A 57,671-nucleotide genomic window follows, 5' to 3' on the forward strand; every position below is an offset into this window, starting at 1 on the left:
GTGGAATAATCGACGATGCCTGCACCGCCGAGCGCCGGGTTGACGAGGATACCGGTGCCGAGAGCGCCGATGATGCCGCCGACGCAATGGACGCCGAAGACATCAAGGCTGTCGTCGTAGTTGAACTTGTTCTTCACGACGTCGACGAAGAAGTAGCAGACCGGCGAAACGATGAGGCCGAGAACGATCGAGCCCATCGGGCCGGCAAAGCCGGCTGCCGGGGTGATGGCAACGAGACCGGCGACGGCACCGGAAGCACCACCCAGCATGGAAGCCTTGCCGCGGGTGAGGGTTTCAACGATGCACCAGGACACAGCGGCAGCAGCCGTTGCGACGAAGGTGTTGATAAAGGCAAGCGAGGCATAGGCATTGGCTTCGAGGTTGGAGCCGGCGTTGAAGCCGAACCARCCGACCCAGAGCAGCGAGGCGCCGACCATGGTCAGCGTCATCGAGTGCGGAGCCATGATTTCCTTCTTATAGCCCGTGCGCTTGCCGAGCATAATGGCGCCAACGAGGCCCGCAATACCGGCATTGATATGAACGACCGTGCCGCCGGCGAAGTCGATTGCGCCGTAGGAGAAGATCAGGCCGGCTGGCGCGGTGTAGGAGCTCGGACCGCCCCAGAACCAGACCATGTGCGCCATCGGGAAGTAGATGAAGGTGACCCAGAGGACGACGAAGAGCATGACGGCCGAGAACTTGATGCGCTCGGCGAACGCGCCGACGATCAGGCCGGGCGTGATGCAGGCGAAGGTCATCTGGAACACGATGAAGGTGTATTCCGGAATGGCGACGCCCTTCGAGAAGGTTTCGGCGAGCGACGACGTGTTGACACCGGCGAGGAACGCCTTGGAGAAGCCGCCGACGAAGCTGTTCAGCGAGCCGCCATCGGTGAAGGCGAGCGAATAGCCGTAGGTCACCCAGATCAGCGCCACGACGGCCGTGATCATGAAGACCTGCATCAGCACCGAGAGCATGTTCTTGGCGCGGACGAGACCGCCGTAGAAAAGCGCAAGGCCGGGGATGGTCATCAGAAGGACGAGCGCCGAGGAGACGAGCATCCAGGTATTGTCACCCTTGTCCATGGTGAAAGCAGGAGCAGCAGCGGCGGTGGCAGCTGGTGCAGCCTCCTGCGCGAAAGCAACGGCCGGCGCCAGAAGGGCGGCCGAAGCTGCGCAAAGACGCGCAAAGGTGGAAGAAAACTTCGAAATTGACATTGGAAAAAGCTCCTTGATCTGCCGTTCTTACAGCGCTTCTGAATCGGTTTCGCCCGTACGGATGCGCACGGCATGGTCGATCGAATAGACGAAGATCTTGCCGTCACCGATCTGACCGGTCTTGGCCGATGCCGCTATGGCCTCGACCGCCCTGTCGACGAGTTCCGATGCAACTGCGATTTCGATCTTGAGCTTCGGCAGGAAGCTGACTGCATATTCGGTGCCGCGATAGATTTCGGTGTGCCCCTTCTGGCGCCCGTAGCCCTTCACTTCGGTTACGGTCAGCCCCTGAATACCGATCGCCGTAAGGGCTTCGCGGACCTCATCGAGCTTGAACGGCTTGATAATGGCCATCACAATTTTCATCTGGTTTCCCATCCTTCGTTATCCTCGGCGCGGAGCCGACTCTCCTTGCCGCTGACGTTCCTGAACAGCGACCGGCCAATACACATTCAAGGGACGTGCCAGATTCGAGGCAAGACGTAAGTTATTGAAAAGTAAAGGTTATAATAAAGAGTGCCAATAAACAGGCAAATGATCGGCCGATAAGCGCACAAATAACGCGCAAATTTATAAAGTTGCATATTTTTTATTCATTTGCCTTTTTCCGAATCAGGCCTTCCTGCGCGACCGATGCGATCAGGCTACCAGATCGTGTAAATAGGCTACCCCGGGTTAATCCTCTGGCGCCCGAAGCCGACGGACTGTCCTGCGTATAAAGCAGCCAGTCGTCGAGCTTGCAGGGTCTGTGGAACCACATGGAGTGATCGAGGCTCGCCACCTGCAGGCTCTGGTCGAAGATGGACGTTCCGTGCGCATAGAGCGACGTATCGAGCAGCGTCATGTCCGAAAGATAGGCAAGCACCGCCGCCTGATAGAGCCGGTCGTCGGGAACCGGGCCGGTGGCGCGCACCCAGACGTCCTGTTTGGGATCGAGCTTCCTGTCGGAAAAATAATGCGTCAGCGAGACGGGGCGGATCTCGATCGGCCGCTCACGCTGCCAGTATTTTCGGATCGCTTCCGGCGCGTGGGCGAGATACTGTTCCTTGATCTGCTGCTCGCCGAGCAGCGCCTCCGGCATCTCGACCTCGGGCATCGCGATCTGGTGCTCGAAGCCCGGCTCCTCCACCTGGAAGGAGGCCGACAGCGCGAAGATCGCCTTGCCGTGCTGGATGGCGACGACGCGCCGCGTGTTGAAGCTCGATCCGTCGCGGATGCGCTCCGCCTGGTAGATGATCGGCACCGAGGGATCGCCGGGACGCATGAAATAGGCATGCAGCGAATGGACGAAACGCTCGCCCTCGATGGTGCGCTGCGCCGCCATCAGCGCCTGGCCGATCACCTGGCCGCCGAAGACCCGCTGCCAGCCGGCCTTGGGGCTGCGGCCGCGGAAGATATCGACCTCGATCGGCTCCAGGTCGAGCGTCGAAAGCAGCGTCTCCATCGCCGAAGGCCCTGATGTCTCGCTCGTCATTTCTATGTCTCCCAGCGGTAGGAAGTGAAGTTGCGATGATCTATATAGAGCACATCTGAGGCATAAGGTACGGGAGCGGCGCGATGCTGGACATGCTGGTTGTGGGCGGGGGGTATGTCGGCCTTTCCGCCGCTGTCGCGGTCAAACAGGCCGCGCCGCATCTGAATGTCGCGGTCGTCGAGGCGGCCCCCGAGCATGTCTGGAAAAATGATACGCGCGCTTCCGCCATCATCGCGGCGGCGGCAAAGATGCTCGAGGTCTTCGGCATCTGGAACGAGATCGAGCCGGAAGCCCAGCCGATCACCAAAATGATCGTCACCGACTCCAAGACCTCCGATCCGGTGCGTCCGGTTTTTCTGACCTTCGACGGCGAAGTGACCGAAGGCCGGCCCTTCGCCCACATGATCCCGAATGTTGCCATGGTCGCAGCACTGCGCGGCGCTTGCGAGAGGCTCGGCATCGACATCCGCCACGGGCTCGGCGCCACGGAGCTGAAGACCCACGACACCCATGTCACCGTCACGCTTTCGGACGGCAGTGCGCTGGAAACCCGCCTGCTGGTTGCCTGCGACGGCGTGCGCTCGAAACTGCGCGATCTCGCCGGCATCAGGACCGTCACCTGGGACTACGGCCAGTCCGGCATCGTTGCAACAGTCGAACACGAGCGGCCGCATGACGGATGTGCCGAGGAACATTTTCTGCCGGCCGGCCCCTTCGCCATCCTGCCGCTCAAGAACAACCGCTCCTCGCTCGTCTGGACGGAGCGGACGCCGGATGCCAACCGGCTGGTCGCTGCCGACGACCTGATCTTCGAGGAAGAGCTCGAACGCCGCTTCGGCCATAAGCTCGGCGCACTGAAAGTGATCGGCGACAAGCGCGCCTTCCCGCTCGGCCTGACGCTCGCCCGCTCCTTCATCGCGCCGCGTTTCGCGCTGGCCGGCGACGCCGCCCATGGCATCCACCCGATTTCCGGTCAGGGCCTCAATCTCGGCTTCAAGGATGTGGCGGCACTTGCCGAAACCATCGTGGACGCCGATCGCCTCGGCCTCGATATCGGCTCGATCAACATTCTCGAACGCTACCAGACCTGGCGGCGCTTCGACACTTTCCGCATGGGGGTGACGACGGACGTCTTGAACCGGCTCTTCTCCAACGACGCGACGCCGATCCGCATCGCCCGCGACGTCGGCCTCGGCATCGTCGACCGGCTGCCGCGCCTCAAATCCTTCTTCATCGGCCAGGCGGCCGGAACGACGGCAAAGGACAATCCACGCCTGCTTGCCGGCCAGACAATTTAACCTTTGTTTTTACGCAATTCCCGGCAAAACCGCCTCACGCTTTTCCTGGAATTGCATTATTCGTCGAGGCGGCGGGCCTCGGACACCAGCATGATCGGAATGCCGTCGCGGATCGGATAGGCAAGCCGCGCCTTTTCCGAGACAAGCTCATTCTGCTCGCGATCATAGGAAAGCCGGCCCTTGGAGAGCGGGCAGACCAGGAGATCGAGCAGCTTTGGATCGACGCGGCTGAGTTTTTCATCCATGGCTGAAGTCTACTGCAGAACCGTGTCGGAGTCACCGAAGACGCGCGCCAGCACGATTTCGGTAATGGCGATCAGCGTCTCGGCCCGCGTCTTCAGGTCCGGCGCCTCCAGCAGCGCCTGTTTTTCCGCCGGCCCGAAGGKCGACATCATCGCCAGCGAATTGACCAGCGTCAGATTGCTCGCCCGCTCGACGCTCTCCCAGTCAGCCTCCAGCTTGTTGGCATCGAGATAGGCCTTGAAAGCGGTCAGAAGCGCTGCGCGGTCGACCGCCTCCTCCTCGTTCGCGGCCGAGAGGTCGGCGATGAACGGGGCGATACGGAAGATCCGGAAGGGATCGCTGGTCGATTTCTCTTCCAGCAGCCGGAAGCGGCAGACGCCGGTCAGCGATACGATATAGCGCCCGTCGCCGGTCTCCGCGAAGGAGGTGATGCGGCCGAGGCAGCCGACAGCGGCAAGATTGGGCTCGCTGCCCTTGTCCTCATGTTCGCCGAGTGCCGGCTGCACCATGCCGATCAGCCGGTTTCCGGTCAGTGCTGCATCCAGCATCGCCAGATAGCGCGGCTCGAAAATGTTGAGGGGAAGCTGCCCGGCCGGCAGGAGGAGGGCGCCGGTCAGGGGGAAGACAGCGATCGCATCAGGCAGATCGCCCGGCTTCAGGTATCTGGCATTCCCGACTTGCATGAAACCGTCCCGCATTCTTGTAACGGGCATGCCCGTCCTCACGAGAATGTGGTGCCCTCGCCCGAAAACGCAAGGGCAGATGCTCGAAACTTACAGCGCCGCGCGTCTTTTTAGACGCGCAAAGGACGCTGCGTAGATTCAAACTGATAGCGTGTCTTGTCGGACGCGTGGCGCTTTAGGAGAACAGCATCGCCGAAAGCTTGCGGCGCGCTGCAACCGTCGCTGGATCCTTGAAGCCCCAGACCTCGAAGAACTGCAGCAGCTGGCGGCGGGCGCCGTCATCGTCGAAGGCACGGTCCTTGCGCATGATCAGCAGCAGATGGTCGGCCGCCTCGTCGCGCCGGCCTTCGACATTACGGATCTTGGCAAGCTTGATCCGTGCCTCGTGATCGTCGGGATTGGCGGCCAGTTCACGCTCAAGCGCAACGGGATCACCGAGCTTGCGGGCCTCCTCGATATGCTCGAGCTTCATCAGCACGGCCTGGATGCCGGCGTCTTTCGCCAGCTCTTCCGGCAATTCCGTCAGTATTTCGCGCGCCCGCTGATGCTGGTCTGCGGCGATCATGCATTCAGCCATGCCGGCAAGCGCCTTGGCATTCTCGGGATCGGCCTGCATCACGGCGCCGTAGAGCTGAGCGGCCTCGTTGATATTGCCGGCGGCAAGCAGTTCCGCCGCTTCAGCAACCACCGCTTCGATTTCGGCCGCCTCGTCGGCGCCGGCCGGACCGGCGATCCGGTCGATGAACTGCTGGATCTGGCTTTCCGGCACCGCGCCCATGAAACCGTCGGCAGGACGGCCGTTGACGAAGGCGATGACGGCGGGGATCGACTGGATGCCGAGCTGGCCGGCGATCGAGGGATGGTCGTCGATATTCATCTTGACCAGCCGGACACGGCCCTTGGCTTCGTTGATCACCTTCTCCAAGACCGGAGTCAGCTGCTTGCATGGACCGCACCAAGGCGCCCAGAAATCGACCAGCACCGGCTGCTTGCGCGATTCCTCGATGACGTCCGTGCCGAAATTCGCGGTCGTCGTCTCCGTGATGTAGCTGCCGGCAGGTTCCGGCGTAGCACTGAAGCTTGTCTTCGCCGTCATCTGATTTCCGAAGGAAGCGTTATAGGGGTTGTCGCTGCCGCTCATAGGTATCTCCCGCCGCGCCGATCCTGYCGGCGTCTTTGCTAAAGCATGTCGCGCAAAACTATGGTGCGGTTTTGCGATAAAGGCATGCGCAAAACCAAAGACTAAAGCGCGGCAAGCGAATCTAAAAGACCGCGACGCGCTTTAGCGCTAAAATCGTATGTCAGGACGTCACTTTCAAGACAAGCGGCTTATGTCCGGTCGCTTCCATGAAACGGATGAGATCGCTGCTCGCAATCGAGGTCGTCGCATCGTTGGATAGCGGATGGCAGTTGACGATCTCCTCGCGCATCAGCTCGGCATCGAGCACGAAGGTGACATTCTCTGCGGTATCGTTGATCGCGCCGAAGGCGGTGACGGCCCCAGGGATGACGCCGAGATATTCCATCAGCTTTTCCGCCCTGCCGAAGGAGACCCGGCCGGACCCGCCGATCAAATTATGCACCTGCTTGAGGTCGACCTCGGCATTTTCCTCCACGGTCAGCAGAAAATACCTGTCCTTCTTGTCCTTGATGAAGAGGTTCTTGGTGTGGCCGCCGGGGATCTCGTCGCGCAGGGCCACCGATTCCGCCACGGTGAAGACCGGCGCATGGTCGACCGTCTTATGGGCAATGCCGAGCCCATCGAGAAAGGCAAACAATTCTTCTCTTGTCTTCGGGGCATTTTCTGACATGGGGCAATCCATTGGGCAGGAAGGGAAAAAAGCGAGGCGTCCTGATTAAGTCGGCCCACATCGTTTGGCAATCTTTGCGACCGACGCTTTGCCCCGCATTTGCGGCCTTTCCGCCGGGCGTCTGCGCGCATTAGAATTTTTCTTCACCTCTCCGTCATTTCCCTGTTGCATTTGAAAACCCGTTAGGCCATATAGCGCCGGTCGCCGCGAGGCGGCGCCCACGGTCCAACAACTACCCCGGACCGATGCGGATTGAGCGGGTGTAGCTCAGGGGTAGAGCACAACCTTGCCAAGGTTGGGGTCGAGGGTTCGAATCCCTTCGCCCGCTCCAGTTTCTCAAAATATCAAAGCTTTAGTATATCTTTGTCGCGCATATAAGCTGCGACCTTGGTGTTTGCCGATCCGCAAGTTCGTCGATCCGGCGAATCAGAGAGGCGGGTACTCCTCGCAGCCATAAGCGAAAACTGCTGAGCTTGACGCGATCTTTTGCGTGCATCCCGCGACCCGCGGCATGGCAACGCCACCCTGCTTGGCCTCGACAAGCGCGATGATTTTTCTGATCATGGTGATCGACAGGCGACCGATCGCGCTGTGATGAGATGGGCAGGCACAGCTTGCGGCGAGCCCGCGCTTGGTGTCAGATGACCGGCGAAATTCTTGACGACGGCACTGGCCTCGAAGGCCCGGGCGCCGCCGACGCCACTTACAACTTTCTGACTGCTCCCAACATCAACTGAGGTTTCCCATGCGCATCGCCGTCGGTGGCATTCATACCGAATGCAGCACATACAATCCCGTCCTGAACGAGGAGAAGGATTTTCGAGTATTACGCGGTGAAGCGCTGCTGGCCGCGCCCTATTTCGCCTTCCTCAGGGATTATGATGCCGAGTTCCTGCCGACGATCCATGCCCGCGCCATTGCCGGTGGTCCGGTTTCGCGCGCCACCTACGAGGCCTTCAAGGGCGAATTCCTCGAGCGGCTGAAGCCGCTGCTGCCGCTCGACGGTCTCTACCTCGCCATGCACGGCGCCGTGTATGTCGAGGGCATGGAGGATGCCGAGGGCGACTGGATCAGTGCTGCCCGTGCGCTGGTCGGCAAGGATTGCACCGTTTCGGCGAGCTACGACCTGCACGGCAACGTCACCCAGCGCATCATCGATGCGCTCGACATCTATTCCACCTATCGCACCGCGCCGCATATCGATGTCGAGGAGACGATGCGCCGCTCCGTCTCCATGCTGGTAAAGAGCCTGAAAACCGGCGAGCGGCCGAGCCTCCTCTGGGCGCCGATCCCGGTCGTGCTGCCCGGCGAGCGCACCAGCACCGTCGATGAGCCGGCAAAGGGCCTCTATGACCTGCTGCCTGGGATCGATGCGCTTGACGGCGTTTGGGATGCATCGCTGATGGTCGGCTATGTCTGGGCCGACGAACCGCGCGCCACCGCCGCTGCCATCATGACCGGCACCGACCGCGCCGTGCTGGAACGCGAGGCCAAACGTCTCGCGAGGGCTTATTGGGATGCGCGCGAAGACTTCGTCTTCGGCTGCGAGACCGGCTCGCTTGAGGAATGCGTCGAAAGGGCGATCGCGAGCCCCACTGCCCCTGTTGTGCTTGCCGAATCCGGCGACAACCCGACCGGCGGCGGCGTCGGGGACCGGGCGGATGTATTGGCAGAGTTGATCGCCAGGGGTGCCACCGGCGTCGTCTTCGCCGGCATCGCCGACAAGGCAGCGACCGAAGCCTGTTATGCCGCCGGCATCGGCGCGGAACTGGACCTCAGCGTCGGCGCCTCGCTCGACACCAAGGGTAGCAAGCCGGTTGTCGCCCGTTTCGCGGTTAAGTTCCTGCATGAAACTTCTGATCCGACCGACCGCCAGGCGGTGGTTTCGACCGGCGGCATCGATCTCGTGCTTTCCGCCRAGCGCCGGCCCTATCACAATATCGCCGATTTCACCCGGCTTGGCCTCGACCCGCACCAGGCAAGCATCATCGTCGTCAAATCGGGCTATCTCTCGCCGGAACTGGCGCCGCTCGCCAATCCGAACTTGATGGCGCTATCAACAGGCGTCGTCGACCAGTTCGTCGAGCGCCTGCCGCGGCTGCGCAAGCAGCATCCGACCTATCCCTTCGACAAGGATTTCGCCTTCGAGCCGCAGKTCTTTCTTTCCGCACGCTCGACGCCGGCCTGAGATTCACCTGAACCAATTATTTCCATTTGCACAAAAAAGCGCTTGACGGTCGCTGCGTTTTGGTTTGCACTGAACCAATAGAAAATTGGTTCGGACCATTTAAACGAATGCCGATGGATGAGACGCAGGGCAATTCGAATTATGCGCTGGAGAGGCTGAGGGCTCTCTTGCGGTCCGACAGTCTCGACGCCGACGGCAAGCTGCCGACCGAGCGCACCCTTTCGGAAATGCTGGGCGTCGGCCGCCGTGCTGTCCGCCGAGCCCTCGAAGTGCTGGAGGCCGAGGGGCGCGTCTGGCGCCGCCAAGGCTCCGGCACCTATGCCGGCCCGCGCCCCGATGGCTGGAGCGATCATGTCGGCTCGATCGTTGCCGGCACCGATCTCATGGAAGTCATGGAAGTGCGCCTACGCATCGAGCCGCAGCTCGCCCAGCTTGCCGCCATGCGCGCCAAGGCCGCCGATATCGAGCGCATGTATGATCTGGTGAAGAAGATCTACGAAAGCACCGATGCCGACGGGCGCGAACTCTGGGATGGGGCGCTGCACCGCCAGATCGCCCAATGCGCCGGCAACGGCTTCTTCCTCACCATCTTCGACGTCATCAACCGGGTACGACAGGACGAGGCCTGGCAGACGATCCGCGAGCGCGCTCGCAGCGCCAGCCGAACGCGGCCCGTCACCTTTAACCAGCACACGGCGATCGTCGATGCGATCGCCGCCCGCGATCCGGCCAGAGCCGGCGAAGCGATGCGCCAGCATCTGCTGACGCTGCAGGAAAGCCTCATCCGCATCACCTCGCTCGATCATAGCGAAACGGAGGTCGACAAGACCCTCGCCTGAGCTGGGAGAGAAAATACGGGCGGACCATAACCGCCGGAATGGAAGCAAAAACCAAACAAAAAATAGACAGAGGAGAATGGAATGAAGATCGCCAAATTGCTGACCATCGCCGTTGCCGGCGCACTGTTTGCACTTCCTGCCTTCGCCGTCGACCTGAAGATCGGCCTGCAGGACGATGCCGACGTGCTCGATCCCGCGCAGTCGCGCACCTTCGTCGGCCGCATCGTCTATACCGCGATGTGCGACAAGCTGGTCGACGTCTCACCGGACCTGAAGATCGTGCCGCAGCTTGCCACCGAATGGAGCTGGTCGGCCGATGGCAAAGAGCTCACCATGAAGCTGCGCCAAGGCGTCAAGTTCCATGACGAGACCCCCTTCAACGCCGAAGCCGTCGTCGCCACCATCGAGCGCAACATCACCCTGCCGGAATCACGCCGCAAGAGCGAGCTCACCTCGGTCGCAAAGGTCGAGGCGACAAGCGAATACGAGGTCAAGTTCACCCTCAAGGCGCCCGACGTCACCCTTCTTGCCCAGCTTTCCGACCGCGCCGGCATGATCGTCTCGCCGAAGGCCGCCAAGGAGCTCGGCGCCAAGTTCGGCGATCACCCGGTCTGCGCCGGCCCGTTCAAGTTTGTCGAGCGCGTCCAGCAGGACCGCATCGTGCTTGAAAAATTCCAGGACTACTGGAACAAGGACAAGATCTTCATCGACAAGCTCACCTATCTGCCGATCCCGGATACGACGGTGCGCCTCGCCAACCTGCGGTCCGGCGATCTCGACATGATCGAGCGTTTGGCCGCGACCGACGCCGAAGCCGTGAAGTCCGATTCGAGCCTGGTCTATGCCGATGCCGTCGGCACCGGCTATATGGCGCTCTATACCAATATCGGCAACGGCGCGCGCGCCGACAATCCTTTCGGCAAGGACAAGCGCCTGCGCCAGGCTTTCTCGCTGGCGATCGACCGCGATGCCGTCAACCAGATCGTCTATGAAGGCACGGCCATCTCCGGCAACCAGCCCTTTCCGCCGAGCAGCCCGTGGTTCGACAAGGAAATTCCCGTCCCCGCCCGTGATCTCGACAAGGCCAAGGCGCTGATCAAGGAAGCCGGCTTCGACCGTGTGCCGATCGAGCTGCAGATCCCGAACAATCCAGTCGCCATGCAGATGATGCAGATCATCCAGTCGATGGTCGGTGAAGCCGGCTTCGACGTCAGCCTGAAGTCGACGGAATTCGCTACGCTGCTGAGCGAGCAGACCGCCGGAAATTATCAGCTCAGCCGTTCTGACTGGTCCGGCCGCGTCGATCCCGATGGCAACATCCATCAGTTCATCACCTGCAAGGGCGGCATCAACGACACGAAATACTGCAACGCCGAGGTGGACAAGCTGCTGAACGAAGCCCGTGCGTCGACCGACGAGGCCGTGCGCAAGCAGAAGTATGATGCCGCCGCCGTCATCCTGAACGACGATCTGCCGATCATCTATCTCGGCCATCAGTCCTGGATCTGGGCGCTGCACAAGAACATCACCGGCTTCGTTCCGTCGCCGGATGGCATGATCCGCCTCGTCGGCGTCAAGAAAGCCGGCTGATCCCTGGAGCATGATGCCGAAAAGTGTGAGCGGTTTTCGGACGACATCATGCTCTACTTTTTGATTTGGATCCGGATGATTTTAGGCCGCTCCGGCCTAAAATCATCTGGATCCAGCAAATCATGCGGCGGAAACCCTCCGCCGCATGATTCTAAAGCGCGTCGCAATCTTTCAGATTCGCGTCACGCGCTTTAGCTTTTTGTTTTACGCATGTCGTTATCGCAAAACCGCTGCACACTTTTGCGCGACATGCTTTAGTCGTGTCAGGATCGCCCATGTATACCTACATCGCCAAACGGCTCTTGGTCGCCATACCGACGCTTTTGATCATTTCGATCTTCGTCTTCTCGCTGCAGAAGCTGCTGCCCGGCGACCCGATCCTTGCCATGGCCGGCGAGGAACGCGACCCGCAGGTTCTCGAATTCCTGCGCGAGAAATACCGGCTGAACGATCCCGTGCCCTATCAATATGTCCGCTGGCTGGGTGCCGCACTGCAGGGCGACCTCGGCATCTCGCTGCGCACCAACCAGCCGGTTCTGCAACTCGTCGGCGAAAAGCTGCCGGTCACCATCCAGCTTGCCATCATGTCGATGATATTCGCCTTTGCGATCGGCGTGCCGATGGGCATCCTGGCGGCCGTCAAGAAGAACACGATGATCGACTATCTCGCCAACATCATCGCGCTGACCGGTCTGTCGATCCCGAATTTCTGGCTCGGCATCATGCTGATCCTCCTGGTTTCGGTCAATCTCGGCTGGCTGCCGGCATCGGGCTACGAACCCTTCTTCAGCAATCCGCTTCGTTCGCTGGAAACCATGCTGATGCCCTCCTTCGTGCTCGGCAATGCGCTGGCCGCGACGCTGATGCGACATACCCGCTCGGCCATGCTTAGCGTACTCAGCGCCGATTACATCCGCACCGCCCGCGCCAAGGGACTGCCGGAAAGCACTGTCGTGCTCGAACACAGCTTCCGCAATGCGGTGCTGCCGATCGTGACACTGACCGCCCTGCTCTTCGGCGAACTGCTCGCCGGCGCCGTACTGACCGAGCAGATCTTCACCATTCCGGGTTTCGGAAAGCTCATCGTCGACGCCGTCTTCAACCGTGACTACGCCGTCGTCCAGGGCGTGGTGATCTGCACGGCGATCGGCTTCATCCTGATGAACCTGTTGGCCGACATTCTCTACGTCCTGCTCAATCCGCGCATGAGGGCCGCTCTATGACCGCGATTGGAGAGACCGGCATTCCGGCCGCCGACCGCACGCCGAGCCGCGCCTGGCGCAAGCTGAAGGCCAACAAGGGCGCCCTCGTCGGCCTTGCGATCATCGCTTTCTTCGCCATCCTCGCAATTGCCGCTCCCCTTCTTCCGATTCCCGATCCGAACGCCACAAGCTGGTCGGCAATCCGCAAGCCCCCGTCCGCCGCCCATTGGCTTGGCACCGACGATATCGGCCGCGACATTCTTTCCCGGATGATCTGGGGCGCGCAGGCTTCTCTGATGGCCGGCGTCTTCTCGGTAGCCATTGCCGTTATCATCGGCGTGCCCTTCGGCCTTATCTCCGGTTATTTCGGCGGCTGGATCGACATGGTGATCTCTCGCATCACCGAAGCCTTTCTGGCCATGCCTTTCCTCATCACCGCGATCGCGCTCGCAGCCTTTCTCGGTCCGAGTCTGACCAATGCGATGATTGCGATCGGCCTTTCGGCCATGCCCGTCTTCGTGCGGCTGACGCGCGGCCAGGTGCTTTCGGTCAAGACCGAGGAATATGTCGAGGGCGCCCGCTCGATCGGCCTCCGGTCATCGAGCATCATCACCCGCTACATCCTGCCGAACGTCTTTGCACCGATCCTCGTCCAGGCGACGTTGACCATCGCCACCGCCATCATCGCCGAAGCGAGCCTCTCCTTTCTCGGCCTCGGGCAGCAACCGCCGGCGCCGAGCTGGGGCTCGATGCTGAACGTCGCCAAAAATTTCCTCTCCCAGGCGCCATGGATGGCAATGTGGCCGGGTGCCGCGATCTTCCTCGTCGTCATCGGTTTCAATCTTTTAGGCGACGGCCTGCGCGATGCGCTCGATCCGCGCGAAGCATGATTTCTTGAAAGGACATTTGACATGACCGCTTTCACGACCCGTCCAGAAATCCTCGGCACCTTCGGCGTCGTCACTTCCACGCACTGGATCGCCTCGGCGGTCGGCATGAGCATTCTCGAAAAGGGCGGCAACGCCTTCGATGCGGCAGTGGCGACGGGTTTCGTGCTGCAGATCGTCGAGCCGCATCTTTGCGGCCCGGGCGGCGACCTGCCGGCGGTGATTTATTCGAAGAAAAAGGACAAGGTCGAGGTCATCTGCGCGCAAGGCCCCGCCCCCGCCGGTGCGACGATCGAACACTATACGGCGGAGGGCCTGAGCCTGATCCCCGGCGATGGGCTGCTTGCGACCGTCATCCCCGGCTCCTTCGATGGCTGGATGCTGATGCTGCGCGACTACGGCTCGATGAGCGTGCGCGATGTGCTGGAACCGGCGATCAATTACGCCGAGCACGGGCATCCGATGCTGCCGCGCGTCTCCGCCACCATCAAGGGGCTCGCCACCTTCTTCGAGAAGGAATGGCCGACCTCCCATGAGACTTGGCTGCCAGGCGGCAGCGCCCCCCAAGCGCATGCGAATTTCAGGAATCCGGTGCTTGCCGAAACCTGGAAGCGCATCATCGCGGAGGCCGAGGCGAAAAGCGGCCGGGAAGCGCAGGTCGAGGCGGCCCGCGACGCCTTCTATCGCGGCTTCGTCGCCGAGAAAATCGACGACTATCTGAAGACCGCAGAGGTGATGGATGCAAGCAGCAACCGCCACAAGGGCGTTTTGACCGCCAACGACATGGCGAACTGGTCGGCGACGATCGAGGAACCGCTGACCTATGATTATCATGGCTGGACGATCGCCAAGATCGGCCCCTGGGGCCAGGGTCCGGTCTTCCTGCAGACCCTGTCGATCCTCAAAGGCTTCGATCTCGCCGCGATGGATCCCGCCGGCGCCGATTTCGTCCATACCGTCGTCGAAGCGATGAAGCTCGCCTTCGCCGACCGCGAAGTCTATTACGGCGATCCGAATTTTTCGGAGATTCCCATCGCGCATCTGCTGTCGGAGACCTATGCCGCCGAGCGCCGCAAGCTGGTCGGCGCGGACGCCTCCTTCGATCTTCGTCCCGGCATCGTGCCTGGCTTCGAAGCGCAGCATGATCTGACGATGAAGATGCTCGGCGCGGATTCCAAGACCGGCGCCGTCTACGAGCCGACCATGGCGCATCTTTCCGAAAAGCGCGGCGACACCGTGCATATCGACGTCATCGACCGCGACGGCAACATGGTCTCCGTCACCCCGTCCGGCGGCTGGCTGCAATCCTCCCCGACCGTGCCCGGCCTCGGCTTCTGCCTCAATTCCCGCGCCCAGATGTTCTGGCTGAAATCAGGCCTGCCGACGTCGCTTGCTCCCGGCAAGCGGCCGCGCACGACGCTGACGCCTTCGCTCGGCCTCTATGAGGGCCGCCCGACGCTCGCCTTCGGCACACCGGGCGGCGATCAGCAGGAACAGTGGCAACTTTCCTTTTTCCTGCGTTATGCGCATCACAAGCTGAACCTGCAGGCGGCGATCGACCAGCCGCTGTTCCACACCTCGCATTTTCCGGGCTCCTTCTATCCGCGCACCCGCGAACCCGGCAGCCTGATGGCGGAAGCGAATTTCGGCCCTGATGTCCTCGATGCCCTGCGTCGCAAGGGTCACAAGCTGACAGTCGCCGATCCCTGGACGATCGGCCGGCTGACTGCCGCAAGACGCGATGCCGACGGGCTGTTGCGCGCCGCGGCCACCCCGCGCCTGATGCAGGCCTATGCGATCGGGAGATAGCCATGACCTGGTCCATCGTCGCCCGTGATCCCTTGACCGGCCATCTCGGCATCGCCGTCGCGACCCGCTTCTTTGCCGTCGGCGCCCTGGTGCCGCATATTCGCGGCGGCATCGGCGCCGTTGCTACCCAGGCCTTCGTCAGCCCGCTTTACGGCCTCGACGGCCTGTCGCTGCTGGCTGCAGGCAAGGCGCCGGAGGAGATTATCGCCGAGCTGACCGCGCGTGACGCCGGCCGAAATCAGCGGCAGTTGCACCTCATCGATGCGAAGGGGCGCAACGCCGCCTTCACCGGCGCCGCATGCATCGACTGGGCGGGGCATCTGATCGACGAAAACGTCTCAGTCGCCGGCAACATGCTCGCAGGTCCTGACGTCGTCGCCGAAACGCTCGCCACCTACAACAATGCGATGGACAAGCCGCTGGCCGAACGCCTGCTCCTGGCGATGCAGGCAGGCGAGGATGCCGGCGGCGACAAGCGCGGCAGGCAGTCCGCCGCCCTCGTCATCCACCGCGACCAGGATTATCCCTGGCTCAGCATCCGCGCCGACGATCATCCCGATCCGCTCGCCGAACTTGTCCGCCTGCATACGGTGGCGGGTGAACGTTATCTGCATGTCGCGGAGACGATGGCGACGCGGCAAAATCCGAACGGCATGACTGACAGGCGCGAGATCGATGAAAAGATCGCGGCGCTGGAAGCGGCCCGCATCGCGGAAGGCGGGCCTTCCGCCTCGTTCGCCACGCCTTTGAAGATGTGAATTAGATAAAACCAAGGGAACGATATGAGTGATGTTTCTTCAGCCTCCGCCTCTCCTGTTCTCTCGGTCAGGAACCTGACGACCGCCTTCCTCGTCGATGGCGACTGGAAGCCGGTGGTGCGCGACGTCTCCTTTGACGTCATGCCAGGCGAGACGGTGGCGATCGTCGGCGAAAGCGGCTCGGGCAAGAGCGTCACCTCCCTTTCGATCATGCGGCTTCTCGCCAAGGGATCGAGCCGCATCGATGGCGCCATCACCTTGAACGGCAAGGATGTTCTCGCCCTCCCGGAAAAGGAGATGCGCTGGGTGCGCGGCAACGACGCCGCCATGATCTTCCAGGAGCCGATGACATCCCTCAACCCGATCTTCACCATCGGCCGCCAGATCTCCGAAGCGCTCACCTGCCACGGCGATATCGGCAAGGCCGAGGCGCGGGCCGAAACCGTGCGCTTGCTGGAAAAGGTCCGCATCCCGAACGCCGCCTCGCGCTTCGACGAATATCCGCACCAGTTCTCAGGCGGCATGCGCCAGCGCGTGATGATCGCCATGGCGCTCGCCAGCCGGCCGAAATTGCTGATCGCCGACGAGCCGACGACGGCGCTCGACGTGACGATCCAAGGCCAGATCCTCGACCTGATCAAGATGCTGCAGGAAGAAGAGGGCATGTCCGTTCTCTTCATCACCCACGACATGGGCGTCGTCGCCGAAATCGCCGACCGCACCATCGTCATGTATCGCGGCGAGGCTGTGGAAACCGGCACGACCGACGACATCTTCCATCGCGGCAGGCATCCCTATACCCGCGCTTTGCTCTCGGCCGTGCCACGCCTCGGCTCGATGGCCGACCGGAAATGGCCGCTGCGTTTCCCGGTCGTCGATACCACGACCGGCGAACGGCGCGAGCCGGTCGAGGTGGCCGACACCGTCGACCGCCGCCGGACGCCGATCCTCGAAGTCAAGAATCTCGTTACCCGTTTCGATATCCGCGGCGGGCTGCTCGGCCGCAAGACGGGAGCGATCCATGCGGTCGAGGACGTCTCCTTCAATCTCTTCCAGGGCGAGACGCTGTCGCTCGTCGGCGAATCCGGCTGCGGCAAATCGACCACCGGTCGCTCGATCACCCGCCTCGTCCAGCCGAACGGCGGCAGTGTCAGCCTCGACGGTTATGACGTGCTGAGCCTTGATGCAGTCAGTCTCAGACGGATGCGCCGCAGCATCCAGATGATCTTCCAGGATCCCTTCGCCAGCCTCAACCCGCGCATGACCGTCGGCGCCGCCGTCGCCGAACCGATTACGGAGCACGGCCTCGGCAGCGGCGCTCAGGCCCGCGACAAGGCGGCCGATCTTCTCGAACGCGTCGGACTGAAACCCGACATGATGAAACGTTATCCGCACGAATTCTCCGGCGGTCAGCGCCAGCGCATCTGCATCGCTCGCGCGCTCGCACTCGATCCGAAGGTGATCGTCGCCGACGAAAGCGTTTCGGCCCTCGATGTCTCGATCAAGGCGCAGGTCTGCAATCTGCTGATGGACCTGCAGCAAAGCCTCAACCTCGCCTTCCTGTTCATTTCCCACGATATGGCGGTGGTCGAGCGCGTCAGCCACCGCGTCGCGGTGATGTATCTCGGCGAAATCGTCGAGATTGGTCCGCGCGCGGAACTGTTCAGCAATCCGCAGCACGCCTACACGAAGAAGCTGATGGCAGCCGTGCCTATTCCCGACCCCTCGCGGCGCGGCATCAAGCGCAACCTCGGAACCGACGAGCTCAAGAGCCCCGTTCGTCCGGTTGGCTACGTCGCGCCGTCGCGCCGATACCGGGAGGTGACGGCAGGCCATCTGGTGCGGGTCGATGAAGCCGCCTGAGCGCGGAAACCCATTCTCTGGAGCAGAGGATACACAAGTATTGCGGGAAAATAACCCGTGCTGGTGGCGCGCGGGCCGTCATTTTTGCTGCACCGCTTATATGACTTATGCTAGATATTATTTTACCGATAATTATTAACGACCGATTCCACCCATTTGTGTTCTCTTATCCTTGCGAATCAAAAAGGTTTGATTTGCCCGGGGACGGCCACCATGTTGAAGCATGGGGCGATGCAACAGTTGGGTAGGAGCCTATGCTGCAACGGATTGAAGACATTGATGCAGCGCTCGTCGACAGGCTGCAGCATTCGGCGTTCAAGTACTTCCTGAAATATTCCAATCCCGAAAACGGCCTGGTGGCGGATACCTCGATCGGCGGGGTTCCGTGCAGCATCGCAGCCGTCGGCTTTGCGCTTTCCTCCTATCCCGTCGGTGTCGAGCGTTGCTGGATCAGCCGCGAGGAAGCGGCCGAGCGTACGGTCAATACGCTGCGTTTCTTCGCCGAGGCGCGTCAGGGCGAGGAACGCCACGCGACCGGCTACCGCGGCTTCTTCTACCACTTCCTGCATATGGATACCGGCCATCGCGCCTGGAACAGCGAGCTTTCGACCATCGATACGGCGCTGCTTGTCGCCGGCATCCTGACATCAGCGCAATATTTCAATCGCGAAGACGACGAGACGGAGACTGAAATCCGTGAACTCGCGACCTTCATCTACGAGCGCGTCGACTGGCGCTGGGCGCTGAACAGAGGCGACACCATTTCCATGGGTTGGAAGCCCTCTTCCGGCTTCCTGCGTTGGCGCTATCACGGCTTCGATGAGGCGATCATCCTCTACACGCTGGCGCTCGCCTCGCCGACGCATCCCATTCCACAGTCGTGCTACGACGCCTTTACGTCAAGCTATTCCTGGATGCTGCACGGCGAGCAGTCCTATCTCTATGCCGGGCCGCTCTTTATCCACCTGTTCTCGCATGCCTGGATCGATTTCCGCACCATTCAGGACAAGCCGATGGCGGAGCGGAACTGGGACTATTTCCGCAACACGCAGGTGATGATCAACGTCCAGCGTGACTATGCCGAACGCAATCCCGGCCAGTTCGTCGGCTATAACAGGAATATCTGGGGTTTCACCGCCTGTGACGGCCCGCCGCCGACACGGCGTATGCGCGGCGGCCGCCAGCCGAAGGTTCTGGGTTATGCCGCACGCGGCGCACCGCTCGGCCCCGATGACGGCACGATCGCACCCTGGGCAGCACTTGCCTGCCTGCCCTACGACCGGCAGGCGGCTCTCGACGGCACCAAGGCGCTTCTGACCACCTATCCGAACCTGCTCTTGGAAGGCGGCTTCCCCGGCGGCTTCAACCCGACGGTCAAGACCAAGCGGCCGGAAGGCTGGGTCGACGACCGCACCGTCGGCATCGACCAGGGCCTTGTCGTCATGACCATCGAGAACGACCGTTCGGATTTCATCTGGAAACTGATGCGGCAATCGCCGGTCATCCGCCTCGGGCTCGAACGCGCCGGCTTTACCGGCGGCTGGCTCGAAGGCATCGAGCCGGAAGAAGTGGTGCGCAAGTTCGGCTAGCGCATAAGCCCGGAAATCGAAATGGATTTCCGGAAAGGATGACGCGAAAACTAAAACAACAGAGCCCGCGCGTCCAATAGGAGGTGCGGGCTCTTAGTTTAGCTCTCGAAGACATGCGCCTTGCCGGCGATATCGAGGCGAACGAGATCGCCCCGCGCCGGAAGGGCGACGCTCGAGGTCTTGATCAGGATTGGCGGCAGCGCAACGCCGTCCAGCGAAACCGCGACGGTGCAGACCGCGCCGCCGAATTCCACCTCGACGACACGCCCGCCGTATTTGCGATCGCCTTCATCAGCAACGACGCGGATCTGCTCGGGCCGCAGCATGATCTCCGCCTTGCCCTGACGACTGCCTTCAACGGCGACATGGCCGAGGGCACAGTCTGCCAAACCGTTGCGAATGATGGCGGGAAGCAGCACGGCATCACCGAGAAACAGTGCCGTCTCGCGATCACGCGGATGCAGATATAATGATTGCGGCGACCCGGCCTGGATCAGCCGTCCTTCCCTGAGCACCGCGACCTGATCGGCAAAGGTCAACGCCTCTTCCTGGTCATGGGTGACGAGGATGGTGGTGATGCCGGCCGCCTGCAGCACGCGCGCAACCGCCTTGCGCATGTTTTCACGCAGACCGGTATCGAGTGCCGAGAACGGTTCGTCAAGCAGCATCAGCCGCGGCTTGCGGCCGAGCGCACGGGCGAGCGCCACACGCTGCTGCTGGCCGCCGGAAAGCTGATGCGGGCGCCGCACCAGCATGCCGCGGTCGAGCTCGACCATATCGAGCAGCTCAAGCACGCGCTGCTCGCGATCCGGGGCCCTTCGTTCGAAGCCGAAGCCGATATTCTCGGCAACGCTTAAGTGCGGAAACAGCGCGCCGTCCTGCGAGACGATGCCGATGCCGCGCTTGTGGGCCGGCACTGTCGTCGGACCGTCCGCCAGCAGGTCGCCATCCAGCGTCACCCTGCCGACATCGGGTTGCTCGAAGCCGGCAATGATGCGCAGCAGCGTCGTCTTGCCTGAACCGGACGGGCCGACGACGGCCGTGCGGCTGCCGGCCGAAACCTCGAGCGAAATATCCTTCAGCGCCTGGACGGGGCCATAGCGCTTGCTGATGTTTTCGATCGTGAGCAGCGTCATTGGCCGGCGGTCCGTTTCGATTGGGTATAGAGCATCAGGGTGAGCGGCAGCGACAGCACGACCATCATGAAGGCGTAAGGGGCGGCCGAGACATAATMGATCTCGCTGGTCAGCGACCAGAATTTCGTCGCCAGCGTATCGACGCCGTTGGGCGACAGCATCAGTGTCGCCGTGAGTTCATTGGTGATGCCGAGTGCGGCCAGCGCGACGCTGGCGGCGGCCCCCGGTGCTGCAAGCCGCATGGTGATCTGCCGCACTGCCTGACCCGGAGTGCGGCCGAGACCCATCGCGGCGCGCTCCAGCTCCACCGGCGCCTGGGCGATGCTGGCGCGCAGCCCGACCATGGCGCGCGGCAGAAAAAGCATCACATAAGCGACGAGCAGCGTTGCGAAGGTCTGATAGAGCGGCAACACGAGACGCACGGTGATCGTCACCAGCGCCAGCGCCACGACGACGCCCGGCAACGAGCCGACATAATAATGGCAGGCTTCAAGCACACGCTGGAAGCGGCCGGGCGCACGCACGGAAAGCCAAGCCATCGGTGCTGCGGCAATCGTCGCCAGCACGCCGCCGACAATGGCAAGCACGATCGTCTGCAGGAAGGCGCTGCCGACCTCGATGCGCCAGATATCGGTACCGCCAAGATAGAGCCAGCGGCCAAGCGTCACCAGCGGCACGCCGAGCGTCAGTACCGCGAGAATGACAGGCAGCAAAACGGCGGGCACCACGAACCAGCCCAGCCGGCGGCGGTCCGTGGGACGTGGCGAGCCCGAGCCGACGCGGGCATAACGTTCGTTGCCGCGCACCAGCACCTCGAAGCCGAGTAGAAAAAGGCAGCAGGCGACAAGCACGCCGCCGAGCATGTTGGAGGCCGGGCTGTTGTAGGAGGACTGGAACTGGTCGACGATGGCAGTCGCGAACGTGTCGAACCGGATCATGACGAACAGGCCGTACTCCGAAAGCAGATGCAGGGCGATCAGCAGCGAACCGCCGCAGATGGCGAGCCTGAGCTGCGGCAGCACGGCGCGGAAGAAGACGCGCCAGGGATTAAGGCCCAGCGAGGCAGCGGCATCCTCAATGGCCGGATCGAGACGCCGCAGCGCTGCGGCGACCGGCAGGTAGAGGAACGGATAGTAGGCGATGACCGAGACGAAGACGCCGCTCTGCAGGCCGCGCATGCCGGGAACCAGACTGACCCAGGCATAGCTGTGTACGAAGGCAGGCACGGCGAGCGGAGCGATCGCCAGCCAGGCCCACAGCCGCGCAAAAGGAATGTCCGTCCGCTCCGTCAGCCAGGCAAGCGCCACGGCAAGCGCGATCGACAGCGGGATGGTGATCGATTCCAGGAGAATCGTATTGACAAGAAGTTCGCCGACGCGCGGCCGGAAGACCAGGGTCTTCACCGTTTCCCAGCCGACATCGTAGGTGACCCAGCCGATGAAACCGAGCGGCACGAGACTGAAGATCGCGACGACGGTTGCGAGGAGGATCACCGAAGCGTGCGGCATACGTCCGCGCGGCAAAGCCATTCGCGTGGCCCTCGGCGCGACCGGCGCCTGGTTGCCGGATGCGAGCAATCTGTTGTCCTGCAGCAAGGCCGATGCCTTTACACGCTGAAAAAGGAAGGCAACCGCCTTTGAAAGGCGGTTGCCGGATATCGTCATGCCCTAAGGTTTTCTTGAGCCAAATGCAATAGTTTTGGCAGGAAGACGCCTGCGGCAGAAAGGTTAGATCAAGCCGGCGGCCGTCATCAGTTCGACGACCTTCTTGCTGTCGAGGGTCGAAGCTTCGACCTTCGGAGCGTTGAGGTCGGCAAGCGGAGTGAGCTTGTCGTTGGAGGGCGCATCCTTGCCAATGGCATATTCGTAGGAATCGCCGTCCTTGAGGACTGCCTGGCCAGCCTTGCTGGTGAGGAACTTCAGGAAAGCCTGGGCTTCCTTCATGTGTTGCGTGGACTTCAGGACGCCGCCGCCCGAAACACTGACAAAAGCGCCCGGATCCTGGTTCTTGAAGTAGTGCAGGCCGACATTCTTGCTGTTCTCGCCTGTTTTGGCCTGATCGCCGAACCAGTAATAATGATAGATGACCGCGCCTTCGACTTCGCCTGAATTGACGGCCTTCATGGCGACGCTGTTGCCCTTGTAGGGCGTGGCGTTTTCCTTGAGACCCTTCAGCCAGTCGGCGGTCGACTGCTCGCCCTTGAGCTGCAGCAGAGCGGCGACGATGGCCTGGAAGTCGGCGCCGGCGGGGGCCGCACCCCAGCGACCCCTCCAGGCCGGATCTGCGAGGTCGAGCAACGACTTCGGCAGCTTGTCTTCGGTGAGCTTCGTCTTGTCATAGGCAAAGACCGTGGTGCGGGCGGCAATGCCGGTCCACATGCCGTCAGCCGGGCGATACTGCTCCGGAACCTGATCCAGCGTTTCCTTTTCGATGGGGGCAAACAGGCCCGCGCCATCGACCAGCGTCATCGCCGGCGAATTCTCGGTCAGGAATACGTCAGCCGGAGAGGCGTCGCCTTCCTGGATGATCTGGTTGGCGAACTGCATGTCGCTGCCCTGGCGCATGGTGACCTTGATGCCGGTCTCCTTGGTGAAGGCGTCGATCCATTCGCGGCCGAGGCTTTCGTGCTGGGCATTGTAAACGACGAGACCTTCGTCCTGCGCATTGGCGCTGCCTGCGAGCGCGGTGGCGGAGAGAAGCGAAGCGGCAAGCGCGAGGGAAAAACGGTTAAGAGCAATGTTCATGATGGCCTCCGTGGCGATGTCACCCAAGCTCTCCAAGGGCGATGAGAGGCGTATATTTTTCCTGACTGCCGATTTCAAGTTTGTCTTGGCCGGAAAAGCCATCACAATATCTTGACTCAATATTTCATATTACAGGGGAATAAATCTCGATTTAGAAAAAAGGCGACGCTCCCCGAGCGCCGCCTCTCTTTTGCAGCCTTTTGCAGCCGGCTTATTCGACGTCGAACTTGACGCCCTGCGCCAGCGGCAGCGTCCTGCCGTAATTGATCGTGTTGGTGGAGCGGCGCATATAGGCTTTCCAGGCATCCGAGCCGGATTCACGGCCGCCGCCGGTCTCCTTCTCGCCACCGAAGGCGCCGCCGATCTCGGCACCGGATGGTCCGAGGTTGACGTTGGCGATGCCGCAATCCGAACCGCGGGCGGAGACGAAGGTTTCGGCCTCGCGCATGTCGTTGGTGAAGATCGACGACGACAGTCCCTGCGGCACGGCATTGTGCAGCGCCAGCACGTCGTCGAAATCGCTATACTTCATCACATAGAGGATCGGCGCGAAGGTCTCGTGCTCCACCGGTCCGGTCTGATCGGGCATTTCGACAAGCGCCGGGCGAACGTAGAAGGCGTCAGCCGAACCATTGTCGACGCGGTCACCGCCGGTCACCGTGCCGCCGGCCGACTTCGCCTCGCCAAGCGCTGCCTGCATCTTCTCGAAAGCCTGGCCGTCGATCAGCGGTCCCACAAGCGTCCCAGCCTCGAGCGGATTGCCGATGGTGACGGAGCCATAGGCCTTCTGCAGGCGCGGCACCAGCTGATCGTAGACGCTGTCATGCACGAAGAGACGGCGCAGCGTCGTGCAGCGCTGGCCTGCCGTGCCCATGGCGGAGAAGGCGACGCCGCGCAGCGTCAGGTCGAGATCGGCCGACGGGCAGACGATCGCCGCATTGTTGCCGCCGAGTTCGAGAATGGCGCGGGCAAAACGCTGCGACAGGCGCGGACCGACGGCGCGGCCCATGGCCGTCGAGCCGGTGGCGGAAACCAGCGGGATCTTCGGATGATCGACCAGCACTTCGCCGACCTCGCGGCCGCCGATAATCAGCGTCGACAGATTGGCCGGCGCCGTGCCGCCCTCGGCGACGAAACGCTTCAGCGCCTTTTCGAACAGCGCCTGCACGGCAAGCGCCGTCAACGGCGTCTTTTCCGAGGGCTTCCAGACGGTAGAATTGCCGCAGACCATCGCAAGTGCGGCATTCCACGACCAGACGGCAACCGGGAAGTTGAAGGCGGAGATGATGCCGATCACGCCGAGCGGATGCCAGCTTTCCATCATCCGGTGCTCGGAGCGCTCGGTGGCGATCGTCAGGCCGTAGAGCTGACGGGAAAGGCCGACCGCGAAATCGCAGATGTCGATCATCTCCTGCACTTCGCCCAGACCTTCCGAAGTGATCTTGCCAACCTCGATCGAAACGAGACGGCCGAGCGCCGCCTTGGAGGCGCGCAGTTCCTCGCCCAGCAGGCGGACCAGTTCGCCGCGCTTCGGCGCCGGCACGGCACGCCATTCGAGGAAGGCCTGGTGCGCCGCTTCGATCGCCGCCTTCGTCTCGGAAACGGAATGTTCCCTGAGTTTGCCGATTTCCTTGCCGGTGACCGGTGAGGTAACGGAAAGCGTGCCGCCGTGATAGCGGCCGGCATCGACGCCGAGTTCGGCAAGCAGTTTGGCGGTTTCGGTGGCGAGATCGAGGACGGCGATGGTCATTGTCGTGTTTCCAATCTTACTATTCTTTAGAAGCGGGCATCGGCGAAATGGGCGACCTGAGCGCCGGCTTCGTACCATATTTCCTTGAGTGCACGGAAGCTTGGCTCGGTGGGCGAAGTCAGCGGCAGCGGCAGATCGGCTTCCGGAAGCCGGCCGAGGATATGCTCCGCCAGCGTACGGCCGAAGACCGTACCGGGGGCAATGCCGCGGCCATTGTAGCCCGAAAAGCCGACGACACCAGGTGCGAATTTGTGGAAGCGCGGCAGCGCATTGTCGGTCATGCCGATCTGGCCATACCATTCACACTCGAATTCGACGTCGCCGATAACAGGGAAGAGCCGCTTCAATGCGCGTTTGGCCCAGCCCTTGTGTACGGCCAGTCCGGTATTACGCAGCGCCCCGACACTGCCGAAAACGAGACGACCGGCCTGATCCATCCGGAAGGAAGAGAGAATTTCCTTGGTATCCCATGCGCCTTCCCGCCCTGGCAGGATCGACTGGCGCAGATTGTGGCCGAGCGGCACGGTGGCGAAATTGAAATAGGGCAGATGCACCTGTTCGCTGCGCACCTGCTCCCACGGACCGGTGCTGTAGGCATCTGTCGCGACGATGATCCACTCGGCGCTGACTTCGCCGCTTGATGTCTTCACGGTCCAGCGGCTGCCATTGCGCTCCGTTGCGATGACCGGGCTGGATGTGTAAATGGCGACGCCGGCTTTGACGGCGGCATGGGCAAGGCCGCGCGCATAGGCAAGCGGCTGCAGCGTTCCGGCGCGTTTGTCGAGCAGCGAACCGGTATAGGCATCGCTGCCGATGCGTTTTGCCGTTTCCGCCGCATCGAGCAGCGTCACGGCTGCGCCGCGGGCGGACCATTGCGCCGCGCGATCCTCGATCTCCTTCAGCCCATCCGCGCCAACCGCGCAATGCAGCGTGCCGTTCCGTTCGAGTTCGCAGGCAATCTGATGTTTGTCGATCAGCTCCATGACGAGCTTCGGCGCATTGCCGAGCAGATCGAGCAGACGTTCGCCATGCACCGGGCCGAGCACACCGGGCAGATCGTTCGGCATCACCCACATGCCGGCATTGATCAGCCCGACATTGCGCCCGGCACCGCCGAAGCCGATCTCCTTCGCCTCCAGCAGCACCACCTTCGACCCGGCTTCGGCAAGATGCAGGGCGGAAGAGAGGCCGGTGTAACCGCCGCCGACGATGACGACATCGGCCGATACCGCGCCTTCGAGAGGCGAGGTCGTCGGCGCTTCGGGCGCTGTCTTTTCCCAGAGGCCGTGGGAGCGCGGATCATTCAGCATGGCTCAGTCCGATCAGAGCGAAATCGCGGGTACTCTAATGCATAAAAGAAAGTGTTGAAGCAGCCATTTCACGCAACGGTCTTCAGCGGCAGGCCCGCAAGGCCGAGCGCGGCCAGTGCCGAATCCAGCGATGCGGCCTGGCGTTCGGCGTAAAGCGCCAGCTCGTCCTGAACGGTAGCACCGAGTGCTGCCTCGAAGGCGTCACGGTTCGAGCGGGTCGCATAGTTCTGCTGCTGGTCGGTGCCGAGGTTCGACTGGAAGATGCCGGCCGCGCTGACGGGCAGGAAGTCTTCGTAGACGATCGGGGTGAAAGCAAGGTAACCCCCGGCGATCAGCGCCCCCGGATCGCTGGGCAGCCTGCTGCCGGCCGCGGCGGCAATGCCCGCAGGCGTCGCGGAATAGCGGAAGAAGGCCAGATCCGCCCTGCGCAGCTCGTCCCAGCTGTCCGGCAGTGCCTTGAAACGCGCGGCGAGTTCGTGATCGTAGGCGCCGGCCTTGGCGCCGCCGGCGCCCACCTGCACCTCGCCGCGAACCGAGGCGAGCAGCTGGTCGTAGAGCACCCGGCCCTTCGCCGTCAGCGCCACACCGCGCTGTTCGATCTCCCCGAAGCGGGCGGTATGCGTCCCTTGAACCGCACCGTCATCATCGGAAAAGGCGATCGTTTCCTCCAGCGCCTTGAAACTCGTCTGTCGCAGCAGGATATCGCAATGACGGCGCGGCGGCCCTTCGATGACAGCCTTCGGCGTGATGCCGCGTTCCGGCATGCGGGCCTGGACTGCGTCGATATCGAGCGTGCGCGGCGTCAGATGGTTGATATGCGGCCCCTTGAAGCTGACGACGTCGGCGATCAGCCGATGCGCATCGTGCAGCCGCTTATAGGTTTCGGCGCTGACTGTCGCTTCGCCATGCCAGCGGAAGGTTTCCAGCGCCTCGGCGACGAATTCCGTCGCTTCCGCCTCGGTCAGTCCGCCGTTCTGCTCGTGGCGCTCGATCAGCGCGACGGCGCGCGGCGTATAGATCCGCCGTTTTGCCAGAATGGCTTCGGCTTCGCCGCGCAACCCCTTGTCCTCGATCAGCTCCAATCGCAGCAGCGAGGTGAAGACGCGGAATGGATTGACATTGAGCGCTGCCTCGTCGATTGGCCGGAAGCTGGTGGAATGAACCGGCACACCGGCGACCGAAAGATCGTAATAGCCGACCGGCTGCATGCCCATGACCGCAAACAGCCGGCGGATGGTGAAGAGCTCGTCGGCCGTACCGAGCCGGATGGCGCCGTGGCGCTCGACATCGATGCGCTCCAGCTCGCCGGCTTGGGCCAGGCGATCGCGCAGGTCAGGATTCTTTTCAAGGCAGCCGGCATTTACATCCGCCACCAGTTCGATCAGCGTGCCGTATTGCGGTACTTCCGCCCGGTACATCTGCGACATCGCCTCGGTGAACAACGATCGGATGCGGCCTGGGGAAACGAAGGCTTGCGGCATTGGGAAACTCCGGCTCATTCCGTTTTTGCAGGATGAACCTCTTTACACGCGCGACAAAGCCGCAAATATCGCTATTTCGGAAATAGCCCATTCTGAAACGGAATGACCATGCTGACGTCTAGACGTTTTCTGCCATCGATTTCGCATCTCGCCGCCTTCGAGGCGGTTGCCCGCACCGGCAGCGTGACGGCAGCGGCGCGCGAACTCGATTTGACGCAGAGCGCCGTCAGCCGCCAGGTGAGCGCGCTGGAGGAGCAGCTTGGCGTCGAGCTCTTCCTGCGCGAACGCCAGACCATGCGGCTGACGCTTGCCGGCGACGGATATGCCCGCGAGATTCGCGAGGCCCTGCGGCGGATATCGAGCGCCTCGCTGAACCTGCGCGCCAATCCGCATGGCGGCACTCTCAATCTCGCCATCCTGCCGACCTTCGGCACGCGCTGGCTGGCGCCGCGCCTGGGGCGCTTTCTCGCCGCCAATGCCGGCGTGACCATCAATCTGGTGACCCGGCTTTCCCCCTTCGATTTCCGCCTCGATTCGATCGACGCCGCTATCCATTTCGGCCACCCGCACTGGCCGGGCGCCGAACTCGCGCTTCTGATGTCGGAGCGCACGGTGCCGGCCTGCAGTCCGGATTTTTTGAAGCGATACTCGATCAAAGCGCCGGAGGATCTGCTCGCCGTTCCGCTTCTGCACCTGACGACGCGTCCTGACGCCTGGGAGCAATGGTTCGCCGGCAACGGCGTTTCCTTCGAAAGCGTGCACGGCATGCTCTTCGATCAGTTCGCCACGGCTGCGCAGGCGGCAATCGCCGGCCTCGGCGTCGCCCTGCTGCCGACATTCCTGATGCAGGAAGAGATCAGGCGCGGCGATCTCGTCGCCGCTGTCGACCGTGAAATGGAAAGTCGCGAGCGCTATTATCTCGCCTTTCCGCCCGAGCGCGCCGATTATGCGCCACTTGCCGGCTTTCGTGACTGGATCGTCGCAGAAGCCACCGCCAACCCGGCTGTGTGACGAACGGCTTGCATCGGCATGGCGCTTTCGACCATTATGCCTACCAAACAACTTTGCAGGAAATCTCCATGAAGCCGATCTTCGTCCAGCTCCAATGCGCACCCGGCAAGACCTATGATGTCGCCGACGCCATCTACCAGACCGAACTGGTCTCGGAGCTCTATTCGACCAGCGGCGACTACGATCTGCTGCTGAAGGTCTATATCGAGGAAGGCCAGGATATCGGCAAATTCATCAACGACAACATCGCCAATATTCCCGGCATCGTCCGCTCGCTGACGACGCTGACTTTCAAGGCCTTCTGAATTCCCGTCAGACACGGTTAACCTTTTTCGCGAAGATTGGCCCTCGCAAGCGGTCGCCTAAACCGCGCCTTAACGCCGGGCATATCTGGTCGTTGTTATCACAGGCCCGCATCAGCGCGGGCCGGCACGTGCAGCGATAGGTGAAAAATGTCGATCGTCGAGGCAGATAGGGCGCGCGCGATGCTGCAGTTGGAAACGGCTCCGCTGATCGTCCATGTCGTGCGCCAGTTCCTGCCCAATCGCGGCGGCCTGGAAGACGTGGTCGCCAATCTCGCCCGCCAGACCGTGCGCCGCGGTTATCGCGTACGCGTCGTCACGCTGGATTCGCTCTTCACCGCGCCGCAGGACAAGCTGCCGCTTCGCGAAGATATCGACGGCATCGAGGTGGTGCGCATTCCCTGGTCCGGCACCAGCCGCTATCCGCTGGCACCGCAGGTTTTCCGCCATCTCGCCGATGCCGATCTCGTCCATGTCCATGCCATCGACTTCTTCTTCGACGCGCTCGCCTGGGGCCGGCTGCTGCACGGCAAGCCGATGATCGTCACCACCCATGGCGGCTTCTTCCACACGCGGAAATACGCGACGATCAAGAAGATCTGGTTCCGGACGCTGACCCGTGCTTCGGCGATGGCCTACCGTCGCGTCGTCTGCTGCAGCGCCTCCGACCTCAAGCAGTTTTCCGAGAYCGTGCCCGACAGCCTCCTGATCGAAAACGGCGCCGATATCGGCAAGTTTGCCGACACCGCTTCACGCCGGGCAAAGCGCCGCATCGTCACGATCGGCCGGTTCTCCGTGAACAAGCGCATCGACCATCTGCTCGATGCGATGGCCGCGCTGAAGACCCGCGACCCGGAATGGCATCTCGACATCGTCGGCGCCGAATCCGACTTGGACCGGGCGGATGTCGAAGGCGCAATCGAAAGCCGCCATCTTTCCGGCCGCGTCACCCTGCATGTGTCGCCCGACAACGACACCATCCGGCGCATCATCGCAGAAGCCTCGATTTTCGCCTCCGCCTCGGAATATGAAGGTTTCGGCCTGGTGGCGCTGGAGGCGATGAGCGCCGGTCTCCTGCCGGTGCTGAACGCCAATGATGCCTTTGCGACGCTTGCCGCCCGGCATCCCGTTCTCATGCTTGCCGATTTCACGAATCCTGAGAGTGCCGCCACGGCGCTCGAAACGGCCTATGAACACCTTTCGCGCCAACCGGACACCGTCCGAGCCGAGCTTCTCGACGCCACCCGCGGCTATTCCTGGGATATCGTCGCCGGACGTTATATCGATCTCTACAGATCGCTTGATGTCGTTGCCGCAGAAAGCATCTGATCCCGCCTAAAGCGCGTCGCGATCTTTCAGATTCGCTTGCCGGACTTTAGGTCTTTGTTTGCCGCATGTCTTCGGCGCAAAACGCTGCACACTTTTGCGCGCCATGCTTTAGCTGAAATCCCGGTCATGCTCTGGCAAGACGGATGATCTCGTCGAGCACGAATTTGCGCGATTGCGGCGGCGTCAGATTGTGGTCGGCATCCGGCAGCATCAGCAGGCGCACGTTCGGATAGCGGGAAAGTCTGGCGCCGCGCGGCCCGAAGTGGAAATAGACGTGGTCGAGCCCGACATCGCCCTCGCTGTAGATCAGCGTCAGCGGCACCTTGCGCTTGCCGAACAGCGCGAAGGAGTGCCGGACCTCGCGGGCGATATGGCGCCGGTCGGGAAGCAGCTCGAGCACCGGCGCGATCCACGGCGACAGYCGGCGGCCGGCGGCGATAACGATATTCTGCAGCGCTGCAACGACGTCCACCTGGCCGCGCAGCAGTCGCTTCAACGTGTCGAGCCGCGCCAGGCGCTGGCTGTAATCATCGAGGCTGCGGGGAACGGAGACGACATGCTCCCTGCGCACCGGCATGTCAGGATCCCAGTAGTAGACGAAGGGATTGATCGACACGACAGCCTTCAAGCGCTCGTCGGCGACGCCGGCGCGGAAGGCGACATAGCCGCCGCTGCATCGGCCGGCGACCATGACGGGGCCGGCGACGACGCTTTCGAGCAGGTCGAGCGCGGCGACCGCATCCCCGGTCTGCGTCTCCGAATAAAGCACCTGTTCCGGCGCATCCGGCCGCGGCGGGCTGTCGCCGACATTGGCAGAATCGAAGCGCAGCGAAACGACGCCCTGGCGGGCGAGCTCGCGCGCCATATCAACCGTCGTCCGTCCCCAGCCGGCATGCCGGTCATAGGCGGTCGACAGGAAGAGCACGGCATTGCCCTTGATCTCGCCGAGCGGCCGGCTGACGACGCCGACGAGATGATTATGGCTTCCGAAACGGACCGGGGTTTCCGCAAAACCATCACCGGCAAGCGGCGGGTTGTCGATCGCTGCCGGCGAATGGTCGGCGGATGTCTCCGTCGTCCTTGCCACCAGCCACGTCGTCAGCAGCGCGACGACAGCCATCGGCGTCTTGGCAAACAGCGGATTGGTGGCGAGCTCGTCATAGCCTTCGAAGGCCGTCTGCTCGACATCGGCGCCAAGCGCCTTCAGCGCATCGGCAAAGCCGGTATCCTCGGCCTTGGCCGGACGTTCGAGGATCAGATAGCGGGAGGCTCCGAGCCCCTGGGGCGAGGCGATGCTGAGTTTGCCGAGCTCGGCAGCAATCTCTTCAGGCATGACGAGCCCGGCGATCTGCACCTTGGCGGTCTGGACATGCTCCTTGCTGAGGCCGAGATCGGCATCGATGATCTTGGACCACATGGTGAGTTCGCGCAGATAGGCCCGGCCGCTCAGCACCGGCGCCAGCATGACGAGGCTGTCGACGCCTTCGATCGAGGAACCGACGCGATGGGCAAGCGTCGCGCCGAGGCCCTGTGCGATGAGGATGATGCGGTCGCAGCCGCTCAGCGACTTCAGCTTATCCGCGGCCGCACGGATCGAATCTTCCCAGGTTTCCAGCCTTGCCGGCAGCGCGGCGAAATCGAGCGCATCACCGGTGCCGCGATAGTCGAAGCGCAGGCTCGGCACGCCGATATCCGAGAAATGCTCGGCCGCGACGCGGAAGAATTTGCGGCTGCACATCTCCTCGAAACCCCAGGGGCTGACGAAGAGCACGGCGGCCGAACGTTTCTTGGCGAGAGGATTCTCAGGCATGAACAGCCCGATCGTACCATCGAAGACGACGGGCAGGGCAGCGCTGCGCCCCGCACCCTCGGCCGGTTCCAGCGAGAATTCGCCGGGCGCGACCTTGGCGCGATCGGGATCACCGGGAAGCCGCGGCGCGATGAAATTGATTGCATTGCCGACCGGTCGCCGCAGCAGGGACGGCATCTTGTCGAGAATGGAGCGCATGACTTCGACATCCTCGCCCGGCACGGCGCGCAGCACCCGGAGTGCTGCGAAATAGGCGAATGCGCCGGCGATGATCGCGCCGACCAATCCGGCCGGACCCTGGACGAATTCCAGTACGGAAGTCGCTCCGCAAGCGCAGAGGACGGAGGCGAGCGTCACCTTCGTCAGGCTTGCGTAGAGACCCGAAAGCTGGGATCCGAATCCTGTCTGTCTGATCATCATCATCGACATCGCAACGAATACGAGGATGCGCACGATTGCGGCGCCCTCGGCCGCAAGCCTAGGTACGATCAGTAAACAACCCGCTACCATCAGTAGGCCACCTATCACACTGATATTCAGGCGGGAGCGGGCCCTGTCCATTGACAGCAGGTAGAGGCTGAGGATCTGCATGAAGGTATAGGCGGGAGCGACGAGCGCAAGCAGCGCCACCACCGTCCCGCTGCGGCGGAACGCTTCGCCGAACACCACAATCACCAATTCGCTGGAGATCGCGGCAAGCCCGAGGCTCATCGGCAGCACGATATAGGCCATGCTTCGGGTGACGGCGGCAAAGACCTCGACCGGCAATGTCGAATCGTCGCTGCTGTGGCGCCGCTCGGAATAATAGGGCAGGAGGCTGCCGGTCATCTGGATCGGCAGTTGGAGCGCGATATTCGCGATCGACAGGCCGACGGCATAATAGCCGACCATCTCCACCGACCAGAATTGCTGCAGGAAGAGCAGCTCGAGCCGGTTGAGGAAAATGGAATCGATGATGAACTGGATCGACAGGATGACGGAGGAGGAGGCGAGATATTTCAGCGAGACCCCGCACCAGTCGCGCCGCGCCAGAAGGATCGGCAGCGTGGCGAAAAACAGCACCAGCTGGCCGAGCGCATAGCCGACGAGAACGCCTTCGACGCCATAGAAGACGGCGCCGACGGCAACCCCGGCAAGCTGCACGATCGAGACGGCGACCGTCAGCTTAAAGAAAGCGCCCAGCTTCTTTTCGCCGATCAGGTAGAATTTGACGAAGGAACCGATCGCCTGGACGAAGAACAGCACGCCCGTGACCAGAGCGACGGATGGCGCCGTATCGGCCCAGTGCATCTCTTCGGAGGTCAGGAAGAACAACGCGTAGAGCGCCAGCAGCACGACGGTCGAGAACATCATGAAGCTGACGAGGATGGCGGCAAAACCCCGCCGGCGGCGCGCGTCGAAGCCTTCCGCCGAAAGCTGCGGCAATGTCTTCAGCAGCGTGATGCTGGAGCCGAGCTCGGCGATCGACGCGCCGGTCACCACCAGCCAGAGCGAAAAGGCGACGATGCCGTTGGCTTCCGGCCCGAGCAACCGCGCGGTTATGATCGAGGAAACGAAGCCCGTCAGAAGCAGCAGCATGCCTGCCGCCCCGTTCATCACCGAGTTTGCGATAATACCCTTCGACATCTGTCCATCCGTCAGGATCGGCCTACCGCCGCATACCTGCCATCTCTAATGCGAAAATGTTAAAATAAAGCGGAGTGACGACCTCAGCTTAGCTGGTCTGCATCGCCGCCAGCGTCTGAAGCGCGTTGTCATAGCTGTTGTCCGCGAGGTAGCGCAGCAGGAACGCTCGCGCCTTCTCCGCCTTCTCTCGCGCACGCTCTGACGCGCGGAAGATATCCCGCAAGTGCGTGGCCGCCACTTCTGGAGAAGGATCGGCCCAGACCGCGCCCTCGAGCCCGGCAAATTCCGGATGGGTGTCGACCACCGGAATGAGGGGAGAGGCAACCAGCCAGCTATTGTCGGGATCGCAGAAATCCGCTGTTCCCGACCAGGCCGTGGAAATGACCGGCGTACGCTGCATGATCGCCTCGGCAACCGTCAGCCCGAAACCCTCGGAACGATGCAGCGAAAGATAGGCGTCTGAGCAGCGGATGAGGCCGTTGATATCGGAGTCCGACAGCCTGTCGGTGACGATCCTGATCCKGGTATTGCCTGCGACCGAGGCGACCAGTTCGCGCAGGCCCTCATCCTTGCCGATATCGCCACTGGCCTTCATCAACAGGAAGGCGCTTGGAGCTTCTGCGGCGAATATCCGGAAGGCCTCGATGACGGCCTGCGGATTCTTCCGGTTGATCGAGGAGCCGGCGCTGAAGATGAAGCTGACGAGAAAGGCGTCTTCCTCGATGCCGAATTTCTGGCGCATGCCTTCCGTTGCCGGCTTCTCGGTGACGGGATGGGGAACCACGATGACGGGTGCCGCCGTGAGGGGCGCAATCGCCCGCCTGGTGAATTCCGACGGCACGAAGACGGCATTCATGTAATGCATGGCATTGCGCCACTCCGCCGGCACGACTTCGAGCTCCCAGGCGAAATAACCGATGTTGAAAGCGCGAGTGAAATTCGCTACGCCCTTCTTCAGGATGGCGCGCGGCAGCATCGGCGGATTGAGATGCCAGATCCGGCTTCCCGCAGGTTCGGTGGAGAGATGCGACGGCATCCATCCGGCGAAGGAATTCTCGTCAGGATGCGTGCTGACGTCGGAGAGCGAAATCGCCCGCCCCGCCTCCGACAACGCGCCGGCGCAGAGCCTTGCCGATTCGCCGACGCCGACCGCCATCGAGAGATAGCCGACGATTTCCACCGGCCTGCGCGGATTGAAAGCACGACGCGACCGCGGGATCAGCCGCTGCAGGACATGGGCGCGCAGAAGGCGGTATATCGTTCTCAAATCACGGTCTTTCCCAATGGATCGGCATCATCCTTCGCAGGGGCATCAGCCCTCGATTGCGACGCGATGCAAACTGCCTAGACTTCTGATCTCGCCCGCAGGCGGAATATCGCTTTCCATACCGGACAGCGCGCGAAGGTTCACGCGCCGCATCGCGCCGGGGGCAAGGTGGAACCAGTCGTCGTCGGCCCGATAGCCTTCGACGTCGATATGCACCGATTGCGCCAGCCGGTCGGTCCTGAGATCGACGAACCAGTCGTCGCCGTCTCTGCTGAATGATGCTTCGATCCCTGCGTCATGGAGCGCCTTCCCCCGTCCGCACGGGAAGTGGAAGCTCTCGGCGAGAATGGCGCCGTCTGCCAGCGAGCGCAGGCGCGCCACACTTGCATCATGCGCCGGCGGCCCGAAACGGAAGGCATAGGTCGTATCGAAGAAAGCGCCGAACAGCGCGGTGCAGGCAAGGCGCTCCGTGTCTCTTGCCGCCAGCTTGAAGGCTCTGCTGCCGCTGACGACCTGCTGTTTTCCGCCGCGCAGGCAGACAACCTCGAGCTCGACGTCGAGCGCGGCATCCGTCTCGTTGACGACATGCACGTCGAGACCGTTCGTTCCCTCGTCGGTGAAGACCACCTGAACCGGCCGGAATGCACGGCGCATCGCATACCAGACCGGCTTCGGCTCTCCGGTGGAATCGATCACCCCCCAGCCCGGGCCGGGCAGCAGGTCCTGCAGCGTCCAGACGAGCGCGCCGTTGCAGGCGGAGCCCTTGCGCCGCCATTCGGCAAAAGTCTCCTCGATCACTTCGCCGGTGACGGCGCGGGAGAGATCGAGATAGCGTTCGGGATCTTCGCGGCGCAGCTCAGCTGGATCGAAACCGTAGAGAAGCTGCAGGTAGAAGTCGCGAACGTCCTCGAAATCCCACGATGCGCTGCGGTCGCGGGGCACGCGGGCCTTCCATAGCGGGCTGTGGACGGCGGGCACGTCGAGATGTCGCTGCAGCGTCCTTTGCTGCGGCACATGCGCGAAGGCGAGGCTTTCGGAGGCAAACCGCACGTCGGCGCGGCGCGCATCGGCAATCGGCCGCATATAGGCGCCGACGCCGTAATAATGCGCAATACCGGCATTCGGCGAAAAGGGCATCGCCCCGCCATACGGCGAGTTCGGCACGTAGGGCACGTCGGGGCGCATGCGCGCGACGACTGCCGGAATGATTTCATCGGTGACCGGCCCGCTCCAGAATTCCGCCGGCAGGCCGAGCATTGCCGCCTGCTGGTGGATTTCGCTGCCGCCGCAGAGCACGGCCAGCGAAGGCGACGCCTGCACGCCGTGCAGGAATTCCTCGACCTCCGCATGCACGTGGCCAAGAAAAGCCTTGTCGTTGCGCGGATAATCGAAATTGGCGAACATGAAATCCTGCCAGACAAGCAGGCCGAGCTCGTCGCAGAGCGTGAAGAAATCTGGTGTCTCGTAGGCCATGGTGCCGCCGATGCGGATCATGTTCATGCCGGCTCCGGCGGCAAGCCGCAGGAACGGCTCGTAATCCGCCCGCCCGCCCGGCAATCGCGCGATATCGGCCGTCGTCCACACCGCGCCGCGGCAGAAGATGCGTTCGCCGTTGAGGAGCAGCGCGAAGTCATCGCCATCCGCACCGCGGTCGACGTCGATGCGCCGGAAGCCGGTCCTGCCGAGCGGATATTCCACGCCGGCGGAAACCAGCGTCAGCTCGTAGAGACGCGGAGCGCCATGCGTGTGCGGCCACCAGGGCTCGATGTCGGGAAGTTTGAGGATAGCCGAGTAATGACTGTCCCCGACCTTTTCGAAGGGTTGCTCCATCCCACCGCAGCGCAGCAGCATTGAGGGATTCTCGGCATTGCTGTGCAGGGACACGCTGAGGCGGCCAATGCCACTCTCCTCGAATACGGCGCGGATGGAAACATTGTCGATCGAGACGGGATGACGCCGCACCATCGAAATCGGCCGCCATGGCCCGACGGCATGGATATCGGGGCACCAGCCCGGCATATGGCCGAGCAGCGTCGTGCGGAAATTCTTCAAGCCCGCCGGCGTGATCATCTGCGGCCGCCACCGCGCGCGCGGGCCCGGCTCCGACAGGCGGGGGCCGAGCGCCCGGAAGCACAGTGCCAGCTCGTCGCCGCCCGAAAGCGTCACCGGAATCTCGTGCGCCGTGAACATGCTTTCGGAAAACAGGATTTCCTGGCCGTTCAGGAAGACATGGCAGAGCGTCGCCAGCCCTGCGAAACGCAGGATCGCGTCACCCGGCTCGGCATCGAAAAGCCGGCAGAGATACCAGGCGTCCCGCGTGTTCAGCGGCTCGGGATTTTCCCGGTCGAAGAGCGCGGCTTTTTCAAGCGCTGCAGCGACGGTGCCGGGAACGGGTGCTGGAATGAACTGTGCGGAGAGCGGGATGTCGTGCGGCACGGCGCAGGCGCCCGGCTCCGTCAGGATCAGGTTCCAGCCTTCGGAAAGTAGACTTTCCTCGGCACCGATGCTCGCCAAACGCCCCCGCATGGTCAGATCTCCGGCCTCAGATTCGCCCCGCAAGCGACGCCATCATGGAATCCCATGCATCGGCGGCCGGATCAAGTGCTGCCTGCAACGGCTCGAACTTCTTGCGGGTGACGGCGCGGGCAAGCTGGAACTGCACCGATTTCGCCACCTCCGAAATGCGCCTGGCATGCTCGGCGGCCACCGCGAATTCAACAGGGGAAAGCCAGTTGAGGTAATCGGCCGCCAGCTCGAAATTGGCGCCCACCTGGCGAAGCGTGTTGAAGGCGTATTTGTGAAAGAAGCCGAACGGCCGTTCCGCCACCGCTTCGACCTGTTGCGGAAAGACGCTTGCAAAGGCGCGGATCGGGTTTTCGCCGGGACGCCGGGCAAAGTGAAAGCCGGCAAGCCGCCGCGCGGTCGAACGCAGATGCGTTTCATCCGCCGGTCTTTCCGGGAACCGCGCAAATTCCGTGTAGGGCAGGAATGGCGGGTCGTTTTCCGTCAGATGCAGCTGGAACAGCCCGTCGAAATCCTCGCCTTCGAGACGAAAATAGCCGGCATTGTGGAAATAATCGACGCGCTTGGCCGCAACGTCCAGCCGGTTGATCGCAACCGTCGTCTTGCCGTGCTCCTGCCGGTAGGCGGTGCCGCGCGTATCCGGCATGTAGAAGGAATCCATTTCGATCAGGCAAAGGCGGGCCCGCGCGATCTGAACCTCGACATGGCGTTCGACACGGTCGTAGATGGCAAGCTCGGTCGCACGAATGCCGTAGAGCGCTTCGAGATCCTCGAGCGGCACCTTGAAGAAGGTGAACTGGTCGCCCTCGAAATCCTGCGTCAGGGTAAAACCCAGCATCGCCTCTGGCGCAACGCCTGATGTCGCCAGAACCTCGATCCAGAGATCGATATAACAATTGGTTTCCGGCCAGGCGCGCTCGCTGGAATGCAGCGCGTGCGGCCAGTAGGCCTCCGGGTCTATTCCCGGGAATACCGATGTCATCGATTTGCTCAGCCCCACAGCGCTTTCCGTACGCTGGCCGGCCATTGCTTCACATCGAGCCCGTGATGATGGAAGAGGGCAAGGGCGATGCGCTCCAGCCCGAAGCCGACGCAAGCGGTGTGCGCGACACTGCCGTCTTCAAGATTGAGACCCCACTTCGTGCCGAAGGCATCCTGATGGTAATTAAAGCTCATGCAGGCGGTCGGATTGGCGGCCGAGGTGATCGGGATCAACAGCTCGAACTTCAGGTTCTGGTCACGCTGATTATTGGCGAGCATCTTGCCGGCGCGGCCGAAGAACGGATCATTGGCGACGTCGATCGTCACCTCGAGGCCGACGGCCTTCATCATCTCGACGCCGCGATCCATCCAGCGCTGGCGGAAATCGGTGACGTGCAGCTCTGTGCCCATGCAGACATATTCACGCATGCGGAACAACTGCTGGCGGGCAGGGTCTTTCGACGGCTCATGGCGGAAGCAATAGGATTGCAGGTCGAAGAGGCCGCCCGTCTTCGGCAAGTTGCCACGCTTGGCGATCGTCGGATAGAGCGGATAGCAGGCAGCCGGCGTCAGCACGATGTCGGTCGCCTCCTGCCCCTTGGTCCAGTCTTCGCCGACTTCCATGCATTGCAGCAGGCTGACATGATCGAGCTCGCTGCCGCAGAAGCTGTGCACCGTGCCGGCGAGCTGCGGAAAGCTCTTCATGTAACCGCTCTTTTCGAAGAAGGCGCGGTTCATGCCGGGCGGAAAGCGCATGGCTTCGGCACCATCGGAGCCGCCGAACGTGTCGATCAGGCGCTCGAAGGCAGCGATCACGTCTTCGAACTGGCCGCTGCGGCCGTAGAGCCCGTCGATGCCGGTATCGATCAGCAGACCGGATTCGAAAAGCCGGTCCAGAAACGAGGTCTGCATATCCATGACTGTCACCCCAGTAGGCTAGTGTCCTGCTTATGGACAAGAAGCATGCTCGACGTGTTGCCGAGGATGCGATCATTCGAGATCATGAGTTGTGCGGAATGCGCGTCGCGCAGATGGCGTCCAAGACTGAAGGGCGTGCCGTTCTTGTAGCCCATGATACCGCAGATCAGCATCGCATGGTTGACGATCTCCAGGATCGTCTCGGACGAGGCGATCTTGACGTTGTTCATCGCCACCGCAAATCCCATCGAAGACAGCCTGTCGGCGTCGGCCTTGGCATCCTCATAGGCCTTGAGGCCGGCAACCACGTTGGATTTCACCATCTGCAGCAGGTTCGAAACCTCGGCGAGGCGTAGCGCGCCCGGCGGCTGGGCATCCGGCGCCTTGCGGGCTGCGGCACGCACGAAAGCCTGGGCGCGTACAACGGCGTCGACGGCGATGCCGTACCAGACGCCGCTCCATAAGAGGTGCGAGGAGGCAAGCATGGACTGCGCCGCGATCTCCGCGAAAGGCTTCGGCAGGATCTGGCAAGCCGGCGCTTCGCCCTTGAACAGGAAGCCGTCGGAGCAGGTTCCGCGCATGCCGAGCGTATTCCAGACATGCGTTTTCTCGAGCGTGTACTGGTCCTTGAGAAAGGCCGTCAGCACCTGATCGGAGGAAGCCGCCTGCGCGTGGGCACGCGAGGTGATAAGGATGGCATCGGCATGCGAGCCATAGGAAATGACGGTCGCATCCTTTTCGAGGCGGCACGTGTCGCCATCGACCTCGACCGCGCAGATGCTGTTGCGCAGATTTCCGCCGATACCGCCTTCGGTGGTGGCGGATGCGATCAGCAGCTGTTCGGCGGCGATGCGGCGCATGAAATCGCGATGCCACTCGCTGTCGGTGCCATGTTCAACGAGGCTTGACAGCTTGATGTGGTGCATGGCGAAGACCATGGCGCTTGCGGCGCAGGCCTGGCCGAGCATCGAACACAATTCGGCGATCTCGGTAATCGAGGCGGATTCGCCGCCGAGATGGCGCGGCACCTGGATGCCGAGCAGCCTTTCGGCCTTCATCGCATCGACGGCTTCCCGGGGGAAGCGGGCCTCGGCATCGACGGTATCCGCGTGTTTCGCCGCAATTTCGGCGACACGGGCCACCCTCGCGACAAGACCGTCCTGCATGATCTTGACAGGGAAATTCATCAGGCGACCTTCCGGCTGTCCCGGATGAGATCGACGGTCCTGGCGATGGCCGAGATGCTCGCGAAGGATTTGCGGTTCAGGAGATTGTCGGGAAACTCGATGTCGAAGGCCTCTTCGAGGCCAAGCATCAGCTGCACAGAAGCAAAGGACGTCAAACCTGCCGCATAAAGATCGGCATCGTCGGCGACCTGGTCGATCGACCCGGGAAGCTTGCCGAATTTAGCTACGAGGTCGCGGATTGCCTTATTCATCCCATCACTCCAAGATTCTCAAGATCCCGAACCGGCGTTCATCGCCTTGTCATGAGCGTTCTTTTAGTGCGGAAAACAGAACATTCCGCTAATTTATTGAGTTAAATATGACTGAGGCTCATAGTTAGGATTTTAGCGATCATTCCCGTACCGTCGTAAACAACAACCTTATATCAATGACTTAAGGTAATTTGGACGCTGCGACACACTCTGGTTTCTGGCGTGGCGAGTACAGAAATGACACGCAAAGCGCCACGTTTGTCTCAATCGGCAGGCGGATAGGAATGCTCGCCGCCGCGATAATCGGTGACGGAATAACATCCGTCGCCCGTCGCCCGGATCGCGCTTCCGCTGACGACGGCCTTGCCGTGACCGCCTGGGATATCGAGGATGTAAGCCGGCTGGCAGAGACCGGAAATCCGGCCGCGCAGCGCCGCGACGATCTCCTGCCCCTCCTCGATCGTCACTCTGAAATGACCGGTGCCGGGCGCCAGATCCGGATGATGGAGGTAATAGGGTTTGACCCGGATTTCGACGAAGGCCTTCATCAGCTTCGCCAGCACGTCGGGATCGTCATTGACACCCTTGAGCAGCACCGACTGGCTGACCATGGCGATGCCGGCATCGACGAGGCGGCCGCAGGCGGCCCGCGCTTCCGGCGTCAGTTCGCGGACATGGTTGGCGTGCAACGCGATATACACCGTCTTGCCGCTCGCCTTCAGCGCGGCGATCAGCGCCGCATCGATCTTCTCGGGGTCGACGACCGGAACACGGGTGTGGAACCTGATGATCTTCACATGCGCGATGCCGGCAAGCACCTCCATGATCTCGCCGAGCCGGCGCGGCGAAAGCACCAGCGGATCGCCCCCGGTGAGGATGACCTCCCAGATTTCCTCATGACCGCTTATATAATCGAAAGCGACCTGCATCGCCGCGGCATCGAGTGTGCCGAGGCCCTGCGGCCCCACCATTTCACGCCGGAAGCAGAAGCGGCAATAGACCGGGCAGACATGCACGGCCTTGAGCAAGACACGATCGGGATAGCGGTGAACGATGCCTTCGACGGGGCTGTGGGCATGATCGCCGATCGGATCGGCGCGTTCTTCCGGGGCGATCGTGAGTTCGGCTGCATCAGGCACGAATTGCCGAGCGATCGGATCATCGGGATCGGTGCGGTCGATGAGCTTGCTGATCGCAGGCGTCAGCGCAATCGCGTAACGCGCCGCAACCTCCTCGAGCCCTGCACGATCGGCAGGAGCGACCAGCCCCGCCTTCACAAGATCGTCGACGCTCTTGATCGGTTTGACGACATTCATCTTCCATACTCCGCCACCGGCGCCCAGAGCACCTGGTCGATGCGCGATGCTCCCGTCGCCAGCATCACCAGCCGGTCGAAGCCGAGCGCGATACCGCTTGCCTCAGGCATCAGCGACAGCGCGGCGAGGAAATCCTCGTCGATCGGATAGGTCTCGCCGTAGACCCGCGCCTTCTCGGCCATCTCGATCTCGAACCGGCGCCGCTGTTTGGCAGCGTTGGTGAGTTCGCCGAAGCCGTTCGCAAGCTCGACGCCGCAGGCATAGAGCTCGAAACGCTCGGCAACTCTGGGGTCGCGTGCCGAAGGACGGGCAAGGGCTGCCTCCGAGATCGGATATTCGTCGAGGATGGTGATGCGGCCGAAGCCGAGATGCGGTTCGATCTTTTCGACCAGCACCCGGCTGAAGAGATCGGCCCAGCCGTCGTCATCGGCAACACGCATGCCGACGCGCTTCGTCTCGGCCGCCAGATAGTCGCGGTCGGTCGAACCGTCGGCGGCGACGGAGGCGAGAAGATCGATGCCGGCATGACGCTCGAACGCTTCGGCAACGCCGATCCGCTCCGGCCCGGCGAAGGGATCGCTCTCGGCGCCGCGATAGGCAAGCTTCCCGGTCTTCACCGTCTCAGTCGCCAGCGCCAGGATGCGCACGCAATCCATCATCAGGCTCTCGTAGCTTTCATCGGCCCGATACCATTCGAGCATGGTGAACTCAGGATGATGCAGCGGCCCGCGCTCGCGGTTGCGATAGACATGCGCAAAACACGAGATGCGCTTCTCGCCCGCCGCCAGCAGCTTCTTGCAGGCAAATTCCGGCGAGGTGTGCAGGTAGAACGGCGCCTTTTGCCCATCCGTCGTCAGTGCTTCCGTGGCGAAGGCATGCAGATGCGCCTCATTGCCGGGAGAGACCTGCAGCACCGCCGTATCCACCTCGATGAAATCCTCGCGCGCGAAAAACCCGCGCAAGGCCGCCTGGATCGCATTGCGTCCGATCAGGAACGGACGGCGGTCGGCATGCACGGACGGGGTCCACCAGGGGGACGCTTTCGCCGAAGAGTTCATTCCAAGCTTTCTTCGCCGGAGAAGCCGGTATGGGGGGTGGCTATTTCCCGGATTTTAGGTTAGTTGCGCCCCAAAGAAAATATTTGCGTCTTCGGGGCGTGTCGACAGTCATCTACGACGCCGAAAGCCGAGTTACAAGGAAGTCTTATGGTCAAGGTCATCGCCTCTTCGGTCCGCAAGGGCAACGTTCTCGATGTCGACGGCAAGCTCTACGTCGTTCTCACCGCCCAGAACTTTCATCCGGGCAAGGGCACGCCGGTCACCCAGGTCGACATGCGCCGTATCGTCGACGGCGTGAAGGTTTCCGAGCGCTGGCGCACCACCGAACAGGTCGAGCGCGCCTTCGTCGAGGACGTCTCCTTCCAGTTTCTCTATGAAGACGGCGAAGGCTTCCACTTCATGAACCCGGCGAGCTACGACCAGGTCGTCGTCGATGTCGCCACGATGGGTGACGACAAGGCTTATCTGCAGGAAGGCATGTCCTGCATCCTCTCGATGCATGAAGGTATTGCGCTGGCGCTCCAACTGCCGCGCCACGTCACGCTCGAAATCATGGAGACGGAACCGGTCGTCAAGGGCCAGACGGCATCGTCCTCCTACAAGCCGGCCATACTGTCGAACGGCGTGCGCGCCATGGTGCCGCCGCACATCAATGCCGGCACCCGCGTCGTCATCGCGACGGAAGACAATTCCTACGTCGAACGCGCCAAGGACTGATCCTGGTTTCAGCCTATCGAAAAGGCCGGCTCACGCCGGCCTTTTTTTGTATCCGCCGTCTCAATTAAATAATCAGAGCATGATGTCGTCCGAAAACCGCACGCACGTTTCGGCATCAAGCTTTAAAGCGCGTCGCGATCTTTCAGATTCGCTCATCGCGCTTTAGGTCTTTGTTTTTACGCATGTCGTTATCGCAAAACCGCGGCACACTTTTGCGCGACATGCTTTAGAGATGCGGGTTGCGCGGCCGGTATTTCTTGACGAGCTTCTGGTTGATCTCGGCAGCACCCGGCATGTTGGCGCTGAGATAAATTGGCGCATCGCCGGATTTCGAAAGCTCCGAGGCGACTTCGGCGAAGATCGCATTGATGACCGTCACCCCGACCGCCGTCGAGACTGGCCCAACCCGGAGCCCCGTGCCTTCGAGATCGACAACGGCGTCACCCGGTGGCAGCCCGTTGTCGAGCACCACATCGGCCACATCGGCGAGCCGCCGACGGCCATTGGCGATCGCTGAGGAATAGGCGATCGACGTGATGGCAATCACCTTTGCGCCGATTTCGCGCGCATAGTCGGCGGCCTCGATCGGCGCGGCGTTCACGCCCGAATTGGAAGCGATGATGATGACATCGCCCGGCTGCATGCCATAACGCTCCAGCATCGGCCGCACCAAGCCCTGCGTGCGCTCATAGACCGAACTGATGACCGCGCCCTCATGCAGCATGGCCGAGCCGACGAGCACCGGCACAGTGAAGGCGAGCCCGCCGGCACGATAGTGCACCTCTTCCGCCAGCATATGCGAATGGCCGGTGCCGAAGACATAGACACGCTTGTCGCCGCGGGCAGCATCGAGGATGACGGCTGCTGCCTGCGCCATCGGCTCGGCAAGCGTCTGCTTCAATTCTTCCAGCCGACCGATGAGGTTGGAGAAATAGGCATCGGTAATGTCGGTCATCCGGCTTATCCTTGATTTCAGGCCGCTTCGCCGCTGAGCCAGGTGGCGGTGACGGCAAGCGCATCGGTGAGATGCACGAGATCGGCACGCGTACCCGGAGAAAGATGGCCGCGATCGGCAAGCCTGAGGAACCGCGCGGGATAAAGGGTCGCCATGCGCAAGGCCTCGGCAAGCGTCAGGTCGAGATAGGTGACACCGTAACGGATCGTCGAGATCATATCGACATCGGAACCGGCCAGCGTACCGTCGGACAGCACCAGCTTCGAGCAGAAGCCGCCCCTTTCGCGCCGGACCATGCGCCCGTTCAGCGTGAACGAATCCTTCTCCGATCCGACGAGCGACATCGCATCGGTGACGAAAAACAGCTTGCCTTCGCCGCGTTTGGCGCGCAGCGCCGTGCGCAGGGCCTTGGGATCGACATGATGGCCGTCGGCGATGATGCCGCACCAAGTCGAAGGATGATCGATCGCCGCGCCGACGAGACCAGGCGCCCGGTGTCCCAACTGGCTCATGGCGTTGAAGAGATGCGTGACGCCCCGCGCGCCAGCATCGAAACGTTCTTCCGCCGCCTCACTCGAACAATCGGAATGGCCGATGCTGACGGTGACGCCGGCTTCGGCAAGCTCCCGCACCTGGGCAACCGTCACTTGCTCGGCGGCCATGGTGACGAGCAGCGTGCCAATCGCCTCGCGCGCCCGGATGAAGGCCTTGACATCGCGGTCCTCCACCGGTCGCATCAGCTCGGCCAGATGCGCGCCCTTGCGCGCAGGCGCCAGATGCGGGCCTTCGAGATGCAAGCCCGCAACGCCGCGGTGCATTTTCACTGCCTCCTTGGCCGCCTCGATGGCGGCAATGGAGGCCTCTGATGTATCGGTGATCAGCGTCGGCAGCAGCGACGTCGTGCCATAGGGTCGGTGCCCGCCGGCGATGATGTCCATCGAGGCAGCGGAAGGCTCGTCGTTCAGCATCCGCCCGGCGCCGCCATTGACCTGCGCATCGATGAAGCCGGCCGACAAAACACCGCCGGCAAGCGTCACCACCTCGCCGCCCGGCAGATCATTTCTTGCGACGATAGCTTCGACGCGGCCGCCGGCAACGATGAGGGCTTTGTCGTCATGGAAGCGCTCGCCGTCGAAGATGCGGGCGCCGAGGAAGATCCTGCGGGCCATCAGACCGTCTCCGTCACCTTGAGCAGGTTTGCCGGCTTGTCGGGATCGAAGCCCTTGCGGCGCGTCACCGACTCGATCAGCCGGTAATAGACAAGCAGCGACACCAGCGGATCGACGAGGCCGTTGCCCGTCGTCGGCACGCGCAGATGGACACCGGAAAGCGGCTGCGTCGAGAAGCCGACGGTGGTGGCGCCGAGTTTCTGCAAGCGTTCCAACGCCTGCACATTGTTGGCGAAGGCCGCATCGTCGGGCGCAAAGGCGACGATCGGGAAGCCCGGCTGCACCAGGCGCATCGGACCATGCATCAGTTCCGCCAGCGAGAAGGCCTCGGCATGCAGGCCGGAGGTCTCCTTGGCCTTCAACGCCGCTTCGAGCGCGATCGCGAAAGCCGGGCCGCGGCCGGCGGTATAGAGCGAGGTCGCGTTGAAGAGCACCTCCTCGGCTGCCGCCGTGTCGATCCCGGCGGTCGCCGACAGTGCCTCCGGCAGCTTGCCGAGCGCCGCCTGCAAATCGGACGCACCGCCGATCGCAGCCGTCACCCCGGAAAGGGCGGCGACCGAGGCGATGAAGGATTTTGTCGCCGCGACACTCTTTTCCGCGCCGGCATTGAGACCGAGAACGATGTCGGCCTGCTTCGCAAGCGGGCTGTCGGTGACGTTGACGACGGCGATCGTCGTTGCTCCGCCCTTCTTCGCCGCATCCTGCAGCGCGACGATGTCGGGGCTCGCACCGGACTGCGACACGGTGAAGTGGACGCCGCCCTTCAGATGCAGCGCCGCACCATAGACGGAAGCGATCGACGGACCGACCGATGCGACAGGAACGCCGCAGGTGATCTCGAAGAGATATTTGAAGAAGGTGGCGGCATGGTCCGAGGAGCCGCGCGCCGCCGTCGTCACCACGCTCGGGCGGGCGGACGAAAACAGCCGGGCAATCTCGGCAAAGACCGGTTTTTCCTTTTCGAGCAGCGTGGCCACCACCTCCGGCGACTGGCCGGCTTCTTGCAGCATCAGTGACTGGTTATCATTCATAGGTCATCTCCGATTCTCAATTCGGCAACGAAATCATAGGCATCGCCGCGATAATGCGAGCGCGTGTATTCGACGACGCGCTGGTCTTCCAGGCGCGAGACACGTTCGATCAGAAGCGCCGGCGCGCCTGATTTGACGTTCAGGATTGCGGCGGAGGACGGGTCGAGCGTGACCGCCGTCAGCCGCTGCAGCGCGCGCACGGGCCTGTGGCCGCTGGCCGTCAGCGCATCGTAGAGCGATCCCTCGCCGCCGGCATCGTGCCCCAGGAACTTGATCGGCACCACGGCGCGTTCGATCGCCAGCGGCAGGCCGTCGGCAAGGCGCAAGCGGTCGAGTCTCAGCACCGGCTCGTCGCCGCCGAGGCCGAGCAGGAAGGATTCCTCCGGCGACGGCGTATTGACCGTCCGCGACAATATCCGTGCGGCTGGCAGACGCCCGCGCGAACGCATGTCGGCGGAGAAAGAGGAAAGCCGCCACAGCGACTGTTCCATGCGCTCCACCCTGCTTGACACAAAAGTACCGCTTCCGTGGCGCGATTCCAGTGCGCCGGATGCCATCAGATCGCGATAGGCGGTACGCACGGTAACACGGCCGAGCTTCAGAGCCTCGGCAAGGTCGCGCTCGCCCGGCAGTGCGGTGCCGGGCTTCAGCAGCCCTTCCTGAATGAGGCCGGTCAGCGTCTGCGCCAGCCGCTTGTAGAGCGGCCCGGTCAGCGCCTCGTCACGCAGGCCGCGGCTGTTCAGTTCCGCTATCAGACTGGTTCTATCCATGGGCGCACAATAGAACCTATCTAGAACCAATCGGCAAGACAGAATCGAGCGCAGAAAGAAAAAACCCTCGCCGGCGGACCGGCAAGGGTTTCATAGCGCTCAAATTTGACAGCCGTGCGTCCGCTGGAGGATGCTCAGTTCTTGGTGAAGATATAATCCGTCTCCTGGCGCAGCACTTCGCCGGGGCGCAGGATCGCATTCGGAAAACCTTGGTGATTGATGGCATCCGGCCAGACCTGTGTCTCCAGGCAGAAGCCGGCGAATGGACCGTATTTGCGCCCGCCGATGCCGGGAGCCCCGGTATCGAGCTTGAAGCCAGCATAGAACTGGACGCCTGGCTCGGTGCTGCGCACCTCCAGCGACACACCGGAATAAAGGCTGCGGGCAAGCGCGACACTCCGCTTGGCGGTGCGCTCGCCCGACAGGCAGAAGTTATGGTCGTAGAACATCTGTTCGCTGCCGACGAAACGTTTCATCGGCGCCATCTCGCGGAAATCGAATTCGGTGCCCTCGACGGAACGGATCTCGCCGGTGGGCACCTGCTTTTCATCGGTCGGCAGATAATGATCGGCGGCAATCATGATATCGTGGCCAAGCGCATCTTCGCGACCGTCGAGATTGAAATAGGCGTGCTGGCAGACATTGGCGAGCGTCGGCTGATCGCTGGTCGATTCGTAGGTGATCGACAGTTCACCGTTGCCATGCACCCAGAAAGTCGCCTGGATGGTGCAATTGCCGGGATAGCCGGCGCGGCCATCGGGATCGACGATCTTCAGCACCACGCGGTCGACGTCATGCTCGACGATCGTCCAATTGCGTTTGGCGATATTGTCGCTGCCGCCATGCAGATGCGTGACGCCGTTTTCATTCTGCTCGAGCTGATAGTCTTTGCCGTCAAGCATGAACCTGCCGCCACCGACGCGGTTGGCGCAGCGGCCGGGCGTCGCGCCGAAATAGGACGAATAAAGGGGGTAGCTGTCGAAATCATCGAAGCCGAGCTGCAGCGGCGCGTCATGGCCATCCCTGCTGCAAATTCCTCAATCCGGAATCGATTTGAGGAATTTGCAGCGATTCAAAGTGTGCATTGCACGTCCGATGAAGACGCGCGGTGTGGTAGGGTTCAGGACAGGAACCTGCCCGCATTTGCTTCAATCCGCAACCGGCGGATCAGAAAGAAAATGCCGCAGCGGTGATGCAGCGGCACCGGCTCGAGGGGCGATCGGCAACGGTCAGAGGTCCGTGCCGATCTCTTCCACATCAAAGGGCGTCGTCTGGTAGATTTCGTTGATCCAGTTGCCGAACAAGAGATGCGCATGGCTGCGCCAGCGGTTCTGCGGCGCAAGCGCCGGATCGTTGTGCGGGAAGTAATTGTGCGGCATCTTGATCGGCACGCCGGCATCGATGTCGCGAAAATACTCGTCGGAAAGCGAGGTGGAATCATATTCGACATGGTTGAACATGTAGAGCCGCCGGCCCTTCTTCTCGTGCACGAGGCACACGCCCATCTCGGCTGATTCCATCAGGATCTCCAGGCTTTCGGACTTCTCGATATCGGCGCGGCGCACTTCGGTCCAGCGCGACACCGGCACCTCGAAATTGTCAGAAAAGCCGTTGAGATAGATCGAGGAAGGTTTCAGGTTCCGGTGGCGGTAGACGCCGAAGGCCTTCTCTTTCAGCTCGTATTTCGGAACGCCGTGAAAATGATAGATCGCCGCCATCGCGCCCCAGCAGACGTTCATCGTCGAATGGACATTCGTTTCCGTCCAGTCGAGAATCTCCTGCATCTCCGCCCAATAGGTGACATCTTCATAGGGCAAAAGCTCGATCGGCGCCCCGGTGATGATGAAGCCGTCGAACTTGCGGTGCTTTACCTCTTCCCAGGTCTGGTAGAAGGCAAGCAGATGATCCTCGGACGTATTCTTCGCCTTATGGCCGCCGATGCGGATGAGCGACAGCTCCACTTGCAGCGGCGAGGCGCCGACAAGGCGGGCCATCTGCAGCTCGGTCTTGATCTTGTTCGGCATGAGGTTGAGCAGCCCGATCTGCAGCGGTCGGATATCCTGACGGATCGCCAACGTCTCGGTCATCACCCGCACACCCTCCTGAACCAGGGTTTCGAAGGCGGGCAGCGTATCGGGGATCTTGATGGGCATTGCGGTCACTCGATCAAAAACAAAAAACCGGCGGCGAAAAAAATCGCTACCGGTCCGCACGCGGCCCTTTAGCGACTTTTTTAACGTGGCTGCAAGCCGGCCGGCCAAATCACCACGGAGCGCTTTAATTAGACCCAGTCGGGTCGCGAATCAACTGTCGACTGCAGTCAAGTGACCTCTGCCGCATCATCACAGTTTAATGAATGATAGAATCTGTTGATAGACCCGTAACGCCACCATGTTATTTATAGGGGCATGGGCGATTTGGAAAAGCGTAATGGCAGATAAAATCGAGGGGAGGCCGGGCATCCGGAGGCAGGATAGGGTAGGGTATGATCTCAGCCTGACATATCGCCTCGGCGTCATGTTCTCAGCATTCTGGAATTCGGAAGTGCGTGGCAAGGTGCTGTTTCTGGCGACCGTGCTGATCCTCGTCATCCTGGTGACATCCTACGGCCAGGTCATTTTGAACGAGTGGAATGCTCCCTTCTATGATTCGCTGGAGCGCCGCGACCTCGGCGAATTCTTCCACCAGCTCGAAATCTTCGCGATGATCGCCGGCACACTGCTGCTTCTCAACGTGCTGCAGGCCTGGCTGAACCAGATGACGGCGCTCTATATGCGCGAAGGCTTGTCGCGCGATCTCGTCGACCAGTGGCTGAAGCGCAAGCGGGCGCTGCGGCTCGCTTCCAGCGGCCTGATCGGCGTCAATCCGGACCAGCGTCTGCACGAGGATTCCCGCAACCTCGCCGAAAGCACGACAGGGCTGGTTCTCGGCCTGCTGCAGTCGACCATTCTCCTGGTGAGCTTCATCGGCGTGCTCTGGGAGCTTTCGAGCGGCTTCATCTTCCGCATCAGCGGCCACAGCTTCTCCATTCCGGGCTACATGGTCTGGGCGGCGATTTTCTATGCCGCTTCCGCCTCGGTGCTCAGCCAGGTCGTCGGCCGCAAGCTGGTGAAGCTCAATGCCGATCGTTTTTCGAAAGAGGCCGAGCTTCGCTTCACGCTGATGCACGCCAACGAAAACATGCCGGCAATCACCGTTGCCCGCGGCGAGGAAAACGAGCGCCGGCGCATCAACACCGACATCAGCTCGGTGCTGAGGGTCGTCAAGCGGCTCGCCATGGCCAATACCAACCTTACCTGGGTTTCGGCCGGCTACGGCTGGCTGGTGATCGTCATCCCGATCATCGTTGCCGCCCCGGCCTATTTCTCCGGCGGCCTCACCCTCGGCCAGCTGATGATGTCCGTCGGCGCCTTCAACCAGGTCAACACGGCGCTGCGCTGGTACGTCGCCAATTTCGGCCCGATCGCCGAATGGCGCGCCACGCTGATGCGCGTCACCGATTTCCGCCAGGCGCTGGTCGAGATGGAAGAGGACTTCGACCTGAAGGACAGCATCGCCTATGAAAATGCCGCGCCCGACACGCTGACGCTGAAGGATGTGGTGATCGTCGCTAAGATCGGCGAAGACATCGATGAATGCGGCGGTTTCCGCCTGCGCGAAACCGATGTCGTGATCAAGGCCGGCGAAAAAATCATGATCAACGGCGATCATAGCGTCAACCGCAAGCTGCTGTTCCAGGCGATGGCCGGCCTCTGGCCGTGCGGCAGCGGCACGATGGGTCTGCCACCGATCGACGATATGGTGTTCGTTCCGCAGGTTGCCTATGTCCCCGGCGGTTCGCTGCGCGAGGCGCTGGCCTTTCCCGAAAGTCCGGAGAAATACGAGAAAGCAGCCGTCGAGGCGGCCCTCGACAAGGCTGGCCTGCATTCGCTGATCGCAAGGCTCGACACCCGTGCCCGCTGGGACAAGCTGCTCGACAGCGACGAACAGAAGGCGATCGGCTTCGCCCGCCTGCTGCTCGTACGCCCGCGCTGGATGATCTTCGACGAAGTGCTGGAAGGCATGGAGCCGGAATGGCAGGAAACAATGGCCAAACTGCTCACCTCCATGCCCGAAAGCGGCATGATCTATATCGGCCGCTCCGAGGCCTATCTCGAGGCGCTGAAGCCGCGCGTGCTGCATCTGCAGGCGCTGCCGTCAAAATCCGAGGAACCGCCGCCTGTCGTCCAGACCGGCGCCAGCGCCAGTGTCGGCGCTGCCGCGGTGCCCGCGCCGGCGCTGTAAAACGCCGCTACTGCACTGTGTTACAGCGCCCTTTACGCGTCTCAAAAGACGCGCCGTAAAAGGCGGTGTAGCTGTTTGATTGAACGGCAACGCATAAAACTAAGATTTGCAGCGCATCCGTCACATGGGCGGTATGACGCCGTTGAGGCCGACGGCGATCTGGCTGGCCGAGATGCTGCCATCCGCCGCCTTCTCGCCAGTGACGACAACGCCAGCGCCGGGCTTCAGATCATCCTTGGTCGCAGGCGCCAACGTCACGATCGGCGTGCCATCGGCAATCGAGATGGTCTTTTCCTTGCCCTGATAGGTCAGCGTGATCGTGTGGCCGTCGACGGATTTGACGGCGTTGCTGACAGTCGCGTTGGTCATCTGGCTGTTCGGCTGCGCATCCCAGGGACGGTTGCCCTCACCAGTTCCCTTCATCGACGCTGGAAAGATCAGCACCTCGATCGCCCCGTCCGGGCCCGTGCCCTTCGGAAGCGAAGCGACGCCGACGAAATCGCCGGGTTTGATATCCTCGACGGAAGCTTGTCTAATGCCGCCGACCTTCCAGCCGGCTTTCAGCGCGACCGTCGCATCGTTGCCCTCGCGCGTCTTGACGACGAGCGTATCGCCGCTGAGGCTTTCGATTGCGCCGCGAACACGAATGCGCTGGGCATCCTGCGCCTCTGCGGCTTGCGACAGAGCAAGCGCGACGAGGCTGCCGGCGACAAACGCCGTGAAAATTCCGGAATAAGGCTTGCGAGACATATGACTTTTCCTTGTCGCCATTGCGATCGGCAATATCCCCGGCTGCCGGACGGCACCTTATGCCGCAGGACGACACACTGACGAATCAAGGAAAAGTGAGCCTTCGGCCTCGAGAAGATCTCAGCCTTCCAGCTCTTCCCGCAGCATTTCGAGCTCCAGCCACTCCTCTTCCATGTCAGTCAGGCTGGCGCGCAGTTTTTCCATCTCGCCGGCAAGCCGGTTGAAGGCTGCAGGATCGCGCGTGAAAAGATTGGGATCTGCCATCACCTGTTCGCGCTTGGCGATTTCGGCCTCGGCCTTCGCCATTTCCTTTGGCAGGTTTTCCAGTGCGAATTTCTGCTTGAAGGAGAGCTTGACCTTCGTGCTGCCTGAAGCTGTTGCTTGCTGCGTCTTCGGCTTCTCCGCCGCCTTCTCGGCCTTTTTACGCTCCTCGAGCGCGCCCTTGCGCTGTACAAGCATATCCGAGTAGCCGCCGGCATATTCGATCCAGCGACCATCAGGCGCATCCGGCACGGCGGGTGCGATCGTCGAGGTCACGGTGCGGTCAAGGAAATCGCGGTCGTGGCTGACGAGAATGACGGTGCCGGGAAAGCCGGCGACGACCTCCTGCAGGAGATCGAGCGTTTCGATATCGAGATCGTTGGTCGGTTCGTCGAGGATCAAAAGGTTTGTCGGGCGCGAAAGGATGCGCGCCAGCATCAGCCGGGCGCGTTCGCCGCCGGAGAGATTTCTGATCGGTGTACGCGCCTGTTCCGGCTGGAACAGAAATTCCTTCATGTAGCCGGTGACATGGCGCTGTTCGCCGTTGACGAGCAGGTTTTCGCCGCGCCCGTCCGTCAGATAGTTGGCAAGCGTATCCTCGGGATCGAGATCCTCGCGTTTCTGGTCGAGCGTCGCGATCTCCAGATTGGTGCCGAGCTTGACGATGCCGCTATCCGGCGAAAGCTGCCCGGTCAACATCTTCAGCAGCGTCGTCTTGCCGGCGCCGTTCGGTCCGACCAGACCAATGCAGTCGCCGCGATGCACGCGGATCGAAAACGGCGTGACGATTGCCCGCTCGCCGAAGCTCTTGGTGATCTTGTCGGCCTCGATCACCAGCCTGCCGGATTCCTGCGCGTCCGAAACCGTCGCCTGCACTGTGCCCTGCGGCCCCTTGTGGCCGCGATAGTTCGAGCGCATCGTCTGCAGCTCGCCAAGACGGCGCATGTTGCGCTTGCGCCGCGCCGTGACGCCGTAGCGCAGCCAGTGCTCCTCGCGCTCGATCGACTTGCCGAGCTTGTGCTGCTCCAGTTCCTCGGCCTCCAGCACCTGGTCGCGCCAGGCTTCGAAATGTGCAAAGCCTCTGTCGAGCCGGCGCGAGGTGCCACGGTCGAGCCAGACGGTTGCCGTCGAGACCTTTTCGAGGAAACGCCGGTCGTGCGAGATCAGCACCAAGGCGCTGCGCGTCTTTTGCAGCTCGCCTTCCAGCCATTCGATGGTCGGCAGGTCGAGATGGTTGGTCGGTTCGTCGAGCAGGAGGATGTCCGGCTCGGGTGCCATAACCCGGGCAAGGGCTGCGCGCCGCGATTCGCCACCGGACAGCATTTTGGGGTCTTCATCCCCGGTCAGCCCGAGATGCGACAGCAGATAGGTGACACGATAGGGGTCATCACCTGGCCCGAGGCCGGCCTCGGCATAGGCCTGCACCGTCTTGAAGCCGGCAAAATCCGGCGCCTGTTCGAGATAGCGCACTGTCGAGGACGGATGGCGGAAAACCTCGCCGGACTGCGCCTCGACCAGGCCGGCGGCAATTTTCAGCAGTGTCGATTTTCCCGAACCGTTGCGCCCGACGAGACAGATTTTGTCACCGGGCTCGATCTGCAAGCCAGCACCCGCCAGAAGCGGTGCGCCGCCGAAGCTCAGGAAGATATCGTCGAGTTTCAGAATGGGAGGGGCCAAAAATCAGACTCCGGAAAGATCATAGGGCCGGGCGAGCACGATTGCCCGGCCGCTGCCGAGCGAAAAGCGAACGGTGCCTTCCGCAACATTGGAAATGGTGCGCGACGAGCCGAAAGGCAGATGGAAATCCGTGAGCGGATAACGCGCATTCTCGATGGAAAGCCCTCTCAGCTCGCTGAATCCGGGCACGGAAAACAGGCTGCCTTTGGGAAGGTCGAGTTCGATCGTACCGGCAACCAGCGGCACGGCCTCTTCCTTGCCCGAGGTCAGCAGCAGGTCGAAACCCTCTTCCGCCAGGCTGACGGCCGACAGCAGATGCTGAAGCGCGTGATCGGAACGTTCGCCGCCGAGCGCGCCGGCGAGGATGAGCCGCTGCCCGCCGCGCGCGATTGCTTCCGCCACTGCGATCTCGCCGTCCGTCGCCGCCTTCGCTGCCGGATAAGGCTGTTTCGGCACATCGGGAAATGCATCGGCGAGATCATCAGGCGTCGAATCGAAATCACCGACCCAGAGTTCCGGCGTAATACCGAGTGCTGCCGCATGCCGCATGCCGCCGTCGGCCGCAATGAAGCGGCTGTCGGCGATGGCATCGCGCAGGCGCTCCGTCAGGCTGAGTTCGCCGCCAAGCAGAATGGTGAAGGTGGATTGGCTCATGGGCATTGCCCTTAGCGCAAACGGGGGGTCGAGGGGAAGGGGCGCCGCTTGCCTGAAAGCGCCTCGCGTCCAACACCAATAGGACGCTCGATCACTTTGAACCGCCGCCTAGCCCGGTGTATCCTTGTCGCGCGACAGGAAAACCGCCTCGTAACCGCCGATGAAGCGCTCGAAAAGCGCTGCGAAGCGCTCGACATCTTCCTGCGGCCAGTCGGAAACGATCTCGGAAATGATCGCAAGCTTCTGCGCGACGATCTCGGCGAGCAGGTCTTGCCCGACCTCGGTCATGACGACGACGATCCGCCGCGCATCGGCCTGCGAGGCCTCGCGGCGCAGCACGTTGCGCCCGACCATGTCGGCCACCACCCGGCTTGCCCGTGACGGATCAATGCGCAGCATCTCCGCGATCATCCCAACGGTGACCTCGCCGGCAGGCTGCGCCCTGCGCACGGCATCGAGCACGTCGAGATGCGAAAGCTCAAGGCCTGGTGCAGCACTCTGGATCGCCAGCCGGCCGATCAGCCGCCGCCCGGTCATCAGCCGCATGCGCGCCATGCTCCGGCCGATACGCGGCACGTTTTCACGATCCGGCTCGGCCGGCTCCGCAGAAAGGGTCTTGGTCAGGATTTCACTCATCACAGGACCATAACAGAGCCGATTCAAAAATTGAATATGCCGATGTCATTAATGTGCCATTGACAACTATATGCTGTTAGCACATAAAAGTGCATCAACCCGGAACGATGCCTCCCATGGACATGCAACTCGCGCCTGCGCCGCTCGTGACGGATCCTCGTCGCCGGCTTATTCTCTTCTTCTTCCTGATGACGGCCATGTTCATGGCGACGCTCGATAATCAGATCGTCTCCACGGCTCTGCCGACGATCGTCGGCGAATTCGGCCATCTCGAGCGCTTCGGCTGGATCGGCTCGGCCTATCTCCTGTCGCTGAGTGCCGTCATGCCGGTCTACGGCAAGCTCGGCGATCTGTTCGGCCGCAAATACGTGATGATGACGGCGATCATGATCTTCACCGTCGGATCGACAGTCTGCGGCCTGGCGGTCTCGATGGACACGCTGATCGCCGCCCGCGTGCTGCAGGGCCTTGGCGGCGGCGGCATCATGGTGTCGATCTTCGCCGTCAACGCCGACCTGTTCGAGCCGCGCGAGCGGGCTCGCTACCAAAGCTATTCCAGCCTTGTGCTGATGGCATCGGGCGCGATCGGCCCCGTGCTCGGCGGCACGATGAGCGATCTCTTCGGCTGGCGCTCGATCTTCCTCGTCAACGTGCCGATCGGCTTCGTCGTGCTCATCGGCCTTGCCTTCATGCTGCCGTACCGCAAACCGCATCGCCGCCCCAAGATCGATTATGCCGGTGCGCTCCTGCTTGCCATGACGACGACAAGCATCGTGCTTGCCACCGACAGCAGCGAATTGTTCGGCGCATTGCTCTCGCCTGAGAGCATCGGCATCGTCGCCTTCGGCGTCGTCTGCGCCGTCACCTGGGTGTTCGTCGAGCGCCGCGCGCCGGAACCGATCGTTCCCCTGCAGCTGTTTCGCAATTCGACCTTCAGCCTGCTTCTGGTGATCTCGATCATGGGCGGCGCCATCGCCATCGGCATGGTCAATTATCTCGCGCTCTTCCTGCAGACCACGACCGGCCTTTCGCCGTCTGCCGCCGGCCTGCTCTTCATCCTTCTGACCGGCGGCCTCGTCTGTGGGTCGCTTTCCGCAGGCCGCATCATCTCGAAGACGGGGCGTTACAAACCCTTCGCCATCGCAAGCCTCACCTGCAGCGCCACCGCCTTTGCGCTGATGTCGCAGATCCACGCCGGAACGCCGATCGCCTTCATCGGCGCGATCATGATGCTGCACGGCATCGGCATCGGCCTTGCCCAGCAGGTTCCCATCATCGGCGTACAGAATGCCGCACCCGCCCGCGACGTCGGCGCC

General features: G+C 62.2%; 47 protein-coding genes, 1 tRNA gene, 1 pseudogene and 1 riboswitch (1 of these 50 running past the window's edge). Of the genes and pseudogenes, 17 read left to right on the plus strand and 32 right to left on the minus strand.

The window, feature by feature from the left end; translation table 11 throughout:
- The 3 genes from AC1ECN_RS07185 to tesB all read right to left on the minus strand — a co-directional run.
- The coding region (locus tag AC1ECN_RS07185) for an ammonium transporter (RefSeq protein WP_477952611.1) at positions 1–1,217 on the minus strand (1,217 nt) is incomplete at its 3' end.
- Positions 1,218–1,244: 27 nt separating this feature from the next.
- Positions 1,245–1,595: a P-II family nitrogen regulator gene (locus AC1ECN_RS07190; protein ID WP_003543684.1), complete on the minus strand. Its 351-nt coding sequence runs from the start codon at positions 1,593–1,595 to the stop codon at positions 1,245–1,247.
- Positions 1,596–1,806: 211 nt separating this feature from the next.
- On the minus strand, positions 1,807–2,691 hold the full coding sequence (tesB, locus tag AC1ECN_RS07195) for an acyl-CoA thioesterase II (protein ID WP_130673254.1): 885 nt from the start codon (positions 2,689–2,691) through the stop codon (positions 1,807–1,809).
- Between the two features lie 83 nt (positions 2,692–2,774).
- On the opposite strand from tesB, the gene AC1ECN_RS07200 reads away from it, so the two are divergent.
- Positions 2,775–3,989 carry a ubiquinone biosynthesis hydroxylase gene (locus AC1ECN_RS07200; RefSeq protein ID WP_024320445.1) on the plus strand — a complete coding sequence of 405 codons (1,215 nt, stop codon included), beginning with the start codon at positions 2,775–2,777 and terminating at the stop codon, positions 3,987–3,989.
- A 56-nt stretch (positions 3,990–4,045) separates the two neighbouring features.
- Here the strand turns inward: AC1ECN_RS07200 and AC1ECN_RS07205 are convergent, their stop codons facing one another.
- The 4 genes from AC1ECN_RS07205 to AC1ECN_RS07220 all read right to left on the minus strand — a co-directional run bounded on the left by AC1ECN_RS07205 (position 4,046) and on the right by AC1ECN_RS07220 (position 6,726).
- Entirely contained in the window at positions 4,046–4,234 is a 189-nt protein-coding gene (locus AC1ECN_RS07205; RefSeq protein WP_012759389.1) for a Trm112 family protein, read from the minus strand.
- Positions 4,235–4,243: 9 nt separating this feature from the next.
- Entirely contained in the window at positions 4,244–4,930 is a 687-nt protein-coding gene (locus tag AC1ECN_RS07210; protein ID WP_477952663.1) for an LON peptidase substrate-binding domain-containing protein, read from the minus strand.
- A 160-nt stretch (positions 4,931–5,090) separates the two neighbouring features.
- Positions 5,091–6,056, minus strand: a complete 966-nt coding sequence (trxA, locus tag AC1ECN_RS07215; protein WP_024320446.1) for a thioredoxin — start codon at positions 6,054–6,056, stop codon at positions 5,091–5,093.
- 160 nt (positions 6,057–6,216) lie between these two features.
- Complete coding sequence (locus AC1ECN_RS07220; protein ID WP_024320447.1) at positions 6,217–6,726, minus strand: prolyl-tRNA synthetase associated domain-containing protein; 510 nt, start codon at positions 6,724–6,726, stop codon at positions 6,217–6,219.
- A gap of 256 nt (positions 6,727–6,982) precedes the next feature.
- Here AC1ECN_RS07220 and AC1ECN_RS07225 point away from each other — a divergent pair.
- From AC1ECN_RS07225 to AC1ECN_RS07270, 10 genes are all read left to right on the plus strand, one after another.
- Positions 6,983–7,057 (plus strand) — tRNA-Gly (locus AC1ECN_RS07225).
- Between the two features lie 414 nt (positions 7,058–7,471).
- The gene (locus tag AC1ECN_RS07230) at positions 7,472–8,914 is read left to right on the plus strand and encodes a M81 family metallopeptidase (RefSeq protein WP_477952615.1); all 1,443 of its coding nucleotides are present in this window, start codon (positions 7,472–7,474) and stop codon (positions 8,912–8,914) included.
- Positions 8,915–9,021: 107 nt separating this feature from the next.
- Complete coding sequence (locus AC1ECN_RS07235; RefSeq protein WP_018481813.1) at positions 9,022–9,753, plus strand: FadR/GntR family transcriptional regulator; 732 nt, start codon at positions 9,022–9,024, stop codon at positions 9,751–9,753.
- An 81-nt stretch (positions 9,754–9,834) separates the two neighbouring features.
- The gene (locus tag AC1ECN_RS07240; protein WP_130673256.1) at positions 9,835–11,343 is read left to right on the plus strand and encodes an ABC transporter substrate-binding protein; all 1,509 of its coding nucleotides are present in this window, start codon (positions 9,835–9,837) and stop codon (positions 11,341–11,343) included.
- Between the two features lie 275 nt (positions 11,344–11,618).
- Positions 11,619–12,566 carry an ABC transporter permease gene (locus AC1ECN_RS07245; protein WP_024320455.1) on the plus strand — a complete coding sequence of 316 codons (948 nt, stop codon included), beginning with the start codon at positions 11,619–11,621 and terminating at the stop codon, positions 12,564–12,566.
- Positions 12,563–13,435 carry an ABC transporter permease gene (locus tag AC1ECN_RS07250; protein ID WP_130673257.1) on the plus strand — a complete coding sequence of 291 codons (873 nt, stop codon included), beginning with the start codon at positions 12,563–12,565 and terminating at the stop codon, positions 13,433–13,435. The genes AC1ECN_RS07245 and AC1ECN_RS07250 overlap by 4 nt, the downstream gene beginning before the upstream one ends.
- A 21-nt stretch (positions 13,436–13,456) precedes the next feature.
- The gene (locus tag AC1ECN_RS07255; RefSeq protein WP_130673258.1) at positions 13,457–15,241 is read left to right on the plus strand and encodes a gamma-glutamyltransferase family protein; all 1,785 of its coding nucleotides are present in this window, start codon (positions 13,457–13,459) and stop codon (positions 15,239–15,241) included.
- A 2-nt stretch (positions 15,242–15,243) separates the two neighbouring features.
- Positions 15,244–15,999, plus strand: coding sequence for a DUF1028 domain-containing protein (locus AC1ECN_RS07260; RefSeq protein ID WP_075224951.1), 756 nt, complete (start codon positions 15,244–15,246; stop codon positions 15,997–15,999).
- Between the two features lie 24 nt (positions 16,000–16,023).
- A complete protein-coding gene (locus AC1ECN_RS07265) occupies positions 16,024–17,862 on the plus strand; it encodes an ABC transporter ATP-binding protein (protein ID WP_130673259.1) in 1,839 nt (612 codons plus the stop codon).
- Between the two features lie 254 nt (positions 17,863–18,116).
- Positions 18,117–19,451: a glucoamylase family protein gene (locus AC1ECN_RS07270; RefSeq protein ID WP_130673260.1), complete on the plus strand. Its 1,335-nt coding sequence runs from the start codon at positions 18,117–18,119 to the stop codon at positions 19,449–19,451.
- Between the two features lie 98 nt (positions 19,452–19,549).
- Here the strand turns inward: AC1ECN_RS07270 and AC1ECN_RS07275 are convergent, their stop codons facing one another.
- The 6 genes from AC1ECN_RS07275 to hglS all read right to left on the minus strand — a co-directional run bounded on the left by AC1ECN_RS07275 (position 19,550) and on the right by hglS (position 27,890).
- Complete coding sequence (locus tag AC1ECN_RS07275; protein ID WP_130673261.1) at positions 19,550–20,587, minus strand: ABC transporter ATP-binding protein; 1,038 nt, start codon at positions 20,585–20,587, stop codon at positions 19,550–19,552.
- Positions 20,584–22,251: an ABC transporter permease gene (locus AC1ECN_RS07280; protein WP_477952618.1), complete on the minus strand. Its 1,668-nt coding sequence runs from the start codon at positions 22,249–22,251 to the stop codon at positions 20,584–20,586. Before AC1ECN_RS07280 ends, AC1ECN_RS07275 begins: the two co-directional genes overlap by 4 nt.
- A gap of 63 nt (positions 22,252–22,314) precedes the next feature.
- Entirely contained in the window at positions 22,315–23,331 is a 1,017-nt protein-coding gene (locus tag AC1ECN_RS07285) for an iron ABC transporter substrate-binding protein (protein WP_130673262.1), read from the minus strand.
- 211 nt (positions 23,332–23,542) lie between these two features.
- Entirely contained in the window at positions 23,543–25,081 is a 1,539-nt protein-coding gene (amaB, locus tag AC1ECN_RS07290) for an L-piperidine-6-carboxylate dehydrogenase (RefSeq protein ID WP_130673263.1), read from the minus strand.
- 26 nt (positions 25,082–25,107) lie between these two features.
- Positions 25,108–26,391: an NAD(P)/FAD-dependent oxidoreductase gene (locus AC1ECN_RS07295; RefSeq protein ID WP_130673264.1), complete on the minus strand. Its 1,284-nt coding sequence runs from the start codon at positions 26,389–26,391 to the stop codon at positions 25,108–25,110.
- Positions 26,392–26,459: 68 nt separating this feature from the next.
- Positions 26,460–27,890, minus strand: coding sequence for a 2-oxoadipate dioxygenase/decarboxylase HglS (hglS, locus tag AC1ECN_RS07300; RefSeq protein ID WP_130673265.1), 1,431 nt, complete (start codon positions 27,888–27,890; stop codon positions 26,460–26,462).
- Positions 27,891–27,974: 84 nt separating this feature from the next.
- Between hglS and AC1ECN_RS07305 the strand changes: the two genes are divergently transcribed.
- From AC1ECN_RS07305 to AC1ECN_RS07315, 3 genes are all read left to right on the plus strand, one after another.
- Positions 27,975–28,883 (plus strand): LysR family transcriptional regulator, encoded by a 909-nt coding sequence (locus AC1ECN_RS07305; RefSeq protein ID WP_130673266.1) that lies wholly within the window; start codon positions 27,975–27,977, stop codon positions 28,881–28,883.
- A 68-nt stretch (positions 28,884–28,951) separates the two neighbouring features.
- The gene (locus tag AC1ECN_RS07310) at positions 28,952–29,188 is read left to right on the plus strand and encodes an Lrp/AsnC ligand binding domain-containing protein (protein ID WP_003543721.1); all 237 of its coding nucleotides are present in this window, start codon (positions 28,952–28,954) and stop codon (positions 29,186–29,188) included.
- Between the two features lie 147 nt (positions 29,189–29,335).
- Positions 29,336–30,514: a glycosyltransferase family 4 protein gene (locus tag AC1ECN_RS07315; protein WP_477952620.1), complete on the plus strand. Its 1,179-nt coding sequence runs from the start codon at positions 29,336–29,338 to the stop codon at positions 30,512–30,514.
- A gap of 124 nt (positions 30,515–30,638) precedes the next feature.
- Here AC1ECN_RS07315 and AC1ECN_RS07320 read toward each other — a convergent pair whose 3' ends face one another.
- The 9 genes from AC1ECN_RS07320 to epmA all read right to left on the minus strand — a co-directional run bounded on the left by AC1ECN_RS07320 (position 30,639) and on the right by epmA (position 43,451).
- Entirely contained in the window at positions 30,639–33,950 is a 3,312-nt protein-coding gene (locus tag AC1ECN_RS07320; RefSeq protein WP_130673268.1) for an oligosaccharide flippase family protein, read from the minus strand.
- A gap of 88 nt (positions 33,951–34,038) precedes the next feature.
- Positions 34,039–35,217: a glycosyltransferase family 4 protein gene (locus tag AC1ECN_RS07325; RefSeq protein ID WP_130673269.1), complete on the minus strand. Its 1,179-nt coding sequence runs from the start codon at positions 35,215–35,217 to the stop codon at positions 34,039–34,041.
- A 45-nt stretch (positions 35,218–35,262) separates the two neighbouring features.
- Entirely contained in the window at positions 35,263–37,743 is a 2,481-nt protein-coding gene (locus AC1ECN_RS07330; RefSeq protein WP_075224943.1) for a glycoside hydrolase family 2 protein, read from the minus strand.
- Between the two features lie 16 nt (positions 37,744–37,759).
- Positions 37,760–38,722: a DUF1839 family protein gene (locus tag AC1ECN_RS07335; RefSeq protein ID WP_032988942.1), complete on the minus strand. Its 963-nt coding sequence runs from the start codon at positions 38,720–38,722 to the stop codon at positions 37,760–37,762.
- 8 nt (positions 38,723–38,730) lie between these two features.
- A complete protein-coding gene (locus tag AC1ECN_RS07340; RefSeq protein ID WP_024320469.1) occupies positions 38,731–39,639 on the minus strand; it encodes an amino acid--[acyl-carrier-protein] ligase in 909 nt (302 codons plus the stop codon).
- Positions 39,640–39,644: 5 nt separating this feature from the next.
- Positions 39,645–40,826: an acyl-CoA dehydrogenase family protein gene (locus tag AC1ECN_RS07345; RefSeq protein WP_024320470.1), complete on the minus strand. Its 1,182-nt coding sequence runs from the start codon at positions 40,824–40,826 to the stop codon at positions 39,645–39,647.
- The gene (locus AC1ECN_RS07350; RefSeq protein WP_003543737.1) at positions 40,826–41,077 is read right to left on the minus strand and encodes an acyl carrier protein; all 252 of its coding nucleotides are present in this window, start codon (positions 41,075–41,077) and stop codon (positions 40,826–40,828) included. Before AC1ECN_RS07350 ends, AC1ECN_RS07345 begins: the two co-directional genes overlap by 1 nt.
- Positions 41,078–41,340: 263 nt before the next feature.
- Positions 41,341–42,393 carry a lysine-2,3-aminomutase-like protein gene (locus AC1ECN_RS07355; protein ID WP_024320471.1) on the minus strand — a complete coding sequence of 351 codons (1,053 nt, stop codon included), beginning with the start codon at positions 42,391–42,393 and terminating at the stop codon, positions 41,341–41,343.
- Positions 42,390–43,451 (minus strand): EF-P lysine aminoacylase EpmA, encoded by a 1,062-nt coding sequence (gene epmA / locus AC1ECN_RS07360; RefSeq protein WP_130662461.1) that lies wholly within the window; start codon positions 43,449–43,451, stop codon positions 42,390–42,392. The genes AC1ECN_RS07355 and epmA overlap by 4 nt, the downstream gene beginning before the upstream one ends.
- 147 nt (positions 43,452–43,598) lie before the next feature.
- Between epmA and efp the strand changes: the two genes are divergently transcribed.
- Entirely contained in the window at positions 43,599–44,168 is a 570-nt protein-coding gene (efp, locus tag AC1ECN_RS07365) for an elongation factor P (RefSeq protein WP_012759420.1), read from the plus strand.
- Positions 44,169–44,394: 226 nt separating this feature from the next.
- On the opposite strand, the gene AC1ECN_RS07370 is transcribed toward efp, so the two are convergent.
- The 6 genes and pseudogenes from AC1ECN_RS07370 to metA form a co-directional block, all read right to left on the minus strand.
- Entirely contained in the window at positions 44,395–45,123 is a 729-nt protein-coding gene (locus AC1ECN_RS07370) for an SIS domain-containing protein (RefSeq protein ID WP_003543744.1), read from the minus strand.
- Between the two features lie 17 nt (positions 45,124–45,140).
- Positions 45,141–46,292, minus strand: coding sequence for an N-acetylglucosamine-6-phosphate deacetylase (nagA, locus tag AC1ECN_RS07375; RefSeq protein ID WP_130673270.1), 1,152 nt, complete (start codon positions 46,290–46,292; stop codon positions 45,141–45,143).
- Positions 46,292–47,323: an SIS domain-containing protein gene (locus tag AC1ECN_RS07380; protein ID WP_017989786.1), complete on the minus strand. Its 1,032-nt coding sequence runs from the start codon at positions 47,321–47,323 to the stop codon at positions 46,292–46,294. Before AC1ECN_RS07380 ends, nagA begins: the two co-directional genes overlap by 1 nt.
- On the minus strand, positions 47,320–48,093 hold the full coding sequence (locus AC1ECN_RS07385; RefSeq protein WP_130673271.1) for a GntR family transcriptional regulator: 774 nt from the start codon (positions 48,091–48,093) through the stop codon (positions 47,320–47,322). The genes AC1ECN_RS07380 and AC1ECN_RS07385 overlap by 4 nt, the downstream gene beginning before the upstream one ends.
- A 134-nt stretch (positions 48,094–48,227) precedes the next feature.
- Positions 48,228–49,115 (minus strand): annotated as a pseudogene (locus tag AC1ECN_RS07390) (aldose epimerase family protein); the annotation flags it as partial.
- Positions 49,116–49,322: 207 nt separating this feature from the next.
- On the minus strand, positions 49,323–50,246 hold the full coding sequence (metA, locus tag AC1ECN_RS07395; protein WP_130673273.1) for a homoserine O-acetyltransferase MetA: 924 nt from the start codon (positions 50,244–50,246) through the stop codon (positions 49,323–49,325).
- Between the two features lie 48 nt (positions 50,247–50,294).
- Positions 50,295–50,372, minus strand: a riboswitch (SAM riboswitch).
- Positions 50,373–50,484: 112 nt separating this feature from the next.
- Between metA and AC1ECN_RS07400 the strand changes: the two genes are divergently transcribed.
- A complete protein-coding gene (locus tag AC1ECN_RS07400) occupies positions 50,485–52,377 on the plus strand; it encodes an ABC transporter ATP-binding protein/permease (protein WP_197727333.1) in 1,893 nt (630 codons plus the stop codon).
- 120 nt (positions 52,378–52,497) lie between these two features.
- Here AC1ECN_RS07400 and AC1ECN_RS07405 read toward each other — a convergent pair whose 3' ends face one another.
- The 4 genes from AC1ECN_RS07405 to AC1ECN_RS07420 form a co-directional block, all read right to left on the minus strand.
- The gene (locus AC1ECN_RS07405) at positions 52,498–53,127 is read right to left on the minus strand and encodes a DUF5666 domain-containing protein (protein ID WP_130656631.1); all 630 of its coding nucleotides are present in this window, start codon (positions 53,125–53,127) and stop codon (positions 52,498–52,500) included.
- 120 nt (positions 53,128–53,247) lie between these two features.
- The gene (locus AC1ECN_RS07410; protein WP_130662464.1) at positions 53,248–55,065 is read right to left on the minus strand and encodes an ABC-F family ATP-binding cassette domain-containing protein; all 1,818 of its coding nucleotides are present in this window, start codon (positions 55,063–55,065) and stop codon (positions 53,248–53,250) included.
- 3 nt (positions 55,066–55,068) lie between these two features.
- Complete coding sequence (locus tag AC1ECN_RS07415) at positions 55,069–55,725, minus strand: thiamine diphosphokinase (protein ID WP_197727423.1); 657 nt, start codon at positions 55,723–55,725, stop codon at positions 55,069–55,071.
- A 102-nt stretch (positions 55,726–55,827) separates the two neighbouring features.
- Complete coding sequence (locus tag AC1ECN_RS07420) at positions 55,828–56,355, minus strand: MarR family winged helix-turn-helix transcriptional regulator (protein ID WP_024320481.1); 528 nt, start codon at positions 56,353–56,355, stop codon at positions 55,828–55,830.
- Between the two features lie 116 nt (positions 56,356–56,471).
- Between AC1ECN_RS07420 and AC1ECN_RS07425 the strand changes: the two genes are divergently transcribed.
- Positions 56,472–57,671, plus strand: the 5' portion of a protein-coding gene (locus AC1ECN_RS07425) for an MDR family MFS transporter (RefSeq protein WP_130673276.1). It continues 339 nt past the right edge of the window; 1,200 of the gene's 1,539 nt are visible here — the first part of the coding sequence; it begins with the start codon at positions 56,472–56,474; the stop codon falls past the right edge of the window.

This window comes from Rhizobium sp. 01N447_2, assembly GCF_056399245.1.

Excerpts from the sequence above, each read along its gene's own strand:
- AC1ECN_RS07310 (WP_003543721.1), top strand. The coding sequence starts at position 28,952 with ATGAAGCCGATCTTCGTCCAGCTCCAATGCGCACCCGGCAAGACCTAT.
- AC1ECN_RS07260 (WP_075224951.1), top strand. The coding sequence starts at position 15,244 with ATGACCTGGTCCATCGTCGCCCGTGATCCCTTGACCGGCCATCTCGGC.
- AC1ECN_RS07250 (WP_130673257.1), top strand. The coding sequence starts at position 12,563 with ATGACCGCGATTGGAGAGACCGGCATTCCGGCCGCCGACCGCACGCCG.
- AC1ECN_RS07190 (WP_003543684.1), bottom strand. The coding sequence starts at position 1,595 with ATGGGAAACCAGATGAAAATTGTGATGGCCATTATCAAGCCGTTCAAG.
- AC1ECN_RS07285 (WP_130673262.1), bottom strand. The coding sequence starts at position 23,331 with ATGAACATTGCTCTTAACCGTTTTTCCCTCGCGCTTGCCGCTTCGCTT.
- efp (WP_012759420.1), top strand. The coding sequence starts at position 43,599 with ATGGTCAAGGTCATCGCCTCTTCGGTCCGCAAGGGCAACGTTCTCGAT.
- hglS (WP_130673265.1), bottom strand. The coding sequence starts at position 27,890 with ATGAGCCGGAGTTTCCCAATGCCGCAAGCCTTCGTTTCCCCAGGCCGC.
- AC1ECN_RS07205 (WP_012759389.1), bottom strand. The coding sequence starts at position 4,234 with ATGGATGAAAAACTCAGCCGCGTCGATCCAAAGCTGCTCGATCTCCTG.
- tesB (WP_130673254.1), bottom strand. The coding sequence starts at position 2,691 with ATGACGAGCGAGACATCAGGGCCTTCGGCGATGGAGACGCTGCTTTCG.
- AC1ECN_RS07355 (WP_024320471.1), bottom strand. The coding sequence starts at position 42,393 with ATGAATGTCGTCAAACCGATCAAGAGCGTCGACGATCTTGTGAAGGCG.
- metA (WP_130673273.1), bottom strand. The coding sequence starts at position 50,246 with ATGCCCATCAAGATCCCCGATACGCTGCCCGCCTTCGAAACCCTGGTT.
- trxA (WP_024320446.1), bottom strand. The coding sequence starts at position 6,056 with ATGAGCGGCAGCGACAACCCCTATAACGCTTCCTTCGGAAATCAGATG.
- AC1ECN_RS07200 (WP_024320445.1), top strand. The coding sequence starts at position 2,775 with ATGCTGGACATGCTGGTTGTGGGCGGGGGGTATGTCGGCCTTTCCGCC.
- AC1ECN_RS07340 (WP_024320469.1), bottom strand. The coding sequence starts at position 39,639 with ATGGATATGCAGACCTCGTTTCTGGACCGGCTTTTCGAATCCGGTCTG.
- AC1ECN_RS07265 (WP_130673259.1), top strand. The coding sequence starts at position 16,024 with ATGAGTGATGTTTCTTCAGCCTCCGCCTCTCCTGTTCTCTCGGTCAGG.
- epmA (WP_130662461.1), bottom strand. The coding sequence starts at position 43,451 with ATGAACTCTTCGGCGAAAGCGTCCCCCTGGTGGACCCCGTCCGTGCAT.
- AC1ECN_RS07220 (WP_024320447.1), bottom strand. The coding sequence starts at position 6,726 with ATGTCAGAAAATGCCCCGAAGACAAGAGAAGAATTGTTTGCCTTTCTC.
- nagA (WP_130673270.1), bottom strand. The coding sequence starts at position 46,292 with ATGGCCCGCAGGATCTTCCTCGGCGCCCGCATCTTCGACGGCGAGCGC.
- AC1ECN_RS07335 (WP_032988942.1), bottom strand. The coding sequence starts at position 38,722 with ATGACATCGGTATTCCCGGGAATAGACCCGGAGGCCTACTGGCCGCAC.
- AC1ECN_RS07385 (WP_130673271.1), bottom strand. The coding sequence starts at position 48,093 with ATGGATAGAACCAGTCTGATAGCGGAACTGAACAGCCGCGGCCTGCGT.
- AC1ECN_RS07370 (WP_003543744.1), bottom strand. The coding sequence starts at position 45,123 with ATGACCGACATTACCGATGCCTATTTCTCCAACCTCATCGGTCGGCTG.
- AC1ECN_RS07350 (WP_003543737.1), bottom strand. The coding sequence starts at position 41,077 with ATGAATAAGGCAATCCGCGACCTCGTAGCTAAATTCGGCAAGCTTCCC.
- AC1ECN_RS07330 (WP_075224943.1), bottom strand. The coding sequence starts at position 37,743 with ATGCGGGGGCGTTTGGCGAGCATCGGTGCCGAGGAAAGTCTACTTTCC.
- AC1ECN_RS07240 (WP_130673256.1), top strand. The coding sequence starts at position 9,835 with ATGAAGATCGCCAAATTGCTGACCATCGCCGTTGCCGGCGCACTGTTT.
- AC1ECN_RS07275 (WP_130673261.1), bottom strand. The coding sequence starts at position 20,587 with ATGACGCTGCTCACGATCGAAAACATCAGCAAGCGCTATGGCCCCGTC.
- AC1ECN_RS07405 (WP_130656631.1), bottom strand. The coding sequence starts at position 53,127 with ATGTCTCGCAAGCCTTATTCCGGAATTTTCACGGCGTTTGTCGCCGGC.
- AC1ECN_RS07305 (WP_130673266.1), top strand. The coding sequence starts at position 27,975 with ATGACCATGCTGACGTCTAGACGTTTTCTGCCATCGATTTCGCATCTC.
- amaB (WP_130673263.1), bottom strand. The coding sequence starts at position 25,081 with ATGACCATCGCCGTCCTCGATCTCGCCACCGAAACCGCCAAACTGCTT.
- AC1ECN_RS07400 (WP_197727333.1), top strand. The coding sequence starts at position 50,485 with ATGTTATTTATAGGGGCATGGGCGATTTGGAAAAGCGTAATGGCAGAT.
- AC1ECN_RS07255 (WP_130673258.1), top strand. The coding sequence starts at position 13,457 with ATGACCGCTTTCACGACCCGTCCAGAAATCCTCGGCACCTTCGGCGTC.
- AC1ECN_RS07420 (WP_024320481.1), bottom strand. The coding sequence starts at position 56,355 with ATGAGTGAAATCCTGACCAAGACCCTTTCTGCGGAGCCGGCCGAGCCG.
- AC1ECN_RS07345 (WP_024320470.1), bottom strand. The coding sequence starts at position 40,826 with ATGAATTTCCCTGTCAAGATCATGCAGGACGGTCTTGTCGCGAGGGTG.
- AC1ECN_RS07295 (WP_130673264.1), bottom strand. The coding sequence starts at position 26,391 with ATGCTGAATGATCCGCGCTCCCACGGCCTCTGGGAAAAGACAGCGCCC.
- AC1ECN_RS07235 (WP_018481813.1), top strand. The coding sequence starts at position 9,022 with ATGCCGATGGATGAGACGCAGGGCAATTCGAATTATGCGCTGGAGAGG.
- AC1ECN_RS07270 (WP_130673260.1), top strand. The coding sequence starts at position 18,117 with ATGCTGCAACGGATTGAAGACATTGATGCAGCGCTCGTCGACAGGCTG.
- AC1ECN_RS07380 (WP_017989786.1), bottom strand. The coding sequence starts at position 47,323 with ATGAATGATAACCAGTCACTGATGCTGCAAGAAGCCGGCCAGTCGCCG.
- AC1ECN_RS07415 (WP_197727423.1), bottom strand. The coding sequence starts at position 55,725 with ATGCCCATGAGCCAATCCACCTTCACCATTCTGCTTGGCGGCGAACTC.
- AC1ECN_RS07245 (WP_024320455.1), top strand. The coding sequence starts at position 11,619 with ATGTATACCTACATCGCCAAACGGCTCTTGGTCGCCATACCGACGCTT.